This is a genomic window from Pseudomonas psychrophila, assembly GCF_001043005.1.
Classification (GTDB): domain Bacteria; phylum Pseudomonadota; class Gammaproteobacteria; order Pseudomonadales; family Pseudomonadaceae; genus Aquipseudomonas; species Aquipseudomonas psychrophila.
Genome location: NZ_JYKZ01000012.1, coordinates 112730 through 162953 on the forward strand (window position 1 = coordinate 112730; position 50224 = coordinate 162953).

37 protein-coding genes and 1 pseudogene (1 of these 38 only partly in view) are annotated in these 50224 nt (G+C 54.4%); 9 read left to right on the forward strand and 29 right to left on the reverse strand.

Translation table 11 applies throughout. From position 1 onward, the window contains the following. The 20 genes and pseudogenes from wbjC to mtnA form a co-directional block, all read right to left on the reverse strand. Positions 1-46: the beginning of a UDP-2-acetamido-2,6-beta-L-arabino-hexul-4-ose reductase gene (gene wbjC / locus TU76_RS20555; protein ID WP_048352422.1), read on the reverse strand. Its footprint begins 1073 nt before the window's first position; the window shows 46 of its 1119 coding nt (coding positions 1-46); it begins with the start codon at positions 44-46; the stop codon falls past the left edge of the window. Between the two features lie 3 nt (positions 47-49). After that, positions 50-1090, reverse strand: coding sequence for a polysaccharide biosynthesis protein (locus tag TU76_RS20560; RefSeq protein ID WP_019826754.1), 1041 nt, complete (start codon positions 1088-1090; stop codon positions 50-52). Between the two features lie 160 nt (positions 1091-1250). Then, positions 1251-2204 carry a hypothetical protein gene (locus TU76_RS20565; protein WP_151121081.1) on the reverse strand — a complete coding sequence of 318 codons (954 nt, stop codon included), beginning with the start codon at positions 2202-2204 and terminating at the stop codon, positions 1251-1253. A gap of 59 nt (positions 2205-2263) precedes the next feature. Continuing rightward, positions 2264-3529, reverse strand: coding sequence for a glycosyltransferase family 4 protein (locus TU76_RS20570; protein WP_048352424.1), 1266 nt, complete (start codon positions 3527-3529; stop codon positions 2264-2266). Beyond that, positions 3513-4796 carry an O-antigen translocase gene (locus tag TU76_RS20575; RefSeq protein WP_019826760.1) on the reverse strand — a complete coding sequence of 428 codons (1284 nt, stop codon included), beginning with the start codon at positions 4794-4796 and terminating at the stop codon, positions 3513-3515. The genes TU76_RS20570 and TU76_RS20575 overlap by 17 nt, the downstream gene beginning before the upstream one ends. Positions 4797-4802: 6 nt before the next feature. Next, complete coding sequence (rffA, locus tag TU76_RS20580; protein WP_048352425.1) at positions 4803-5933, reverse strand: dTDP-4-amino-4,6-dideoxygalactose transaminase; 1131 nt, start codon at positions 5931-5933, stop codon at positions 4803-4805. Continuing rightward, positions 5920-6492: an acyltransferase gene (locus TU76_RS20585; protein ID WP_019826764.1), complete on the reverse strand. Its 573-nt coding sequence runs from the start codon at positions 6490-6492 to the stop codon at positions 5920-5922. The genes rffA and TU76_RS20585 overlap by 14 nt, the downstream gene beginning before the upstream one ends. A gap of 150 nt (positions 6493-6642) precedes the next feature. Next, positions 6643-7197: a dTDP-4-dehydrorhamnose 3,5-epimerase gene (gene rfbC / locus TU76_RS20590; RefSeq protein WP_048352426.1), complete on the reverse strand. Its 555-nt coding sequence runs from the start codon at positions 7195-7197 to the stop codon at positions 6643-6645. Positions 7198-7199: 2 nt separating this feature from the next. Continuing rightward, the gene (gene rfbA / locus TU76_RS20595; RefSeq protein ID WP_048352427.1) at positions 7200-8087 is read right to left on the reverse strand and encodes a glucose-1-phosphate thymidylyltransferase RfbA; all 888 of its coding nucleotides are present in this window, start codon (positions 8085-8087) and stop codon (positions 7200-7202) included. 163 nt (positions 8088-8250) lie between these two features. Continuing rightward, positions 8251-8772, reverse strand: coding sequence for a transcription/translation regulatory transformer protein RfaH (gene rfaH, locus TU76_RS20600; protein ID WP_401370919.1), 522 nt, complete (start codon positions 8770-8772; stop codon positions 8251-8253). A gap of 1212 nt (positions 8773-9984) precedes the next feature. After that, positions 9985-10236 carry a lipopolysaccharide assembly protein LapA domain-containing protein gene (locus tag TU76_RS20610; RefSeq protein ID WP_019826773.1) on the reverse strand — a complete coding sequence of 84 codons (252 nt, stop codon included), beginning with the start codon at positions 10234-10236 and terminating at the stop codon, positions 9985-9987. Positions 10237-10260: 24 nt separating this feature from the next. Then, positions 10261-10561: pseudogene (gene ihfB / locus TU76_RS24940) on the reverse strand (integration host factor subunit beta). Between the two features lie 337 nt (positions 10562-10898). Beyond that, on the reverse strand, positions 10899-12593 hold the full coding sequence (rpsA, locus tag TU76_RS20615) for a 30S ribosomal protein S1 (RefSeq protein ID WP_019826775.1): 1695 nt from the start codon (positions 12591-12593) through the stop codon (positions 10899-10901). A 126-nt stretch (positions 12594-12719) separates the two neighbouring features. Further along, positions 12720-13403 (reverse strand): (d)CMP kinase, encoded by a 684-nt coding sequence (gene cmk / locus TU76_RS20620; RefSeq protein WP_019826776.1) that lies wholly within the window; start codon positions 13401-13403, stop codon positions 12720-12722. Next, a complete protein-coding gene (locus tag TU76_RS20625) occupies positions 13403-15634 on the reverse strand; it encodes a bifunctional prephenate dehydrogenase/3-phosphoshikimate 1-carboxyvinyltransferase (RefSeq protein ID WP_048352429.1) in 2232 nt (743 codons plus the stop codon). Before TU76_RS20625 ends, cmk begins: the two co-directional genes overlap by 1 nt. A 4-nt stretch (positions 15635-15638) precedes the next feature. Then, on the reverse strand, positions 15639-16751 hold the full coding sequence (gene hisC / locus TU76_RS20630; protein ID WP_019826778.1) for a histidinol-phosphate transaminase: 1113 nt from the start codon (positions 16749-16751) through the stop codon (positions 15639-15641). Between the two features lie 11 nt (positions 16752-16762). Beyond that, entirely contained in the window at positions 16763-17857 is a 1095-nt protein-coding gene (gene pheA / locus TU76_RS20635) for a prephenate dehydratase (RefSeq protein WP_016780245.1), read from the reverse strand. Continuing rightward, positions 17857-18942, reverse strand: a complete 1086-nt coding sequence (gene serC / locus TU76_RS20640; protein WP_019826781.1) for a 3-phosphoserine/phosphohydroxythreonine transaminase — start codon at positions 18940-18942, stop codon at positions 17857-17859. Before serC ends, pheA begins: the two co-directional genes overlap by 1 nt. A gap of 216 nt (positions 18943-19158) precedes the next feature. After that, positions 19159-21822 carry a DNA gyrase subunit A gene (gyrA, locus tag TU76_RS20645; RefSeq protein ID WP_046809987.1) on the reverse strand — a complete coding sequence of 888 codons (2664 nt, stop codon included), beginning with the start codon at positions 21820-21822 and terminating at the stop codon, positions 19159-19161. Between the two features lie 400 nt (positions 21823-22222). Further along, positions 22223-23299 (reverse strand): S-methyl-5-thioribose-1-phosphate isomerase, encoded by a 1077-nt coding sequence (gene mtnA, locus TU76_RS20650; RefSeq protein WP_019826785.1) that lies wholly within the window; start codon positions 23297-23299, stop codon positions 22223-22225. A gap of 107 nt (positions 23300-23406) precedes the next feature. Between mtnA and TU76_RS20655 the strand changes: the two genes are divergently transcribed. The 4 genes from TU76_RS20655 (at position 23407) to TU76_RS20670 (ending at position 26958) form a co-directional block, all read left to right on the forward strand. After that, entirely contained in the window at positions 23407-24738 is a 1332-nt protein-coding gene (locus TU76_RS20655) for a TRZ/ATZ family hydrolase (protein WP_048352430.1), read from the forward strand. A gap of 63 nt (positions 24739-24801) precedes the next feature. Next, positions 24802-25500 carry a bifunctional 2-polyprenyl-6-hydroxyphenol methylase/3-demethylubiquinol 3-O-methyltransferase UbiG gene (ubiG, locus tag TU76_RS20660; RefSeq protein ID WP_019826788.1) on the forward strand — a complete coding sequence of 233 codons (699 nt, stop codon included), beginning with the start codon at positions 24802-24804 and terminating at the stop codon, positions 25498-25500. A gap of 3 nt (positions 25501-25503) precedes the next feature. Further along, positions 25504-26175 (forward strand): N-acetylmuramic acid 6-phosphate phosphatase MupP, encoded by a 672-nt coding sequence (mupP, locus tag TU76_RS20665; RefSeq protein ID WP_019826790.1) that lies wholly within the window; start codon positions 25504-25506, stop codon positions 26173-26175. A 42-nt stretch (positions 26176-26217) separates the two neighbouring features. Further along, entirely contained in the window at positions 26218-26958 is a 741-nt protein-coding gene (locus TU76_RS20670; protein ID WP_048352431.1) for a YciK family oxidoreductase, read from the forward strand. 81 nt (positions 26959-27039) lie between these two features. On the opposite strand, the gene TU76_RS20675 is transcribed toward TU76_RS20670, so the two are convergent. From TU76_RS20675 to TU76_RS20705, 7 genes are all read right to left on the reverse strand, one after another. Then, positions 27040-27825, reverse strand: coding sequence for an iron-containing redox enzyme family protein (locus TU76_RS20675; protein WP_019826794.1), 786 nt, complete (start codon positions 27823-27825; stop codon positions 27040-27042). Between the two features lie 46 nt (positions 27826-27871). Further along, positions 27872-30331, reverse strand: coding sequence for an EAL domain-containing protein (locus TU76_RS20680; protein WP_019826796.1), 2460 nt, complete (start codon positions 30329-30331; stop codon positions 27872-27874). A gap of 160 nt (positions 30332-30491) precedes the next feature. Next, positions 30492-32273 (reverse strand): ABC transporter ATP-binding protein, encoded by a 1782-nt coding sequence (locus tag TU76_RS20685; protein WP_173667425.1) that lies wholly within the window; start codon positions 32271-32273, stop codon positions 30492-30494. A 28-nt stretch (positions 32274-32301) separates the two neighbouring features. Further along, entirely contained in the window at positions 32302-32937 is a 636-nt protein-coding gene (locus tag TU76_RS20690; RefSeq protein ID WP_019826799.1) for a DsbA family protein, read from the reverse strand. A 1-nt stretch (position 32938) separates the two neighbouring features. Then, on the reverse strand, positions 32939-33877 hold the full coding sequence (trhO, locus tag TU76_RS20695; protein ID WP_048352432.1) for an oxygen-dependent tRNA uridine(34) hydroxylase TrhO: 939 nt from the start codon (positions 33875-33877) through the stop codon (positions 32939-32941). 100 nt (positions 33878-33977) lie between these two features. Continuing rightward, entirely contained in the window at positions 33978-34274 is a 297-nt protein-coding gene (locus tag TU76_RS20700; protein WP_019826801.1) for a BolA family protein, read from the reverse strand. 11 nt (positions 34275-34285) lie between these two features. After that, positions 34286-34801, reverse strand: coding sequence for a DUF2059 domain-containing protein (locus tag TU76_RS20705; protein ID WP_019826803.1), 516 nt, complete (start codon positions 34799-34801; stop codon positions 34286-34288). A gap of 192 nt (positions 34802-34993) precedes the next feature. Here TU76_RS20705 and TU76_RS20710 point away from each other — a divergent pair, with 192 nt between their 5' ends. Then, on the forward strand, positions 34994-36385 hold the full coding sequence (locus TU76_RS20710; protein ID WP_046808715.1) for a class II fumarate hydratase: 1392 nt from the start codon (positions 34994-34996) through the stop codon (positions 36383-36385). Between the two features lie 149 nt (positions 36386-36534). Here the strand turns inward: TU76_RS20710 and pap are convergent, their stop codons facing one another. Beyond that, positions 36535-38040 carry a polyphosphate:AMP phosphotransferase gene (gene pap, locus TU76_RS20715; protein WP_046809470.1) on the reverse strand — a complete coding sequence of 502 codons (1506 nt, stop codon included), beginning with the start codon at positions 38038-38040 and terminating at the stop codon, positions 36535-36537. Positions 38041-38179: 139 nt separating this feature from the next. Here pap and mnmC point away from each other — a divergent pair, with 139 nt between their 5' ends. Next, positions 38180-40159, forward strand: coding sequence for a bifunctional tRNA (5-methylaminomethyl-2-thiouridine)(34)-methyltransferase MnmC2/FAD-dependent 5-carboxymethylaminomethyl-2-thiouridine(34) oxidoreductase MnmC1 (gene mnmC / locus TU76_RS20720; RefSeq protein WP_048352433.1), 1980 nt, complete (start codon positions 38180-38182; stop codon positions 40157-40159). Here the strand turns inward: mnmC and TU76_RS20725 are convergent. Next, on the reverse strand, positions 40146-44957 hold the full coding sequence (locus TU76_RS20725; RefSeq protein ID WP_048352434.1) for an NEL-type E3 ubiquitin ligase domain-containing protein: 4812 nt from the start codon (positions 44955-44957) through the stop codon (positions 40146-40148). The two genes, mnmC and TU76_RS20725, sit on opposite strands and share 14 nt — an antisense overlap. Positions 44958-45304: 347 nt before the next feature. Here TU76_RS20725 and TU76_RS20730 point away from each other — a divergent pair, with 347 nt between their 5' ends. Genes TU76_RS20730 through TU76_RS20740 form a run of 3 tightly spaced genes read left to right on the forward strand, consistent with a single transcriptional unit; the run spans position 45305 to position 50037 of the window. Continuing rightward, a complete protein-coding gene (locus tag TU76_RS20730; protein ID WP_019828483.1) occupies positions 45305-47077 on the forward strand; it encodes an N-acetylglutaminylglutamine amidotransferase in 1773 nt (590 codons plus the stop codon). A 3-nt stretch (positions 47078-47080) separates the two neighbouring features. Continuing rightward, positions 47081-48826, forward strand: coding sequence for an N-acetylglutaminylglutamine synthetase (gene ngg / locus TU76_RS20735; protein WP_046809467.1), 1746 nt, complete (start codon positions 47081-47083; stop codon positions 48824-48826). 23 nt (positions 48827-48849) lie between these two features. Further along, positions 48850-50037, forward strand: a complete 1188-nt coding sequence (locus tag TU76_RS20740) for an osmoprotectant NAGGN system M42 family peptidase (protein ID WP_019828486.1) — start codon at positions 48850-48852, stop codon at positions 50035-50037. Positions 50038-50224: the final 187 nt, after the last annotated feature.

Consider the following 50224-nt stretch of genomic DNA (forward strand, 5'->3'; position numbering starts at 1 on the left):
AATTTTGTGCAATAAATCCATTAGCCCCTGTGATAAGAACTTTCATAGCTTACTCCTCGGGCGCGACGTGTTCGCCACGTTGGATAGCCTGCATAAATGATAGCTTTAAAAGCAACCGCTGCATGCCATCGACATCAAGCCGTTCGGTATTATGAGAGTTGTAATCTTCCATTCTGGATATTTTTTCTTCGCCCTGCTCAACATATTTACTATAGTTCAGGTCCCGCAAATCCGGCGGCACCCGGAAGTACTGACCGCGGTCTTCAGCGCACGCCATTTCTTCTCGACTAAGAAGCGCTTCAAATAATTTTTCACCATGGCGAGTACCAATGACCTGGATAGGATGCTCTGGCATGCCCATCATAGTAATCAACGCGCGCGCCAAGGTTTCGACAGTGGCTGCCGGTGCCTTCTGAACAAACAAGTCACCGTTATTACCGTGTTCAAATGCGTACAAAACAAGATCAACCGCATCCGCCAAAGTCATCATGAAACGGGTCATATTCGGATCAGTAATCGACAGTGGTTTTCCCGCTCGTATTTGTTCAATAAAGAGGGGAATCACTGAGCCCCGGGAAGCCATGACATTACCGTATCGAGTTCCACAAATGACCGTTTTGCTTTCATCGACATTTCTCGATTTAGCAACCATCACTTTTTCCATCATGGCCTTGGATATACCCATGGCGTTAATGGGATACACCGCTTTATCAGTGCTAAGACAAACCACACGCTTAACTTCATTTTGAATGGCAGCTTCAAGCACATTATCAGTGCCTATGACGTTGGTCTTGACCGCCTCCATGGGATGAAATTCACAAGAAGGTACTTGCTTCAGTGCCGCCGCATGGAAGATATAATCAACACCTCGGGTAGCATTCAACACACTTTGATAGTCGCGAACATCGCCAATATAAAATTTTAACTTGGCGTTATTGTAATGCTTGCGCATGTCATCTTGTTTTTTTTCATCACGGCTGAAAATTCTTATTTCAGCAATACCACTGTCTAAAAAACGTTTGAGAACAGCGTTACCGAATGACCCAGTGCCGCCACTGATTAATAATTTTTTTCCTGAAAAATTTTTCACAGCCTATCTTCCTAAAGGGATGCACTATTTTGAAACCATGCACTGCTTGTACGCAGTTATTGCGCTCAACTGATTCGCCCTGACACAGAGACAGGAACAATAAATTCAAAATAAGCATGATTTGAGTTTGATTTGAAAAGTATAGCGCCTTACCGGTATATTAAGTAATACTTGCAAAGCCGTCCCCGAAATACACAACATTGCTTACAAACAAGAGACCCTTATAAAAAAAGTACAAACCTGTTATAACAATACCTACATTAATTCCACGATTAACCTGAAGAGCATAAAATACAAAAATGAAATAACTAAAAATAACAATACGCTCCTCACCTATCAAATACGCACACAAGACCAATGGTAACGAAGCCAGCAAGGCTTCAAGTTTTTTGTCACCGGCATAGCATACGGTTAACAGCGTAAAGAAAAGAGGCTTCAATATTGCCCCGCCCCCTCCCCAAAGATCATAATAGACAAGAAACTTGGATAAGATATGCTCTCTCAATACGAACAACATTCCAAGCATCAACATTATCAAAAACATCAACGACACGAACCCGTAACCGATACGACCTTGAGAAAACTCGCTTAAGACCGTATTGAACCTCCTAACTTGGGCAGACAAGAGAATTATTAAAACTTGCACGTGTGACATAACTGAAACTGCTAAAAATAAAATCTTCCAAAGGCCGGAGGCACTATACGCAATCAAAAAAAACAACAACGACAACTTAAGTCGTTCCGCAGAAAAAGCAAGAACAATGAGGTAAAAATTAAAATACACCATGGGAAACAAAACACGACTCACGTCATGCCTTAGTAGCCATGAAAAAATTTGCTGAAATAGAACGAAATTCAACAATGAAAACAGTACATCTTTCTGTAGGACTGCCGAAAAAAGATAAGTCAACAAGAAATAACCTGCTTCACTTGTCCCCAGGGTCTTTTTATAGAAAACGAAACCCTCCACAAAGGACATATCAGAAACACCACTATAAAACTTCCTATAGAATTCCTGATCACCTGATGTAAAAAAAGGAAACATAAAAAGACTAAAAATTAAAACAGGTAAAGCCCAAGCAGCAGCCAAAGTTCCATGTGAAAAATATTTCATAGCACCACACATTACTGCTTATGATTATTAAACAAGCTGCAACCTTCTACTCTTTATGGTTATTTCAACGTCCCTTGCTCTCTACGTGTTGAAAACGTCTTATCATCGAAAAATGAATGTTTAATCGCACATATTAGAAAAGAAAATAACCCGACACTATTCACATAGCGCTGATCTTTAAATAATTTTAAATTCATATTTGAATTTTCTAGTGCAATAAACCCATCAACAGTTTGTTCGATACTAAAAGAAGTCGACTTGACTTTACATGCCATCGCTGCCGTTTCCCAACTTTCAGCACTAAGCATTAGCTGAATCAAAACATCCTTGATCGATCGAGTTATTTGGTTGGTGTCAAATTCATTATATGAAAGCCCCTTAATATCACTCAACAACCCATAGGTTATTGGTTGATCGGTCGACTCAATGCCAATGATCGCAGGTACACCCAAGGCAGCAGCCTCTAGAATAGCTGTACCGCTACCAACAAATGCCAATGCACCGTCTAGAACCCTCGGAATATCTTCGTATGCAATGCTTCCTTTAAACTGAACAGCAGACTCCAACTTTAAGTAGGACACCAGCTTTCGTAATTCAGGTTCATATTCACCCGTACCGTATATCTCGTATACTAAATCCGGACGGATCTTGCTCAGCTGAGGCAACAAAGAAATAATATGCCGGTTATATGATTTGAATGCATATAAATTCCCAATTGACACTAAACGGTTAGAATCAGCCTTTCCTAATAACTTAACCTCTGCCCTTGGCATCTCTATGCCTATAGGAACAATGGTAGATTTTGAATAGTCATTGTCGAAAAACTTTTCATATGAAGAGCGATTTTTCTCGTTAAAAAAAACTATACTCTCTGGCGGAAGTAGCCCAAACAGCATTTTTGCATTTTTTGCAAAATAATATGGAACGCCATCAAACATGACTTCATTCTGATGGTAGATACCGAAAGATATTTTAAACTCAACGTTTAGAGCATCCAAACATCGCTTAACAAAAAGCAAACCGAAAACACCCATAACGTGCACATGCCCATTATAGATATTTACGAGATTTAAAATTTTCGAAAAATTCAGAGGAGCAAAAATACCCAGTGGAGAGTACATTAACGGCACGTAGACTTTATGTACAATATCTTTTAGGTAGTAAACGTCTGCGTACTGAGCAATACTTTTCTGTAGCCCATCATTCACTTTATCCATCAGAACTAAAACGCCAATCCTCCTATTTCTTTTTTTAAATTCCCTTGCCACTCTCAAAATAAAAGTTGTGCCACCGTTAAGTTCTAAAACATTAGCTACTAGAAGCATTGACTTTCCTAGGCAAGGGTGAACCCTTCAGATAAATACCAAAGCACACTGTAGAGAGCGCAAAATAAATAATATATGAAACGGCATAAGCAATCATAACCGCCCTAATATCCCCATAGAGGTGCAACATCAGCATTGAAAGCAACAAGAACAAACCATTCTGCACGAGTTCGGCCGCAATATAAATTTTTGTCGCTGCCTTGGCAACAGCCACAAAACCGATTACGTAGGATGAAACTCTAAACAGATCACCGAGCAATTGAAAAATCACAACATCACCCAGCGAATTGAAACTATCTGCCAGGATGAGAGGAATTAGAAAGTTACGCCCCATATAGAATACAGCTGCACCAACACTGAACAACATCGCCATCAAAATTAAATACTTGAGCGTAATACGACCAATAGTTTTCCTATCATCAAGCCGCGAGATAGTCGGTACAAAATAGTACGCTAGAAAAACCGTAAAGAAGCCAAGATAAGCGCCTGAAAGTTTAATAGCGCCTTGCCAGATCCCCGCTGAGGTATACCCCGCCGAATCGATTAAAACATGCCTTATAATCATTTCCACCACAGGGAAAGTTAAGGCACTTGTCAACATCATCACCGTAAAGGCTGATAGACGTGTAAACTCGATTAATTTGAGTTTTCGTATTTTCACTTTTCCGAAAAAAGCTGACCTGCAATAAAAATAAAAAGCCGGCCCAAAGGTAATTACATACATAACGAGAACTGAAAGTATCGCACCAACTAAACCAAACTGAACCACAAGACTCCATATGATAGGAACAGCCAGGGCACTCCCTATAATTTGTATCTTAGAATAGACCTCTGTTTGCATCAGCCCATTACTAACGCCAATAACCAAATTTACAAAAGCAAACAAAGGTTGAATACATGCCAGTGCAATAATGACCCAATACATACCGGGGTCATTGAAAACTACTACAGCTAAGGATTGGGAGAAAATTACGCCAAGACAAAGAAAAACACCACAAAAAACTGCGGAGTAGGTTGTCGCGGTAGACAAGAACCGCAAAAGTTGTTTCGGACAGGATGCATATTCTGCCACATACTTAATAACTGCGTTGGTAATCCCTCCTCCAGCGACCATATAAACCATGGTCGACATGCTCATAAATTGGCCCAACTGCCCCATGCCATCTGCGCCAAGATAGAAAGCTATTATTTTAATCAGCACTAATCCCATGACGATTCGGGACAAGTGAGCACAGCTTGTTAAAATGGCACCATTCAATACCTTCATGGGCGTTTAGATTTCAGCTAGCACAGTTGCAGCAGCACGAATTACCTGATTACGCTCTTCTGGCAACATACCACCCCACATCGGGAGCCTGACCAGCTTTTCACTTTCAGAGGTCGTGAACTTATCAACCCCTGACAAGGCAGCACACCGTTTACCACAAGGCGAAGAGTGCAGAGGTACATAGTGAAAAACCGTCATTACATTACGAGCTTTCATCCCCTCGATGAATTTCGTTCTTGCGCCTAGGTTCTTTAACTTTATGTAAAACATATGTGCATTATGTACACAGCTTTCCGGAACACTAGGTAGCTCTACCTTATCAATAAATCCCGCAAAGGCCTCATAGTATATTTTCCACGTCCGCAGCCTGTCTTCATTGACTTCTGTTGCGCATAATAGCTGCCCATACAGATACGCCGCTTGTAATTCAGAGGGCAAGTAACTACTTCCAATATCGACCCATGTATACTTATCGACCATCCCCCTCCAAAACTGCCCCCTATTCGTACCTTTTTCCCGTATTATTTCGGCCCTATTTACTAGCGATGTATCATTAATAATGAGCAAGCCACCCTCCCCTCCACTTGTATAATTTTTAGTTTCGTGAAAGCTGTAGGTTCCCAAGTGACCAATGGTTCCAAGTGGTTTCCCCTTATAGGTCGACATCATCCCCTGTGCCGCATCTTCAATTACATAAAGCCCATGACGAGTTGCGATAGCCATTATCGCGTCCATCTCACACCCAACACCTGCATAATGAACTGGAACAATAGCTCTGGTTTTATCTGTGACGGCCGCTTCAATCAAGGTTTCATCTATATTCATAGTATCTGGCCTGACATCGACGAATATGACCTTAGCACCACGCATAATAAACGCATTCGCCGTACTGACGAATGTATAACTTGGCATAATGACTTCGTCGCCAGGTTGAATATTAATAAGAATGGCAGCCATTTCCAGAGCGTGAGTGCACGAAGGCGTCAAGAGCGCTTTCGCGCAGCCCAGATGCTCTTCGAACCATCGATGGCAAAGTTGACCAAATTCGCCATCGCCAGACATTTTAGCGCTACGCATAGCGGCAGTAACGTATTTATCTTCATTACCAGTATAAAGAGGTCTATTAAACGGGATCATTATTTTGCTCTTTTAGAAATTCAACTTCTAACAATAAAAGATCTTTTTTTCGCTCTTTTATTCGCTTGGCCGGCACACCTGTATATATCCCCCATACGTCAGTGCTCTTGGTGACTAATGCCATGGCACCTACAGAACACCCTTCTGCAATGGTAACGCCAGGAAGGATAGTTGAACCCGCACCAACTATCACATGACGCTGCAACAAAACAGCTGAGAACTTCTCATTTTTATATTTCTTGGGGATTAAAGAATTAGTTAACGTTTCGCCTGTATAATCATCTGACTGAGAGAATATTTTCACACCATAGGCCAAGGTGCAGAAATCCTCAAAAATAATGCCTGCCACCCCACCCGCGACCAAACACATAGGGGTGATGTGATTATACTTTCCAATTTTAACCTTTCCAGAAATCACACAAAAATCATCAATCCGGGAAAAATCACCGATTTCAATCTCGCAAGCATTATAGATACTTGCCTTATCACTGATTTTTACGCCCTGCCCTAGACTTTTGAATCCAGATGAGTGGAGTTGCTCTTCCGTCAGGTATGACATTCATTCACCCTATGTGCCAAGAGAACCTTGGAGGCTACCGCTCGATAACTGTGCTCAGATTCAAACAGGTGCGATATTATACCTTACAAGCACTCATTATCATTCACCTACAAGCACAGCCACACAATCAATCATCGCAATGATCTTATTTTAAATGACAGACTCAAGAGTTAACGCTTGAGAATCTTTTTCGCTAATCTTAAATCCACCTAAATCCGGCCATTTAATGTTCAAAGCGGGATCACTCCACAAAATGGTTCGCTCGGAATCCTTGTGATAATAATCCGTAGTCTTATACAAAAAATGTGTATCGTTTTCTAGTGCTACGAACCCATGCGCAAAACCTTCTGGAATCCATAACATCAAATTATTGCTACAATTCAACTCAATTCCGAACCACTGCAGGTAGGTTTTCGATGACTTTCTTATGTCGACAACCACATCGTATGCAGCGCCTCTTACGACCCGCACTAACTTCCCTTGCGCATACGGCGCTGCTTGAAAATGCAACCCCCTCAAGACAGATTTAGATGAGCACGAGTGATTATCCTGTACAAAAGCTTTAGGCATGGAAAGATTCAAAGACTCTAAACTTTTATAGAAATCTCTTTCGTTAAAGGTTTCCATAAACCAACCCCGTGAATCCTTGAAAATAACAGGTTCTATGACCAGCACATCCGGAATATTGGTTCTCGTGATTTTCATCTTTATTTAGCTTCCAAGAACATATTCAACAGATACTGTCCATATCCTGTCTTTTCAAATTTCTTTCCCTGAAACTCTAGCATTTCGGGTGTTATCCACCCCTTATTGAAAGCAATTTCCTCCAAACAAGCCACTTTCAAGCCCTGACGCTGTTCGATGGTATGCACGAAGTGACTGGCCTCCAGCAAAGACTCATGAGTACCGGTATCCAGCCATGCGAAACCACGTCCCAGCATTTCAACCGTCAGACTGTTTTGCTCAAGATAAGCGCGATTGACGTCAGTAATTTCAAGCTCTCCCCGCGAAGATGGCTTGATATTTTTTGCAATTTCCACCACTTGATTATCGTAGAAATACAACCCTGTCACCGCGTAGTTGGACTTGGGTTTTGCTGGCTTTTCTTCAATGCTCAGTGCACGGCCTGTGCCATCAAACTCAACAACACCAAAACGCTCCGGGTCCGAAACATGGTAGCCAAAGACGGTGGCACCTGTTTCCTGGGACATAGCGGAGCGCAGGTTGCCAGAAAAATTCTGGCCGTAAAATATGTTGTCGCCGAGGATCAAGCAGACCGGATCTTTGCCAATGAACTCTTCGCCAATGATAAAGGCTTGTGCCAATCCATCGGGGCTAGGCTGCTCGGCGTAGCTCAATTCAATACCGTATTGACTACCATCACCCAGCAGTTTTTTGAAGCAAGGTAAATCTTCTGGTGTTGAGATGATCAAGATTTCTTGCATACCCGCCAGCATCAGTACTGACAGCGGATAGAAGATCATTGGCTTGTCGTAAATCGGCAGCATCTGCTTGGACACACCCAGCGTGAGTGGATGCAGACGCGTACCTGAACCGCCAGCGAGGATGATGCCTTTGCGTTTGAGGGAGGTCATTGTTAAAGCACTTCCTTAACTATTGGGGTGCATCGCCTGTCATTCATACAGGTGATGACTGAATTCGTTTTTTTACAAAACACGCTACCGCCCCAGGATTCATCGTCAATTTCCTGAGAACGCGTTTTGTTTTTTTGCCCCGGCCATGACCAGAGTTTTTTATTTAACGGTTAGTGATACTCGCCAAAGGCAAACTGATCTGTTGCTGACGATTCATTAAATTGATAAGCAAAATAACTCTTTCTTCGCCATCCATAGTCATGAATATGGATTCAATGCCTGCAAAGCCTTGATCAAGAATGGTGACTTTTTCACCGGGCTTAAACGCGGTGATGATGTGGCTGTCTGCACGATCTTGTAGTTGCGCTACCAACTCATGACTGACAGCCAGGGGGCGGCCGCCAAAGGCGACAACACGCGCTACGCCGCGCGTAGAACGCAAGGGAGCCCAGTTGGCACCTTGAGGCATATGAATAAAAAGATAACCCGGAAAGAGGGATTCCTGGACGTGCTGCATCTGGCCGCGTACCAGTCGTTCGCGTCGGCAGGCGGGACGTGAGCACTCATAGCCCTGTCGCAGAAGGTTTTCCTCTGCACGCTCGTCCTGCCTGGGCTTGCATTGCACCAGATACCAGTCGCCGGGCCCGGATGCGACGGGGTCCTGGGTTACTGCGCTGCTTGTCATGTGCATGGGTCATTCATTAATAGGTTCTTCCGTGTTTACCATCGTGCAGCGCATGCGCCAATGGCCGCAATTGGGTTCTGATCATCGCTACGAGGTTGATTCGCAGCAGGGCCATTAGCCCGCAGTGGCTTATACATCGTCGTATTTTTTGTACAATCTATACAGCCCTGCTAGCTCTGTAGCTAAAATTCGTTTTGCTTCTCTTTCACTACACATCAAACGTATCTGCCCCGGTCATTTGCCAAATCCGGAGACAAAACTGCGCACGTATGCTGATCTGCATAGCTGAACAACCACCAAAAGTGCAATCGCCTGCACGAATGATACAGCGCTCCTCCCCCATTTCAACAAAACCGACTTGCGGGCCATACTTTTGTATCGCCACGCCGGTGTTCCTCATGCCTGAATGCCAGTAAAGACCACATTATGCCTTCGGTTACTCAGCTTGACCTTGAGGTATAGTTGACTATGCGACCACTGGCTCATATCCCGCCAGTAGTAATTTCGAGGGCAAGGAAATGTGCACTTACTCCCTTACCCCGATACAAGCCGAATGTTCAAAAGGCGTCCAGAGTTTCCGACGATCTCAGAGTATTGTGCGTAAATTGCGTTTTCTAGCTACTCTCTCTGATCAGGGACAAACACTGCCAATTGAATAGCAGCCATGAGCACATGGTTTGCAGGTATCCACTTGATAATATGACTCATATGACTCAGCTTGCGACGACCGGATGGAAAACCATATCGCACGCCGACCATTAATATTCGCTAAATTTACCAGTTTGCTCTGTTAATTTACGGCAAGACCGTCAATACGTATGCCTGAAACCTAGGCGAAGTCAGTCATACATTCACGCTTACCACGGCACACGGAACTGCATTCGCATTGTTTATTTGAGATGCCATGCAGCTTTGGACAAGGTGAGCATTCTCACCTGATTAGACAATGTTCTGCTGGAACATAAAGATTGCTTGATCACTAAAAAATTACAGTCTCAATTAAGCGAAACGCTTGAGCACAAAAGCAAGCACCTGAGACCCAGAAAAAAGGTTCCCGGTACTCAATCAAGGACACCTAACAATACATACAGTCAACTTGTAGGAAATATCTTGTATTGCACGTTTATATTGATCGCGCACCTTAAATTTCGTTTACCAGTCAGCGCGCAAGAGCCTCTCATATTAACCCTATGAGAGACCTCTAAAGCGATCTCAGGACTCGACCAACACCTTGCGCTTTAATCTGGCAGCTTTGCGCCTGAAGGCCAAAAAACCCATTGCCGGCCCAATCGCCATACCTACCAGCAAGGCACCTATAAAAAACAGCGATTGCGGCAGCTGAGCAGTGTGCCAACCCAAAAAGACCAATGCCGTGGGCTGCTGGTTTTCGAGTATGAAGATCACAATCCCGAAAATTATGATCAGGGCAAGCACCACTAACACTGCACGTTTGACGCTACGCATCGGCAACTCCTGTTCCCTGAAGGATTAAATGTCGTCTTCCTCATCTTCATTGACTCGATCCCGTAGCTCTTTGCCCGGTTTGAAATGAGGAACAAATTTTCCATCCAGACTGACTGACTGACTGGCCAGTCTTAGGATTGCGACCAACGCGGGGTGCTCGATAATGCAGCGAGAAGCTGCCAAAACCACGGATTTCGATCCGATCACCGGTCGCCAAGCATTGGGACATTTGTTCAAGCATAGTCTTGATGGCCAACTCTACATCCTTGGATGAGAGCAGCCCTTGATGGGTGACAATTCGTTCGATCAACTCCGACTTCGTCATATTTTTCCCTTCTTTTTCAAGCAGCTAGATCAGCGCTTCAAAGGTTTTAGCATGATCAATTGATTTTGAACAGCCCAGGGATTGACTTATCTTTGCAAACATCGACCCCCTCTCAAGACACCCATCAGGCTTAAGCCATAACCATAGTCGACAACAACCCCCTTCCAGGACCTCTCACAGCTCGCGCGACATATACGCGCGTTCTTCCTAGGCCAGCGCATGGGCGACCAGTAGCCGCGCCCACACAGGAAATCATGAATGAATGGATTTTCCGCACTTAAATCGCAGGCACAAAAAAGGGCGACCGAAGTCGCCCTTTTTAATGGTCAATCAGAACTTAGTTCTGTTTTTCCATTTGTGCACGCAGCAGGTCGCCCAAAGTGGTCGGACCAGCAGCGATCTCAGAGGTAGCTGGCTTGTCGCGCAGGCTCTGGATTGCTTCCTTCTCGTCTTCAACGTCTTTCGACTTGATGGACAGTTGGATTACGCGGCTTTTGCGATCAACGCTGATGATCTTGGCTTCTACTTCTTCGCCTTCTTTCAGAACGTTACGTGCATCTTCGATGCGGTCACGGCTGATTTCGGACGCTTTCAGAGTAGCTTCGATATCGTTGGCCAGAGTGATGATGGCGCCTTTAGCGTCAACTTCTTTCACGATGCCCTTAACGATTGCGCCTTTGTCGTTCTCTTGTACGTACTCGGAGAACGGATCGCTTTCCAGCTGCTTGATACCCAGGGAGATGCGCTCACGCTCTGGATCAACAGACAGGATAACGGTGTCAAGCTCGTCGCCCTTCTTGAAACGACGTACGGCTTCTTCGCCAACTTCGTTCCAGGAGATGTCGGACAGGTGAACCAGGCCGTCGATGCCGCCGTCAAGACCAATGAAGATACCGAAATCGGTGATCGACTTGATAGTGCCGGAGATTTTATCGCCCTTGTTGAACTGGCCAGAGAAATCTTCCCATGGGTTAGATTTGCACTGCTTGATGCCCAAGGAGATGCGACGACGCTCTTCGTCGATGTCCAGAACCATAACTTCCACTTCGTCGCCGACTTGTACGACTTTCGAAGGGTGGATGTTTTTGTTGGTCCAGTCCATTTCGGAAACGTGCACCAGACCTTCAACGCCTTCTTCCAGCTCTGCGAAGCAGCCGTAGTCAGTCAGGTTAGTTACACGAGCGGTAACACGAGTGCTTTCTGGGTAACGGGCTTTGATAGCAACCCATGGATCTTCGCCCAGCTGCTTCAGGCCCAGGGAAACACGATTGCGTTCGCGATCGTATTTCAGAACCTTGACATCAATCTCGTCGCCAACGTTGACGATTTCGGAAGGATGCTTGATACGCTTCCAAGCCATGTCGGTGATGTGCAGCAGGCCATCGACGCCGCCCAGATCGACAAATGCGCCGTAATCCGTGAGGTTTTTAACGATACCTTTAACTTGCTGGCCTTCTTGCAAGGATTCCAGCAGAGCTTCACGCTCAGCCGAGTTCTCTGCTTCAAGAACGCTGCGACGCGAAACAACAACGTTGTTGCGCTTCTGGTCAAGTTTGATGACCTTGAATTCCAGCTCTTTGCCTTCCAGGTGCGTGGTGTCGCGCACTGGACGAACATCAACCAAAGAACCTGGCAGGAACGCACGGATGCCGTTAACGTCGACAGTGAAGCCGCCTTTAACCTTACCGTTGATAACGCCCTTGACCACTTCTTCTGCTGCGAAGGCTGCTTCCAGAACGATCCAGCATTCAGCGCGCTTGGCTTTTTCACGGGACAGCTTGGTTTCGCCAAAGCCGTCTTCGACCGCGTCCAGCGCAACGTGAACTTCATCACCGATGTTGATGTTCAGTTCGCCAGCGTCGTTGTGGAACTGCTCCAGCGGGATGAGGCCTTCAGACTTCAAACCAGCGTGAACGGTAACCCAACCAGCTTGGTAATCGATATCAACGATGATAGCGGTGATGATCGAGCCAGCCTGAAGATTCAGGGTTTTTAGGCTTTCTTCAAAGAGTTCTGCAAAGCTTTCGCTCATTTTAATTCCTGTTGATCAAGGGCGAAGGAATACGCCCATCTGCCACATTCCAGACAATGTGGGTTACGTTTATATAAAAGAAGGCACGCAGGACTATTTCTGGTCTCCTGCACGCTTTCTTGGTCATCAGGCAATATCGCGAAGTGCGATTTCACTCATGATGCGTTCCAGCACCTGCTCGATGGATAACTCCGTAGAGTCCAGCTGTATGGCATCAGCCGCCGGTTTTAGCGGGGCTATTGCACGCTGCGTATCACGCTCATCGCGGGCACGAATCTCATCTAGCAGACCCGAGAGACTAACATCATCGCCCTTCGCCTTCAACTGCAAGTAACGGCGACGGGCTCTCTCTTCAGCGCTAGCCGTCAGAAAAATCTTCAACGGGGCATCAGGAAATACCACCGTGCCCATGTCACGACCATCGGCAACCAGGCCTGGAAACTCCTGAAAAGCACGCTGTCGCTGCAATAAAGCATCCCGAACAGCCGGCAAAGCCGCGACTTTCGAGGCCCCAGCTGCAACCGCCTCACTGCGAATGGCGTGAGTCACCTCATCACCCTCCAGAATGATGCGAGCTGGCTTGCCGTCGGTCGCCCCGACGAACTGCACATCAAGATGCGCCGCCAATTTTTCCAGTAGCGCCTCATTGTCGAGTGCAACACCGTGATTACCTGCAGCAAACGCCAGCAAGCGGTACAAGGCACCGGAATCCAGCAAGTTCCACCCCAGGCGCTTGGCCAGGATCCCGGCAACCGTACCTTTACCGGAACCGCTAGGACCGTCGATGGTAATGACCGGTGCCGAAACCATCACGAGTTCGCCTCTTCAGCTACACGCATACCCACTTGCTTGCACAGCGCAAGGAAGTTCGGGAACGAGGTCGCCACGTTAGCGCAGTCGTGAATACGTATTGGAGCGGTCGCACGCAACGACGCCACGCTAAAGGCCATCGCAATACGGTGATCGCCGTGACCATGAACCTCACCGCCACCGATAGTGCCGCCATCAATGATGATGCCATCTGGTGTCGGCTCGCACTTCACACCCAGCGCCAGCAAACCATCCGCCATCACCTGAATCCGATCAGACTCCTTGACCCGCAACTCTTCTGCGCCACGCAGGATCGTACGACCCTCGGCAACCGCAGCCGCCACGAACAGCACCGGGAACTCATCAATCGCCAACGGCACCAACTCTTCAGGAATTTCGATCCCTTTCAGCTTGGCGGCACGCACACGCAGATCAGCTACTGGCTCACCGCCCACCTCCCGCTGATTCTCAAGGGTGATATCGGCCCCCATGAGACGCAAAATGTCGATAACGCCAGTACGGGTGGGATTGATACCTACGTGCTCAAGCAGCAGATCCGAGCCTTCGGCGATCGAAGCAGCCACCAGGAAGAACGCCGACGACGAAATATCGCCCGGCACTTCAATATGTGTCGCGGTCAGCTTATGGCCCGACTCAACCGAAGCAGTAGGACCATCAACCGTAACCGGGTAGCCGAAACCTTGCAGCATGCGCTCGGTGTGATCGCGAGTCGGCGCAGGCTCGGTGACCGAAGTCTTGCCTTCTGCGTACAGGCCCGCCAGCAACAGGCAAGACTTAACCTGAGCACTGGCCATCGGCAAGGTGTAGCTCATGCCTTTCAGAGCGTGACCACCGCGGATAGTCATTGGCGGACGACCTTCAGCTGCGGTCTCGATCACGGCGCCCATTTCGCGCAGTGGGTTGGCTACACGATTCATAGGCCGCTTGGTCAGGGAAGCGTCACCGGTCAGGGTAGTATCAAAGCTTTGCGCGGCCAGCAGGCCAGACAACAGACGCATCGAAGTACCCGAGTTCCCCAGATAAATGGGGCCCGGCGGAGCTTTCAAGCCATGCAGGCCAACTCCATGAATGGTCACACGACCATGGTGGGGGCCTTCAATGACCACTCCCATATCGCGGAATGCTTGCAGCGTTGCCAGGGCATCTTCACCCTCAAGGAAACCTTCCACCTCGGTTGTGCCTTCGGCCAAGGAGCCGAGCATGATCGAGCGGTGAGAAATGGATTTGTCGCCTGGTACGCGGATCCGGCCAGTAACTTGACCACCAGGATTTGCCAAAAAAATCAGATCGTTGGAATTCATAGCGTCCACATATGCCCGGCGGGCCAGGATTTTACTGAAATGCTCGCGGGCAACCCGGGCGCGTGTAAAGACGCCCAACAATTGATGCCCATCCCCTGCATCGACCGCGTCGCGCAAAGCGTCGAGATCACTGCGAAATGTATCCAATGTGCGCAGCACCGCCTCACGATTCGCGAGAAAAATGTCATGCCACATTACCGGGTCGCTACCCGCGATTCTTGTGAAATCACGGAAGCCACCCGCTGCGTAACGGAAGATATCCAGATTCTCGTTGCGCTTGGCAAGAGAGTCCACCAGCCCGAAAGCAAGCAAGTGAGGCAAATGGCTGGTTGCAGCCAACACCTCGTCATGGCGCTCGACCTGCATATGCTCAACATCTGCACCCAGGGCGCGCCACATTTCATCGACCAGGGCCAGCGCATCAGCATCGGTTTGGGCCACAGGCGTCAAAATAACCTTGTGGCGCTCAAACAAGCTGGCGTTCGAGGCCTCGACACCGCTTTGCTCAGAGCCGGCAATAGGGTGACCCGGGACGAAACGCGCGGGCATACCACCAAATGCATGTGCGGCAGCACGCACGACATTGCCCTTGGCGCTGCCCACATCCGTGATCACTGCCTGACCAAGGTCCATGCCAGCCAAAAGGCCAAGCATTTTCTCCATGGCCAGAATCGGTACCGCCAACTGAATCACGTCAGCGCCTACACAGGCAGTTGCCAGATCCGCCTCACAACGATCGACCACGCCCAACGCCACAGCCATGGCACAGGACTCGGGATCAAGATCAACACCGACGACTTGCGCGCACAAACCGCTCTCACGCATCCCTTTGGCGAAAGAACCGCCAATCAGGCCCAGGCCGACAACGACCAAGCGACCGATAACAGGTTTAACAGATTGCACAGACATTACATCAACCACGAGCAAGAACCTTGGCCAGCGCCTCAAGCAAACGGATATTCTCCGCCGGCAAACCAATAGTGATACGCAAATGGTTCGGCATGCCGTAGTTGGCGACCGGACGCACGATCACCCCTTCGCGCAACAACCCCTGATAGACGGGAGCCGCCTCACGACCGAGGTCCAGAGCGATGAAGTTGCCCTTGGATGGAATCCAGCCCAAGCCCAACTCCCGAAATCCGTCCTGCAACTGCTGCATCCCGGCCTCATTTAGCCGTCGGCTTTGAGTCAGGTAATCCGTATCTTTCAGGGCCGCACACGCGGCGGCCAAAGCCAGGCTGTTGACGTTGAATGGCTGACGGACGCGATTCAGCACGTCAGCAACCACTGCAGTCGACAGGCCGTAACCCACTCGCAGGGCGGCCAGACCATAAGCCTTGGAGAACGTGCGCGAAACGAGCAAGTTGGGATACGCCGACAAAAACTCCAGACCGTCCGGCAGATCACCGCCTTGGGCGTACTCGATATAGGCTTCGTCCAGCACCACGAGGACGTGCTCGGGAACATCCTGCAAGAACTCGTTCAGCGCATCGACGCCAAACCAGGTTCCGGTCGGGTTGTTCGGGTTGGCAATGAACACCACACGGGTATTGCTGTCGATAGCGCCAAGCATGGCAGGCAAGTCATGCCCCCAATCCTTGGCCGGTACGACCCGTGCCTGCGCGCCCACTGCCTGGGTAACGATCGGATAGACCGCAAACGCGTGCTCACTGAATACGGCGTTCAGGCCTGGCGCCAGATAAGCACGAGCCACCAGCTCCAGAATATCGTTCGAACCATTGCCCAGCGTTACCTGATCCAGCTGCACTGAGCACAGTTCAGCCAGCAGGCTCTTGAGCGCAAAACCATTGCCATCCGGATAGCGTGTCAGCTCTGCCAACTCGGTGCGAATGGCTTCGAGCGCCTTGGGGCTCGCACCCAAAGGATTTTCGTTACTGGCTAGCTTAACAATTGTGGCCGGATCAAGATCCAGTTCACGCGCCAGCTCATCCACAGGCTTTCCCGGGACGTAAGGCGAAAGTTGTTGCACGCCCGGCTGTGCCAGGGCGAGGAAATCACCGCTCATGTTTTATCGCCTCAGAGAACCGCTTTCGGGTAAGAACCCAACACTTTAAGCGCTACAGCTTCTTGACTGATTTGCTCCAGGACACTTTTAACCAGTGGGTCGCGGTGATGGCCAGCAAAGTCGATAAAAAACACATAGGTCCATTTACCGCTACGCGAAGGACGCGTCTCAATGCGCGTCAGGTCGATCCCGTTTTCATGAAACGGAACCAACAATTCATGCAGCGCACCAGGACGGTTGCTCATCGAAACAATGATTGAAGTCTTGTCGTCGCCGGTAGGCGGGACTTCCTGACTGCCGATCATCAAGAACCGCGTGGAGTTATCCGGACGATCTTCAATTTTTTCGGCAAGCCGGGTCAAACCATACAGCCCTGCAGCCATATCGCCTGCAATCGCGGCAGAGTTCCACTCCCCCTTAACCCGCTTGGCAGCCTCGGCATTGCTCGACACCGCAATACGCTCGACATTCGGGTAATGCGCATCCAGCCACTTGCGACACTGAGCCAGCGACTGCGCATGGGAGTAGATACGGCTGATACTGTCAGTCTTGGTATTTTCACCCACCAGCAGGTGGTGGTGGATACGCAGCTCGACTTCGCCACAGATCACCATGTCATGCTCAAGGAAGCTGTCGAGCGTGTGGTTGACCGCGCCTTCGGTGGAGTTTTCCACCGGCACCACACCAAAATTCACCGCACCCGCTGCAACTTCACGGAACACTTCATCAATGGCGGCCATTGGTTTGCTGATGACCGCATGACCAAAGTGCTTCATCGCGGCGGCTTGGGTAAAGGTGCCTTCCGGGCCGAGATAAGCCACTTTCAGTGGCTGCTCCAACGCCAGGCAAGAAGACATAATTTCGCGAAACAGTCGCGCCATCTCTTCGTTGCCCAACGGGCCTTTATTACGCTCCATGACGCGCTTGAGCACCTGAGCCTCACGCTCAGGCCGGTAAAATACCGGCACTTCGCCTTCAGCCAACGAAGCCATTTTGACTCGCGCCACTTCCTGGGCGCAGCGCGCGCGCTCGCTGATCAGCTCCAGAACCTTTTCGTCCAGGCTGTCGATGCGCAGTCGTAGCGCCTTGAGTTCTTGTTCGGACATTAGCCGTGTTCCTTTTCGAACTCTGCCATGTAAGCCACCAACGCATTAACCGCATTGATATCCACAGCGTTATAGATCGAAGCACGCATCCCACCCACCGAGCGATGCCCTTTGAGGTTCAGCAGCCCACGCGCCTCGGCACCCACCAGGAATGGCTTGTCCAGACGATCATCCGCCAGACGGAACGGGACGTTCATCCAGGACCGGTCAGACACATTGATCGGATTACTGTACAGACCACTAGCGTCGATGAAGTCGTACAGGGTGCGCTTTTTGACTTCATTAAGCTTGCCGATAGCCTCAACACCACCCTGCTCTTTCAGCCACTCGAACACCAGGCCGGACAAGTACCAAGCCAGCGTTGGCGGCGTGTTGTACATCGAGCCGTTGTCGGCTGCGACCTTGTAATCGAGCATGGTCGGGCAGATCGAACGCGCACGACCCAGTAGGTCCTCACGAATGATGTTCACCACGATGCCGCTCGGACCAATGTTTTTCTGGGCGCCTGCGTAGATCATGCCGAAACGGGAAACATCTACCGGACGCGACAGAATGTCCGAGGACATGTCTGCGACCAGTGGCACATCGCCCGTTTGCGGAATCCAGTCGAACTCCAGACCGCCAATGGTTTCGTTTGGCGCGTAGTGAACGTAGGCCGCGTCTTTGGACAGGTTCCACTCGTTCTGACCGGGAATCGCAAAGTAATCGTAAGGCTTGGCGCTGGCTGCCACGTTGATGTGACCGAAACGCGAACCTTCTTCAATGGCCTTCTGAGACCAGATACCGGTATCGATGTAATCCGCCTTGCCATTTTCAGGCAGCAGATTCAGCGGAATCTGAGCAAATTGCTGGCTTGCGCCGCCTTGCAGAAACAGGACTTTGTAGTTCGAGGGAATAGACAGCAGGTCACGCAAATCCTGCTCAGCCTTGGTCGCAATGGATACGAACTCATCGCTGCGATGGCTCATCTCCATGACCGAGAGGCCCTTGCCATGCCAGTCGAGCAACTCGGACTGGGCACGCAACAGGACAGCTTCAGGTAGCGCAGCAGGACCTGCGCAGAAGTTATAGGCTCGTTTGCTCACTTCCACTCTCACTCTGATTTGGTGGTCACGCAATAAATCAACACTCGACACATTGTTATTTGTAGAAGCGGGCTTGCTCGCGATACAGGCAGTAATGTCTATCTGATATACCGCACTGATGCCATCGCGAGCAGGCTCGCCCCCACAGTGTCACGAACTTTCATTCTGGACATACAACAAGGGGGCGAATTCTCATCCGCCCCCCTGTGTGTCCGCTTATTGCTGCGGCTCTTCTTCGTCAGCGCCAGCCTCTAGCGGCTGCTCGTCGTCAACGCCATCGATGATGGCCTCACCGTCGAACTCTGCACCGCCTTCACCCTCACCTTCAAGCTCTTCACCTTCAACTTCCGAAGGTTCCTGAACCCGCTCAAGCCCTACCAGCGTTTCATCACTGGCAAGCTTGATCAAGGTGACGCCCTGAGTGTTACGACCCAGGCTCGACACTTCGTCGACACGGGTACGCACCAGAGTGCCCTGATCGGAGATGAGCATGATCTCTTCGCCGTCCTGCACCTGAACCGCACCGACCAGACGGCCGTTACGATCGTTGCTGACCATGGCGATAACGCCTTGACCGCCACGCTTGTATTCAGGGAACTCACTGATCGCCGTGCGCTTGCCATAACCACGCGCCGAAGCGGTGAGGATCTGGCTACCTTCTTCAGGGATCAGCATCGAAATCAGCTTCTGACCTTCTGGCAGACGCATGCCGCGCACGCCGCGAGCAGTACGGCCCATGGCACGTACATCGGACTCTTTGAAACGTGTCACCTTGCCACCGTCGGAGAACAGCATGACTTCGCGCTCACCATCGGTGATCGCAGCGCTGATCAGCACGTCGCCTTCGTCCAGTTCCAGCGCGATCAAGCCAACGCTGCGCTGACGGCTGAAGGATTCCAGCGGGGTCTTCTTCACGGTACCGTTAGCGGTTGCCATAAAGATGAAGTGACCTTCGGTGTATTCCTCAACCGGCAGCATGGTGGTGATGTACTCACCCTCACCCAGCGGCAACAGGTTGACCAGCGGACGACCACGGGCCGCGCGGGACGCTTCAGGGATTTCATACGTCTTGAGCCAGTACACCTTGCCTTTGCTGGAGAACAGCAGCAGCGTGGTGTGACTGTTGGCGACCAGCAGATGAGCGATGTAATCCTCATCCTTGACGCCAGTAGCCGATTTACCTTTACCGCCACGACGCTGGGCCTGATACGCAGCCAACGGCTGGGTCTTGGCATAGCCACCATGGGAAATGGTTACAACACGCTCTTCTTCCGGAATCATGTCACCCAGTGTCAGGTCAAGACGGTGATCCAGGATTTCAGTACGGCGCACATCGCCGTATTCAGCACGAATGACTTCCAGTTCCTCACGGATCACTTCCATCAAGCGCTCGGCGCTGTTCAGGATGCGGATCAGCTCACCGATCTGGTTGAGGATTTCCTGGTACTCGGCCAGTAGCTTCTCGTGCTCAAGGCCGGTCAAACGGTGCAGGCGCAATTCAAGAATCGCCTGAGCCTGCTCTGGCGACAGGAAGTACTTGCCTTCGCGCAGGCCATATTGCGGATCAAGGTTGTCGGGGCGGCACGAATCGGCACCGGCACGCTCAACCATGGCTACTACCGCACTCGACTCCCAAGGCGTGCTGATGAGAGCTTCCTTGGCTTCAGACGGGGTTGGCGAGGCCTTGATCAGCGCGATGACCGGGTCGATGTTGGACAGGGCAACCGCCTGTCCCTCAAGAATATGACCACGTTCACGGGCTTTGCGCAGTTCGAAAACAGTACGGCGGGTAACTACTTCACGGCGGTGACGAACGAACGCTTCCAGCAGATCCTTGAGGTTAAGGATGCGTGGACGGCCGTCGATCAGCGCAACGATGTTGATACCGAAAACACTTTGCAACTGGGTCTGGGCGTAGAGGTTATTAAGGATAACCTCAGGCACTTCACCGCGGCGCAGTTCGATCACGACACGCATACCGTCTTTATCAGACTCGTCGCGCAGCTCGGTGATACCTTCGAGCTTCTTCTCTTTAACCAGCTCGGCGATCTTTTCGATCAAACGCGCCTTGTTCAACTGGTAAGGAAGTTCAGTGATCACTATCTGCTGACGACCACCGACCTTGTCGATGTCTTCGATCATCGAGCGGGCGCGCATGTAAATACGGCCACGACCGGTGCGATAGGCTTCGATGATGCCGGCGCGACCGTTAATGATCGCAGCGGTTGGGAAGTCCGGGCCCGGAATGAACTGCATCAGCTCATCAATGCTCAACTCCGGGTTATCGATCAGCGCCAGGCAACCGTCGATGACTTCACCCAGGTTGTGCGGGGGAATGTTGGTGGCCATGCCCACAGCGATACCGCTGGAACCGTTGACCAACAAATTGGGAATTCGCGTCGGCATGACGGCCGGGATCATTTCCGTGCCGTCGTAGTTCGGCACCCAATCCACGGTTTCCTTGTGCAAGTCGGCCAGTAGTTCGTGGGCCAACTTGGTCATGCGCACTTCGGTATATCGCATCGCAGCCGCATTATCGCCGTCGACCGAACCGAAGTTGCCCTGACCGTCTACCAACAGGTAGCGCAGGGAGAATGGCTGAGCCATTCGAACGATGGTGTCATAAACAGCGGTATCACCGTGCGGGTGATACTTACCGATTACGTCACCGACCACACGGGCAGATTTCTTGTACGGCTTGTTCCAGTCGTTGTTCAGTTCGCTCATCGCAAACAGCACACGCCGGTGCACGGGCTTCAAGCCATCGCGTGCATCAGGCAGTGCTCGCCCGACAATTACGCTCATCGCGTAGTCGAGGTAGGACTGTTTCAGCTCGTCTTCGATATTGACCGGGAGGATTTCTTTGGCCAGTTCGCCCATGAGAAGCCTGATTCCTTTTTCGGGTGAAACTTCGCCACATCCATTCGGGACGAACGAAGCTCGCCGCCGCTGGCCACGTGCCACGCAACGACTTACGACAAATCAACAAGTTATGTCACGGATTTGCGCAGTAAGGGCAACCCTTGCGGGCTACCCTGGAAACCGCCGAATGTTATCACAATCGCCGCCACGCACCTATCCCTCAGATGCGCATGGAATGACGCGTGTCGGCCTGAAGGGGCTCAGAGGGGCTCTGAAGGGGATTTGAGTGCCTGAATACTACAAAAGAACGCAAGGTTTCGTAGCAGTTGATGGGCAGCGCGAGGCTACGTCCGACTGCAAAGCAGTCGTATAACCGGACACGGCCTGGGCCCTGCACCCGCGGCTACAGGCTAGCGCCTCAATGCAACCGCTTGCGGCACATCAATTGAGCCATTTTTGCCGCATCCGGACGCTCAACCACGCCCTTCTCGGTAATGAGAACATCGATAAGGTCCGCAGGCGTCACATCAAAGACCGGATTGAATGCCGGCACATCGGCACCCACCCGCTTGCCACCCACTTCCAGCACTTCGCTGCTGTCACGCTCTTCAATAGGAATGTCATCACCCGAGGCCAGCTCCATATCGATCGTCGAGCTGGGGGCCACGACCATAAAGCGCACGCCATGGTGCATGGCATTAACCGCCAGCTGGTAGGTACCTATCTTGTTTGCCACATCGCCGTTGGCCGCAATTCGGTCAGCCCCCACAATCACCCAGGTCAGGCCTTTAGTTTTCATAATGTGTGCCGCCGCGGCATCCACATTGAGTACCACCGGAATACCCTCATTGGCCAGCTCCCACGCGGTCAGGCGCGAGCCTTGCAACCAGGGCCGGGTTTCGTCGACATACACCTGCTCGATCATGCCCTCCAGCCAGGCAGCCCGGATCACCCCCAGCGCCGTACCAAAACCACCGGTGGCCAACGCACCGGTGTTGCAGTGGGTCAGTACAGCCTGCGCATTGCCTTGATGGCGGCGGATCACATCGACCCCCAACTGCGCCATCGTCAGGTTGGCTTCACGATCACTCTCTTGAATGGCGACAGCCTCGGCTTCAAGCACCTGCAAGACATCTATACGGGTTTTGGCACGGGCCAGCCGGTCACGCATGCGATTCAACGCCCAAAACAGATTCCCCGCGGTAGGACGCGAGTCTGCCAGCAGGGTGAAATCCTCCTCGAGCGCAGCCAACCAGTCACCACCCTGCGCCTTGCGCACACGGGCAGCCAGCACTACACCGTAGGCCGCGGCGATACCAATCACCGGGGCACCCCGCACGACCATATCGCGAATCGCTTGAGCTACACCCTCAACACGGGTGTACGCCAGCCAGTTCTCTTCAAGGGGCAAGCTGCGTTGATCCAGCAGATACAGGGCGTCGTCCCGCCAATCGATGGCCTTAACCTTTTCCGCAGCCAACAGTCGATCGCGCATGCCTTACCCCATCACCCAGAAACAAAGCTGCCGATTATAGCGAGCCCACCCTTAAGACGCTCGGGTATACTTCGCCTCCTTTTGCAACGCACTGGAAACTGTTTTCGATGCCGACCCCGACCACCCCCCTGGACTTATTGCTGCTACCCACCTGGCTGGTGCCTGTAGAGCCGGCCGGTGTCGTACTCAAGGAGCACGGCGTTGGCATTAAGGACGGTCGCATTGTTTTCATAGGTCCGCGCCAGCAAGCCCTTAAGTTCACGGCCACCGAAACCCGAGAGCTGCCTGACATGCTGCTCAGTCCGGGACTGATCAATGCCCACGGCCACGCGGCGATGACATTGTTCCGCGGCATGGCTGATGACCTTCCACTGATGACCTGGCTGGAGCAGCACATCTGGCCCGCCGAGGCCAAGTGGGTCGATGAAGACTTCGTGCGCGACGGCACCAACCTGGCGATCGCCGAGCAACTCAAGGGCGGCATCACCTGCTTCAGCGACATGTATTTTTTCCCGAAAATCGCCAGTGAGTGTGTCCACAAGAGCGGCATTCGTGCGCAAATCGCAATCCCGATTCTCGACTTCCCGATTCCCGGCGCCAGCAACCCAGACGAATCCCTGCGGCAGGCGGTCGAACTGTTCGCTGACCTGAAGTTTCACCCGCGGATCAAAATTGCTTTTGGCCCCCATGCGCCCTACACCGTCGGCGACGAAAATCTGGAAAAAATCCGGGTGATCGCCGATGAACTGGACGCCGCCATTCATATGCACGTCCACGAAACCGCCTTTGAAGTGCATCAGGCCGTCGAACAGCATGCCGAGCGCCCCATCGCCCGCCTCGCGCGTCTGGGCTTGCTGAGCCCGCGCTTCCAGGCGGTGCACATGACCCAGATCAGCGATGACGACCTGGCTATGCTGGTAGAAAGCAACTCCAGCGTGATTCATTGTCCTGAGTCCAACCTGAAACTGGCCAGCGGCTTCTGCCCGGTAGAGCGCTTGTGGCAAGCTGGGGTCAATGTGGCGATCGGCACCGACGGCGCCGCCAGCAACAATGACCTCGACCTGCTTGGTGAAACCCGCACGGCAGCCTTGCTGGCCAAAGCTGTCGCGGGCTCGGCCACTGCGCTGGACGCACACCGCGCTCTGCGCATGGCAACGCTCAATGGCGCTCGCGCCTTGGGCATTGAAAGCGACACCGGCTCTATCGAAGTCGGAAAAGCCGCTGACCTGGTTGCATTTGACCTCAGCGGAATGGCCCAACAACCGATCTATGACCCCGTCTCACAGCTGATTTACGCCACTGGCCGCGATTGCGTGAAACACCTGTGGGTTGCAGGCAAACACCTGCTGGATGATCGGCGCCTGACCCGACTGGACGAGCAACAGCTCGGCGCAACAGCCAGGTCCTGGGGCGAACGCATAAGCGGCCATACTCATTGATTCAGTACCTTCGGGCCTGCGCCCGGAGCTTTACCAGATTATTAGGCTTTAGAGGATTTACCCATGAGCAACGTTGACCACGCCGAGATCGCCAAATTCGAAGCGCTCGCCCATCGCTGGTGGGACCGTGAAAGCGAGTTCAAGCCGCTGCACGATATCAACCCGCTGCGCGTCAACTGGATTGATGAGCGCGTGCAACTGGCAGGCAAAAAAGTCCTCGATGTAGGTTGCGGAGGCGGCATTCTCAGCGAGTCCATGGCTCAGCGCGGCGCAACCGTGATGGGCATCGATATGGGCGAAGCACCATTAGCCGTGGCGCAACTGCATCAGCTTGAATCTGGCGTGAGTGTTGAATACCGCCAGATCACCGCCGAAGACCTGGCCGTCGAAATGCCAGAGCAGTTCGATGTGGTCACCTGCCTCGAAATGCTGGAACACGTTCCTGATCCTGCCTCAGTGATTCGCGCCTGCTACCGCATGGTCAAACCCGGCGGCCAGGTATTTTTCTCGACCATCAACCGCAACCCTAAATCCTATCTGTTCGCGATCATCGGCGCTGAATACATCATGAAGCTGATCCCCCGCGGGACCCACGACTTCAAGAAGTTCATCCGCCCTTCCGAACTGGGTGCCTGGAGCCGTCAGGCCGGCCTGAGCGTCAAGGACATCATCGGCCTGACTTACAACCCGCTGACCAAGCACTACAAACTGGCCGCCGATGTTGACGTCAACTACATGATCCAGACCCTTCGCGAGGAGTAACACATGCGTTTAAGAGCAGTTCTTTTTGACATGGACGGCACCCTGCTCGACACCGCGCCGGACTTTATCGCGATCTGTCAGGCCATGCGGGCAGACCGCGACCTGCCCCCCATCGCCGACAAGCTGATACGCGACGAAATTTCCGGGGGGGCGCGTGCCATGGTAGCAGCGACGTTCAGCATGGACCCGCTGGCGCCAGGCTTCGAAGAATTGCGCCAGGAGTTCCTTGAGCGCTACCAGCTCGATTGCGCGGTGCACACCAAGCTGTTTGATGGCATGGAAGAGTTGCTGGCCGATATCGAAAAAGCGCATCTGGTGTGGGGCGTCGTCACCAATAAGCCTGTACGTTTTGCCCAGCCGATCATGGAGCGACTGGGCCTGGCGCAACGTTCGGCCCTGCTGATCTGCCCGGATCACGTCACCCACAGCAAACCTGACCCCGAGCCGCTTATCCTGGCCTGCAAAATGCTGGACCTAGACCCGGCCAGCGTCCTGTTTGTCGGTGACGACCTGCGCGATATTGAGTCCGGACGGGACGCCGGAACCAAAACTGCTGCCGTGCGCTTTGGTTACATCCACCCCGATGACAACCCCGACCACTGGGGTGCCGACGTGGTAGTCGATCACCCGAGCGAGTTGCGCAAAGTGCTGGATAACGCGATGTGCAGTTGCTGAAAAGCGCCCGCTGACGATCTTCGTTTTTTGTTGAGGTTTTATATGTTTGATTATTCCGCCCGCCCCAACCTGCTTCAGGATCGGGTCATTCTGGTCACCGGCGCTGGTCGTGGCATTGGCGCTGCGGCCGCCAAAACTTACGCAGCACACGGCGCGACCGTACTGCTGCTGGGCAAGACCGAGGCCAACCTGAGCCAGGTTTACGATGAAATCGAAGCCGCTGGCCATCCTAAACCAGTCGTCATCCCGTTTAATCTCGAAACCGCGCAGCCCCATCAGTTCGATGAACTGGCTGCCATGATCGAGAACGAGTTCGGCCATCTTGACGGTCTGCTGCACAACGCTTCGATCATTGGTCCGCGCACGCCGCTGGAGCAGTTGTCAGGCGAGAACTTCATGCGCGTGATGCACATAAACGTCAATGCCATGTTCATGCTCACCAGCACCCTGCTACCACTGCTCAAGCTTTCCCAGGACGCCTCGGTGATCTTCACCTCCAGCAGCGTCGGTCGCAAAGGCCGCGCCTACTGGGGCGCTTATGGCGTATCGAAGTTTGCCACCGAAGGCCTGATGCAAACCCTGGCCGACGAAGTCGACGCCGTCGCCCCGGTACGCTCCAACAGCATCAACCCCGGCGCGACCCGTACCAGCATGCGCGCCCTGGCATACCCGGGCGAGAACCCTGAAAACAACCCGGAACCGCACGCAATCATGCCGGTTTATCTGTACCTGATGGGCCCGGACAGCACCGGCATCAACGGCCAGGCCTTCGACGCTCAGTAACAGGTCAACAAACAAAAACCGCAGCCTGCGTGTGAATGCAGCCTGCGGTTTTTTTTACACATGGAATCTCAGACTGGGCCTTTAGCTCTCAACCAGCTCCCGGCGCACACGCACAGCCGGTGCTGTGTCGAGCTGCAAACAACTTTGCAAAAACAGGTACATGTAGTCGTAACTCTTGCAAATCGCCTTGCGCAGGTCGTCGATCAACTCCTCGCTCGGGTTCATCCCGGCCAAGGTACACACGATTTCCAGCGCTTCCCAAGGATGCTCGTCATCATACTGAGCATGCATCTTGAGCCATTTCATCGTGCGCTTGCGCCCCTCCAGCGGGAACGACTCTTCGTAGATATTCTTTGAGCACACTGCCGCCGCCCACTCACCCACCGCACCTTCAATGGCGTAATTGGTCGCCGCCATAGCGACCGCCAGTGAGTCCGTCGCGCAGGTATGCCAGCACCAATCGTTCAATGCCTGGAATTCAGCGGGAATGTCTTGCGCGTTCAATTCTTCAAGGCTCACGCCATGCGCCCGAGCCCAGTACACCCAGTAATCGGCATGATTGAGTTCGACGCGGATATTGCGGATCAACCAGCGACGCGCCATGTCCTCACCCGGGTGACGCCCATAACGGGTTTTCCCCAGGTTACGCCCCATGTACAACGAAAACTGCTCAACGACCGGCCAGCCGCCTATCAGGTACGTTCGCATGGCCCGGGGACTTAGCGTGTTATCACGCATGCGTTTATATATTTCATGCCCCACAGCACGGCGTTTACTCTCGCTGCAATCGCGAATCAACTGCTGCGCCCACTGTGGATAACTGGCCTCTTCCATGAGAGGCCCTGTTCGGTTAAATACAGTAATCACAATCCAAATCCTTTTTGAGAAGAGACTTTAGAAAAGGTACAACATATCAACGTAAAGTTCCCGGCGACTTCAATGTCAACGATCTGGAACGCACAGGGCGCTGTAATAAACTGTCAAAGGTAAACAGCTGCGGGCGCTGAACTATATAGCCCTGCGCATAATCAACTCCGATTTCAATCAACGCCTGCTCTATTTGCGTACTTTCAACAAACTCGGCAATGGTGCGTTTTCCCATGACATGGCCAATATGATTAATAACTTCAACCATGGCCCGGTTGATAGGGTCATCCAACATGTCTTTGACGAAGCTGCCGTCAATTTTCAAAAAATCGACGGGCAAATGTTTCAAGTAAGCAAACGAAGACATACCGGCACAAAAGTCATCTAACGAAAAATGACAACCCAACGCCTTGAGATCATTAATAAATCGAATCGCACTGCCCAAGTTTGCAATGGCGCTGGTTTCGGTAATTTCAAAGCAGATAAGCGTGGGCGACACTGCGTAACATTCAAATTGTTCGTGCAGAAATGCCAGGAAATCGTCATCCCCTATGGTCGAGCCTGACAAGTTGATGGCGCACATCGCCATGGGGCGCCCGCCCGACTGGGCCGAACATTCAGAAATGATCCTGAATACATTTTCGACCACCCAGCGATCTATCGAGCTCATCAAACCATAACGCTCGGCGGCAGGAATAAAACTGTCAGGCAGAACCATTCGCCCGCTCTCGTCCTTCAATCGCAACAGGATTTCAATGTGCCCACTGCCTTCCTGAGCCCCCCCCAAGGGAGTGATTTCTTGTGAATACAGTCTGAAGTGGTTCTCTTCCAGGGCTACGTGCAGGCGCTGCACCCAGGCCATCTCTCCAAAACGCAAAGACAGCTCAGTGTCATCCACCTGGTAAACCTGTACCCGATTACGGCCCTTTTCCTTGGCCATGTAACAGGCCATATCTGCAGCACGCATCAATGCCTCCAGGGTCACGGGGGCTTGATGGATGTGGACCAGACCAATGCTGATGGTGCTCATGAACGGTCGCCCCTTCCAGGCGAAATGCAGACTTTGCACCGATTGGCGCAAGCCTCCCGCTATTTTTTCCGCCATGTCGACCGGACAGTTTTCCAGCAAAATGCCGAACTCATCCCCTCCCAATCTCGCCAGGGTGTCGCCTTCGCGCAATCCGGTTCGCAGCAGCACACATATGTGACGTAGCAACTCGTCACCTGCCGCATGACCGCAGGTGTCATTAACCAGCTTGAACTGATCCAGATCGAGAAACATGAGTGCATGCCGGCCCTGTTGTCGGCCCAGATTCTTCAGTACCAACTCAAGGCGGTATTCGAACTCACGGCGATTGGCCAAACCGGTAAGTGCATCGTGGGTTGCCTGCCAGGATAGATTGGCGATGTATTGACGCTCCTGGGTCATGTCATGCAGCACCAGCACCGCGCCGCTCACCTCCCCGGCGTGAAGGATTGGCGCCCCCACCAGCGTGACCGCGACGGTACTGCCGTCCATTCGTTGAATCTGCCTGGAATGCTCGCGATTGTTGCCCAGCTGGCCGCTGAGAATACGTTCAATCAGCTTCAAACCGTCATCCTGATCATTGTCATCCAGCAACTTGAACAACGCCGCCAGGGTAACGCCTTGTGCCTGCTCGGACTTCCATTGGGTCAGTTGCTCCGCCGCCGGATTCAAGTAGGCAATAGCACCATTCACGTCGGTCGTTATGACCCCGTCGCCAATGGACTGAAGCGTGATTTGTGCCCGCTCTTTTTCCAGCTGCAGCGCTTCAGCAAATGCACGGCTCTGAGCCAGCACTTTATGAGTTCGTATGAGCACCAGAAGAATCAGCCCCAGCGCCGTGGCTAGATTGATGGCTACCAGCAACTGCCAGATAAAACGTGAGCCTTCACCCAGAGCATCGCTGAAGGCCTTGGCTGCGGGGGCAATTCCTTCGTTGATGGCAAATATATTGTCCTCCCAGCGTTTTACGTCCGCTTCGCTGGCCTGACCCTCAAGCAATGCGCGATGCATTTCTTGAGCCAGTTCATCGAGCTGAATCAGATAAGCATCACCCTGGGTCCACTTCTCGATGGCCGTTTTCATATAACTGACGTTACGAAAGTATCGATAGAACCAAATGATGCTGGAGACATCTTGCTCGCTGTTGCCACCTTGCAGAATGCCTTCACGGGCAGAGACTACATCAGGGGGAGATTGATCCATCGCAAGCCGTAGTGTGTGACCGCCTTGAGGGACACTTATTGCCTGCTGAAATTTTCTGAAGTAAACAGGGTCTTGCGTATCGGAATACAAGTGGAGGAAGTAGATGGCGTCTTTTTGACCCTTGGACCACAAACTTTCGCCCCCCACGTAACTGCGCACCGCAGAGAGCATATACAGACTCACGCACCCCAATAGCGCCTGGAAAAGCACGACGGCAATAAAGGGCCAAACAATGCCCAACAAGCGTGGCGTCCCATGGGGGCGTTTAAGTTTCATGAGTTTCCTTGCTTCATGGCGTCAGATGAAAACCAGAGAGAAAATCTCACTACAAATCAGCCTAGGCCAATTTTCAAAAACTTGAGCAGTCCGTATTGCCCCAAACCGACAAAAATCCGAACCTGGGCAGCCCCCCACCCTTAAACGACAACCGCCTGTATCAAGTCTGTTGCAGATGCCCGTAAAGTTTGGCGTAAAGCCCTCCCTCTGCGATCAATTGCTGGTGATCACCCTCTTCGGCAATGCAGCCGCCATCAAACACCAGCACCCTGTCTGCTTGTTTTACCGCAGACAAACGATGAGCGATGATTAAAGTAGTACGACCACTCAAGAATTTTCCCAAAGCGTGATGCAAGTTGTATTCGGTGGCGGCATCCAGGGCGCTGGTCGCCTCGTCCAGAATCACCACCTTGGGCTCGGCCAGCACCATCCGCGCAATCGCCAGACGCTGGCGCTGACCACCCGACAATCGCACGCCTGAGCGCCCAACGATGCTGTCCAACCCTTGAGGCAGCGTACGAATAGTGCCATCGAGCTGCGCGATTTCCAGAGCATGCCAGCACGCCTCATCCGTTCGCTCGCGGCCCATTGTCAGATTGGCGCGCACGGTATCGTTAAACAACGACGGATGTTGCAGCACCACCGCGACATGTTCACGAATGGTCTGCAGGCCTATTTCTGGCTGACTCGCCTCTGCAAAGTGAATGCTCCCCGACTGCGGCGTATACAGGCCCAGCAGCAATTGCACCAAGGTACTCTTGCCGCCGCCGCTGGTGCCTACAATCGCTACCTTTTCTCCCGCAGCGATGGTCAGGTTCAGATGATCCAGTACCTTTTCATCCCCATAGCTGAAGCTCAGGTCACGCACTTCAATGCCAACGGTCTGACGCCCCAGAAACGGATTAACGCCTCCGGGATATTGCGGCTCGTCGCTGCGCGCCAGTAACTGGTTGATTCGCGTGACGGCACCATCGGCGGCGTAAAAGGCATATTGCAAATTAAGCAACTGTTCAACGGGCCCGATCATGAACCACAAGTAGCTGAACACTGCGAGCATCTGGCCAATCGACAAATCCGAAAACAGCACCGTGAGCATCGCGGCAGCGCGAAAAATATCGATACCAAACTGGAACAGCAATCCGCTGGCACGATTTGAGGCATCGCTCTTCCATTGCGAAGCCACGGCAAAGTCCCGAACCTCCCGCGCACGCAACCCCAGACGACCGAGGAAAAAGCCCTGGCGGTTACCCGCTCGTACCTCCTGAATGGCGTCCAGTGTCTCGCTCAATGCTTGAGTGAAACGCGCCGTGCTGTCGTTTTCGAGTTTTTTCAGGTGTTTGACCCGCTTGCCCAGCTGCACCGTGGCGTAGATCACCGGCGGGTTGAACAGCAAGATAAGCAGGGCCAGTTGCCAGTGCATCCACAGCAAAATCGCCGAAGTGCCCACCAGCGTGAGCATGGCCACCAAAAAGCGACTCAAGGTTTCGCCGACAAACTTGTCGAGGGTTTCGAGATCGGTGACCAGATGCGTGGTCACGGTCCCGCTGCCGAGGTTTTCATACTCAGCCATTGATATTCGCTTCAAGCGCTCAATCAGCCGCAGGCGAATGCGAAACACAATGTCCTTGGCCAGACGCGAAAACAGCCGGGCCTGCAGGACGTTAAACAAAAGCGCCCCACAGCGCAGCATCAGGGTAATGGCCAGCATGAGGCCAATGTACCCCGCCGCACCTTGCCAGGCAGCCGGTAGCCAATGGTTCATGATTTTCAGCGCTGCATCACCGTTACCCAGCAGCACTTCGTCCACCAGCAAAGGCAGAAGCAAAGGGATGGGAACGCTGCACAACGTAGCCAGCACGGCCACGCCGTTAGCAATCCACAGTGCTTTTTTGTGGCGCAAGGCCAGACGACGGATTTCAGCCCAGGTCAGGCGATCCGTCACCGGGGACGAGGACTGCACCCCAGAAGGATCAAACACGCGTAGCGCGTTCTAGCCAACGGGCAAGCAGGTCAGACAGAGGTTCAAGCGGCTGATAACCGTTGGTCAATAATGCCAGCTGGCCGTTACGCTCGGCGAGCAAAGTGGGAAACCCGGCAATTCCCAGGTCTTGCACCCAGGTAAAGTCGGCGCCCGTTGCCGTGTGTTGTTCGGCCGAGTCAAAAGCGGCGGCAAACTCGATACGTGGCACCCCTGCCGTTTCGGCAAGCTCAACCAGCACGCTGGCCTGGGTGACATCGCGGCCTTGCACATAAAAGGCCTGCTGAATCAGCTTGACCAACCTCCAGGCACAATCGGGGGCAAGACTGCGTGCTGCCACCACTGCTCGACAGGCAGGCTCGGTGTCATAGACAAAACCGTCGGGCAATGCACCGTCAAAATTGAAGGATTGCCCGGTGGCCTCTGTGACTGCCTGCCAATGCTCAAGAATGTAGCGCCGCGTGGCGGGCTCAAGGGCCGAGCCACTGCCGGTACGCAATCCGCCTACCACCAGGTGCAACTCGACGCCTGCGGTCTGGGCCTGCTCAACCAGGGCCTCAGCGATGGGCGAAAAGCCCCAGCACCAGGAGCACATAGGGTCCATCACATAGAGCAGGCGTGCGCTCATCTTAAACCTCGGCAGGTTTACGGTAGTTGTGGCCAATCGGGTGCGGCTGATTGCGCGCCTTGGCCAGATCGATCTGCTTTTGCCGATCAATAGCGCTACGACGGGTTTTTTCGCTCAACGTGTCCCAGCAATGCGGACAGCTGATACCGGGCTGATAGTGCTCCGACTCGCGATCCGCGATGCTGATCGGCGTGCGGCAGGCATGGCACTGGTCGTATTCGCCGGCGCTCAGGTCGTGGCGCACCGTGACGCGGTTATCGAACACAAAGCAGTCACCCTGCCACTTGGTTTCTTCCTGCGGCACTTCTTCGAGGTACTTCAGGATGCCGCCTTTAAGGTGGTAAACCTCGTCGAAACCCTGGCTGAGCATGTAGCTCGACGCTTTTTCACAGCGAATGCCGCCCGTGCAGAACATCGCGACTTTCTTGTGCTTGGCTGGGTCGAAATTGGCTTTGATATAGTCAGGAAATTCGCGAAAGCTGGTGGTTTTCGGGTCAATGGCGCCTTCAAACGTACCGATCGAGACTTCGTAATCGTTACGGGTGTCAATCAACAGCACCTCTGGATCGCTGATCAGCGCATTCCAGTTCTCGGGGTCGACATAGGTTCCGACTTTCTTGTTCGGATCCACGCCTTCTACGCCGAGGGTAACGATTTCTTTCTTGAGCTTGACCTTGGTCCGATAGAACGGCTGGTCATCGCAGTAGGATTCTTTATGGTCGATATCGACCATGCGCGGATCGTTCTTGAGCCAGGCCATCAGCCCATCAATGCCTTCACGAGTCCCGGAAACCGTGCCGTTAATGCCTTCTTCGGCAATCAGCAGGGTGCCCTTGATACCATTGGCGACCATGGCGTTGAGCAGCGGCTCACGCAGTGCTACGTAATCTTCAAGTGTGACGAATTTGTACAGTGCAGCGACAACAATTGGCGCGGTCATCGTGATTCTCTCCAGGTGGCTACCCTCGCAAAGGGTGAACCGGGCGCAAAAAAAACGCGCCGGCTAAGCGGCGCGCTGCGGATTCTAGCAAAAAGACGACTTAGTGCCCACCGCCAGCACAGGTCGGCGAAGCCGGGGCCGTGCCGATTTTCGCCCATTCTTCAGGCGTGTACGTATGCAAGGCCAGCGCATGGAACTCGCCCATCAGGTCACCCAGGGTGGCGTAGACCTTCTGGTGACGCTTGACGCTGTTGAGCCCGGCGAACTGCTCGCTGACCACCACAGCCTTGAAGTGGGTCTGCAACCCTCGACTGTGCATGTGGCTTTCATCCAGCACACTCAGGTGCTCAGGTTGCAACGCGCTGAGCGTCGATTCGATACGTTGCTGCATGTCCATTCAGGCTCCGCTTACTTCTTCTTGGCCGGGGCCGCTGCTGGCTCCAGCTCGGCGGTCATGTCGGCCAACAGCTTGTTGACGACCGGCACTGCGCTTTCCAGTTTGGCCTGGGTCATTTGTGCCGATTGCTGAGTCAGCTGCGGCATTTTTTCCAGGACTTTCTTGCCCAGTGGCGACTGGTAGAACGCTACCAGATCCTTGAGTTCGGACTCGCTGAAGTTGGTGGTGTACAGCTTGACCATGTCCGGCTTGAGTTTATTCCAGCCGATGGCCTGGTCCAGGGCGGTGTTGGCTTTGGCCTGGTAGGTTTCCAGCAGGGCTTTCTTGGAGGCTGGCGCTTTGGTTTGCTCAAAACGTTGAGCAAACATTTGCTGCACTTGCATATACACCGGGGTACCCAGCTTATCGGCATGTGCCAGTTTCAGGAACGTTTCAGCACTGGCAGCGTGACTGGCTGCATCGGCGAAAACCTGGCCGCTGGCGCAAACCAGAGCAACCGCTGTACAGATGGCGCGAAGACGGGTCATCGAGTTTCCTTTTCTAGCAAGCGAGGTTGAACCCCAAGGGCGGCCATTCTGCGCCTAATAAAGTGTGTCACTCAACCCCGAGACTGATAGACGTTCTCATCACCTGACCAAAAGCATTAAAAACATCAGATTGAACCCCCGCTGCAAACCAGCGCCTAAGCTGTCTGGTCAGACCTATAGGAGAATGAGCTGATGAGCCGTATCGAAACCGACAGCCTGGGTGAAGTAAATGTGGCCGATGAGGTTTATTGGGGCGCTCAGACTCAACGATCGCTAATCAACTTCGCCATCGGCAACGAAAAGATGCCGCTGGCCGTGTTGCACGCCCTGGTGCTGATCAAAAAAGCTGCTGCCCGGGTCAATAACCGCAACGGCGACCTCCCCGCCGACATCGCCCGGCTGATCGAACAGGCCGCCGATGAAGTACTCGACGGTGAGCACGATGATCAGTTCCCGCTGGTTGTATGGCAGACCGGCAGCGGCACACAAAGCAACATGAACGCCAACGAAGTGATCGCCGGGCGCGCCAACGAACTGGCTGGCAAAGGCCGCGGCGGCAAATCCCCGGTCCACCCCAATGACCACGTCAACCGCTCGCAAAGCTCCAATGACTGCTTCCCGACCGCCATGCATATTGCTACCGCCAAAGCGGTTCACGAGCAGTTGCTACCCGCGATCAGCGAACTCTCAGGCGGGTTGGCCGAGCTGTCGGTACGCCACATGAAACTGGTTAAAACCGGCCGTACTCACATGATGGACGCAACGCCCATTACCTTTGGCCAGGAACTGTCAGCCTATATCGCCCAACTTGATTACGCCGAACAAGCCATACGCTCGGCTATACCCGCGGTGTATGAACTGGCGCAAGGAGGCACAGCGGTAGGTACCGGACTCAACGCCCCACACGGCTTTGCCGAAGCAATTGCCGCTGAAATCGCCGCCTTGTCCGGTCTGCCATTTGTCACTGCGCCAAACAAATTTGCCGCATTGGCGGGGCACGAACCGCTAACCACCCTCTCGGGCGCACTCAAAACCCTGGCCGTTACCCTGATGAAACTGGCCAATGACTTCCGTCTGCTGGGATCAGGGCCGCGTGCCGGGCTGGCAGAAATCAAGCTGCCTGCCAATGAACCGGGCAGTTCGATCATGCCGGGCAAGGTCAACCCGACCCAGTGCGAAGCCCTGTCGATGCTGGCCTGCCAGGTGATGGGCAATGACGTGACCATCGGCTTTGCTGCAAGCCAGGGGCACCTGCAACTGAACGTCTACAAACCGGTGATCATTCACAACCTGCTGCAGTCGATCCAGTTACTGGCGGACGGTTGCGGCAACTTCCAAAAACACTGCGTCACCGGCCTTGAAGCCGACGCCGGAAAAATGGCCGAGCATCTGGAGCGCGGCTTGATGCTGGTCACAGCACTCAACCCGCATATTGGCTATGACAAGTCGGCTGAAATCGCCAAGAAAGCCTATGCCGAAGGGTTGACCCTGCGCGAAGCGGCATTGGAACTGGGTTACCTGACCGATGCCGAGTTCGACCAGTGGGTGCGCCCGGAAAATATGCTGGGTACTGGCAAGCACTAGGCCATAGGTCTTCTCGTAGCCGAAGAAACGAGGCTGCGGCTACAGGACAAGTGCAACTGTGGGAGCGAGCCTGCTCGCGAAGGTCGTTCGCGAGCAGGCTCGCTCCCACAGTAGGGCTTGACCTGCAACAGAGTATCTACAGGCTTTTCCTATTTTTTACGCTTTTTGTCGCTCTTCTCGAACGCTGCTTCCAGAGCCTCGTTGATCGTGCGCAACACCTTGACCCGCGCCCAGCGCTTGTCATTGGCTTCTACCAGTGTCCAGGGTGAAACCTCGGTACTGGTGCGATCAACCATGTCGCACACTGCCTTGCGATACACATCCCACTTCTCGCGGTTGCGCCAGTCTTCTTCAGTGATTTTGAAGCGTTTGAACGGGATCTCTTCGCGCTCATGAAAACGCTCAAGCTGTACATCCTTATCGATCGCCAGCCAGAACTTGACGACAATCACGCCCGCATCGCGCAATTGCTCCTCGAAATCATTGATTTCTCCATAGGCGCGCATCCAGTCGGCCGGGGTGCAAAAGCCCTCGACCCGCTCAACCAGCACCCGCCCGTACCAGGAGCGATCAAAGATGGTGAACTTGCCACGGCCCGGAATCTGCCGCCAAAAGCGCCACAAATAGGGCTGTGCGCGCTCATCTTCAGAAGGCGCCGCAATCGGCACGATGCTGTACTGGCGCGGGTCGAGTGCCGCCGCCACACGCTTGATCGAACCGCCCTTGCCTGCCGCATCGTTGCCTTCGAATACCGATACCAGCGCATGTCGACGCATCCGTTTGTCGCGCATCAACCCCGACAGGCGCGCCTGCTCGGTGATCAACTGCTCCTGGTAATCGTCTTTGTCCAGATGCTGCGTCATGTCCAGACAATCGAGCAGGCTCAAACCGTCCTGGGCTTCAGTCAACGGGGCGACGTGGGTGGCGCGGGCTTTGGTCTTGGCTTCACTCAGTGCGGCTTGCAGACCTTCGAGCAAAATCTTGCCCACTGTCAGGCTGCGATAATACGGATCCACACCTTCAACGATGTTCCAGGGGGCATAGTCGCGGCTGGTTCGACGAATCACACGCTCGCCAAATCGTACAAAACGATCGTAAGTTTCTGACTGTTGCCAATCCAATGGACTGATACGCCAGCTGTGCAGCGGGTCATCCTTGAGTGCTTTAAGGCGGGCTTTCATCTGTTTTTTCGACAAGTGAAACCAGAACTTGAAAATCACCGCCCCTTCGTTGCACAGCATTTTCTCCAGACGTTCCGCACCATTGATCGCCTGATCGAGCACGGCATCCTTGAAGCGGCCATGAACCCGGCCCTGCAGCATCTGGCTGTACCAGTTACCGAAGAACACCCCCATGCGGCCCTTGGCGGGCAATTGCCGCCAGTAGCGCCAGGCAGGCGGGTGAGCCAGCTCCTCATCCGTCTGGCTGTCAAACGTGCGCACTTCGATCAGCCGCGGATCCATCCATTCATTCAGCAGCTTGACCGTCTCGCCTTTGCCGGCGCCTTCAATGCCGTTGATCAATACGATGACCGCAGAACGCTTCTGCTGGTGGAGCTCGTATTGAGCCTCAAGCAACGCTTCGCGTAAGGCGGGAACTTCACTGTCGTAGGTTTCTTTATCGATTGCATGACCGATTTCAGCGGATTCGAACATGGAAAGCTCCCTGGCAAGATTTCACAAGCCTAGCGGATTGCGTCTAAACGTGTAGGAACATCCCTCACAAAACTGTCATGGATCAGTCGCGCCGCTACTGTTCAGCTAGAATGGCCGCCTTGACGTTGCCGAGCCGCACATGACTACTGAAATGCCCAATGCCCAGATTGACTGGGATGACCAAGGTCGCCCCCATTCGCGGGTGTTTGATGACGTGTATTTTTCGGACAAGTCCGGCCTGGAAGAGACGCGCTATGTCTTTATCGAACAGAACGCACTTGCAGAGCGTTTCCAAAACCTGCCGGCCAATGGTCAGTTGGTTATTGGCGAAACCGGTTTCGGCACCGGCCTGAATTTTTTATGCGCCTGGCAGTTGTTTGAACAAAAAGCACGGCCCGACGCCCGCCTGCACTACATCAGTGTCGAAAAATACCCGCTTACCCGCCAGGACCTGCAGCGCGCCCTCGCCCTGTGGCCCGAGCTGACGACGTACAGCGAACAACTGCTTGCGGCCTACTTTGCGATTCACCCGGGATTCCAGACCCTGAGCCTGGCCAATGGCCGGGTCACCCTCACGTTGTTGATCGGTGACGTGCTCGAGCAACTGCCGCAACTGGACGCGCAAGTCGACGCCTGGTTTCTCGATGGCTTCGCTCCCGCAAAAAACCCCGATATGTGGACGCCCGAACTCTTCGCGCAACTGGCACGCCTGGCCGCTCCCGAGTCCACCATCAGTACCTTCACCAGCACCGGCTGGGTGCGCCGGGCGCTGAACGAGGCCGGCTTCAAGATGCGCCGTACTCCGGGCATCGGCCATAAATGGGAGATTCTGCGCGGCACTTTTGTTGGTTTGCCTGAAAACGTAACTGCAACATCCGGCGTCAAACCCTGGTTTGCCCGCCCGCCGCAGGTAAAAGGCCCGCGTAAAGCCCTGGTCATTGGTGGTGGCCTGTCAGGTTGTGCCAGTGCCAACAGCCTCGCTCGTAGAGGTTGGCAGGTGGTTTTGCTGGAGCGCCATGAGCGACTGGCCAAAGAGGCTTCAGGCAACCCTCAGGGCGTGCTGTATCTCAAACTGTCGGCGCACGGTACAACCCTGTCGCAACTGATTGTCAGCGGATTCGGTTACACCCGTCGCCTGCTGGAAGGCCTGCAACGCGGGCGTGACTGGGATGACTGCGGCGTTCTGCAATTGGGTTTCAATGCCAAGGAGGCCGAACGTCAGGCCCAGTTGGCCGCGGCCTTCCCGCCTGCGCTGGTGCATCTGGTGGATCAGCCCCAGGCACAGGCACTGGCCGGGATAGAACTGGCCCACGGTGGTCTGTTCTACCCTGAAGGCGGCTGGGTTCACCCGCCTGCGCTATGCCATTACCAGACCTTACACCCCAATGTGCACGTATTGACGCACCATGACGTGCTGCAACTGCACAGGGTCGATGACCAGTGGCAGGCCTGCCAGGACGACAAACTGCTGGCCCAAGCGCCGGTGGTGATTCTTGCAGGTGCCGCAGAGGTCAAGCGCTTCCCGGCCAGCAGCGGTTTGCCGCTCAAACGTATTCGCGGGCAAATCACCCAACTGGTAGAAACCCAACACAGCGCCGTGCTTAAAACCGTGGTCTGTGCCGAGGGTTATGTTGCCCCGGGCCGTCTGGGCGAGCATACGCTGGGTGCCAGTTTCGACTTCCATAACGAAGACCTGACCACCACCCCCGAGGGGCACCAGGGCAACCTCGACCTGCTGCAGGAAATATCCCCGGACATGGCCCAACGCCTTGGCGATGAACAACTCGACCCGCACACCCTGCAGGGCTGGGCGGCCTTTCGCTGCACCAGTCCCGACTATTTGCCGATTGTGGGCCCATTGACCGACCCGCAGCAGTTCGCAAGCGCCTATGCCGTATTGCGCAAGGATGCCCGCCAAGTGCCAGACACGCCTTGCCCCTGGCTTGCAGGCTTGTTCGTCAACAGCGGCCACGGTTCCCGCGGGTTGATTACCGCCCCCCTGTCGGGCGAGCTATTGGCTGCCTGGATCACCCATGAGCCCCTGCCCGTGCCACGGGTTGTCGCCGAGGCCTGCCTACCAAGCCGGTTCGGGCTGCGGGCGCTGATCAAAGGGCTGTAGATTCTTCTCCTGAACGTTCAAGGGCATCCAGCAGGGCATTGGTTTTTTCCAGACACCAGGCATCGACCACCCCGTCCATTTGATGGCGAATTTCTGCCACCCTGCGCAAATAGCGCTCATCGGTCATCTGCGGCGAGTTCAACAACAATTCGCCCAGACTGTCGAAATGGGGTTTGGTCAATGCGCTGTATTGCGCCTTGCTGGTCTTGATCAAGTAGTCCTTCCAGAATTGCTGGGTGCTGATAAACGTATTCAACTCCGGGGTTCTTTCAGCATTTTCGACTTCGAACTTTGCTACTTCGAGATCTGCCTGCGTCACTCCTGCCAGCCTCCCAAAGGACATGTTTCTCGGTTGTCCCGGCAGATCGAGGTCTGCGGCCAGGCCGATGCGATAGGCAAGATGCACCTCCAGCTCATCGGCGGCTTCTCCCGCCGCCAGCTGTCGATTGAAATGCGCGGCAGCAATTTGCGAGAGCTTATGCAGCCTGAACTGTTTTTTGCCCAGCGTTAACAATTGCCCCACCTCAAGCGAGGCATCCCGCGAAACAGCGGCCAGCTCCATCTGGACTTCCATGGCACTGAAGATAAAAGCCACGCTGTCTGAACAACTGCGCGGGGAAGCCGCTATATCCAGCACGTCACGGCGCAATACACTGCTTTCATTGGCGGCCTCGATCATTTCCCACACGCGTCGGCTGAGGTCGTGCCGCACGCTCTGGGCGTCCGCCGTCGAGGTCAAACGACTGATCACCACAAAAAAATCATCGGCGGCGGGTTCGGCGCGCAAAGCGTTCCACAATAACTCTCGCCTCCGGCGCTCTTGGGACGTAATACCCACCGTCCAAAACTCGAAGGCTGCGGCCTCACTCATCAGCTCTTCGCTTCTGATCCCCATGCTGCTGCCGCCTTGCATCACGTTACGCGCCAGGCGCAGGCGACTGGCCGCAGACAGTGGGTTACCGGACAACGAGATATGGCGCGTAAAGGTTGGCGAGGCCAGGTAGACATGCTCGGGTATCTCGGTGATACGGTTTTCTCGCAAGTCGGCAGACTCCAGCAGTGGCCTGGAAATAAGGCCTTGAGGCCACTGATCAAGCCCTGAGCGACGTAGATACACCCGGCGCAAATAGGCCAGGCCATTGAAACTCAGGAGTGGACCCAACACGTTGTCGTTGAGATTGAGCACTTCCAGCCGGTTCAACGTACTTAAGACCTCCATATTCTCAGCGCTCATGTACAACTGGTTACGCGCCAGGGACAAGCGCTGCAGGTGGGGCAAGTGCATTAGCTGAGCCGGAAAACGGGTCATGCGGTTGTTGTCCATTTCCAGCGACACCACCCCGCTGAAGTGCTCAAGAAATGAACCGGCGATATCTCTGCAGTCCATATTGCTTAATTTGAGTTCACGCACATGACTGAAGTCAGCCAGGTCTGGCAGTGCGGGCAGGCTGTCCAACCGAAAACCGCCCAGGTTAAGGCTGTAAACCTCATCGGGATTGGCCCAGGGAAGATGCTTCGGGCTTTTATGCCAACTGCGCTGAATCAGAACCGCGATCTGGTACCTGTCTTCCGAATAATCGTGGACGGTGTTGGTCACCAACTGCTCAATGGGCGTGGCATTGATCCAGCGTTGCAAGCTCTGCACCAGCGCCAATCGCTCACGTTTGCGCTGACGTAGGACATTCAGAGGGTCGAGACCCCGTTCTATCAAACCATCGAGGTAAATCAGCACCTGTTCATTATTGATGTCCGGGTAAATATCGCGAACCCGCCGTTGAAGCGCTGCAGAGTACCCACCAGGGTCCAGCCCGCATAACGGATAGCCGGTTTGGCCGCTCGGCAGCGTCACCGGTGGCTTGAAAACGGGTTTGATCGGCTGCATGCCCAGTACCCCGGCAGACTCTTGACGGGCCTGCGCGGCCAGCTTGCCCAGCGCCGCATTGAATTGCGTAGCATCTGCCGGCAAGGCAAAACCCATTGCCAGACGCTCATCAGGGGTCAGAGACGTAAACAATGCGTTCAACAATGGCACTGGCCCGCCCGGCTCCAGTACCTGCATCGAACCTCGCGGTGTGTAGCGCTGATAGCCCTGGGCCGTTTTGACCAGTACCCGCGCGCCCTTTGCCTCAACATTGCCCCATCGATGGGTGACAGTGCCCAGTAGCGAATTCTCTCGAATCTCCAGGGTCGCGTCGGCGGGCAGGCCGTGCAGTCGCGCCAGAAAATGCAGGGTTAAGTGATCGGTGTCGGCGCCGGCCAGAAACGGCAGGTAAAAACCCTCCAGGGCCCGATTGATCCGGCTCTCCCTGAGGTACAGGCGCGCCATTTCGCCCAGGGCCAAGGGCACCTTGGCGGTACGCAATAGTTCACGCTGGCTATCAGTGGCAGATTCGACCAAGTTTTGCGCCACAGAACGCGGCAGCCCCGCAAATGCCCTTTCAATAGGGATGGCTTGGGGCGAAGTCGAAACATCGAATTGACCGTAGAGATGACCAAAGACCGACGATCTGTTATCCCGCGCATAGGCTCCCATTGCCTGCGCCAACCGCTGTGCAACATCACCTGAAGTGCTCCCCTCTTGCCCCAACAACCCATTGATCTCTGTTTGCGACAACGCCCCCAGCACAGTGTCCAGCAACGTGCCCTGCTCAAGCATCGCAGGCGTCAGGTTGATCCGGGCCACGCTGCTGCCAGCGTGCGCCAGGCTGCGCCCCGAACTGTCCGCCATGGCCAGCCCTTTGCCCACAGGCCAGCCCGGCATCAATGGCAGTAGCTGCAACTGCAGATCAGCCCAGCGCTGGGCGTTGTACTCATGGGTACTCATCTGCTCGATAAACGCCGTGATCTGCCGATCGATTTCAAAGCGTTTGAGGCTGATCCTCAGCAAGGGCGGTGGCGCCAGGTTGTGCAGATGAACGCGACGCAATAACCCATGCGGCGTGTCAGTCAATAGCCGCACGTGCTCCAGGCTTTGAGCATCGAGTGACACCGCCGGACCACCCAGGCGCCCCATCAATGTCGCGCTGGCGTCCCATTCCAGCGGCCGCTCATGGGCATGCTGCCAAGCCCCTTGGCGGTTATGCAGCAATGCCGGCTTGAAAGCGGTTGGCCGTGCGGGGTGGGCAATACGCCATTGGTTAAGACTGGAATCAAATTCAGCCCGGTAGTGCTTGCCATTCACTTGCACACAGTCAGCGCCCTGGTACTTAAAAAAGCCCTGGGCGTCTGCCCTATGCTGCCGTTCACCAGCGGTCTTATGCTCATAGGGTTCCAGCTGCTTGTTCCACAGCCTTGCGCTGCCGTCATCGCGCAGGATGGGCTCAAAGCCTTCGAAGTGGTTTCTGGTGGCCTGACTGAGGCGACTGGCCAACGTACCCACGGCAGCAGCGCCCACGGCAATCGCCCCGTTGACGGCAATATCCCTGGCGACATTCAACAGATGCTCACGGGCATGATCGACATCGCCGTGCGCCCAATCCTCCACCCCCTCATACACTTCCTTCAACATTTGGCCGATGGCTACCGCCAGCATCACGTCCCCCAGCACCGGAACAAACAGGGCTGCAACGTTGATCAATAACAAGCCGGCATTTTTATAGGCTTGCCAGCGAGCTTCACGCTCTTGCTGGTCCAGAACCCCTGTTGGCACCGCCAGCACTTGCGCGTCGGCAAACATGTTCTTGAGTTGCACCGAGGTCAAATACTGCGCAGCGCTCATGCCTAGAGGCGCCGCCGTCAGGAACAGTACCTCAGGATGGGCTTTGACCTTTTGCATAAACCCGGCACGGTCCTTCAAGGCGACAAACCGTGCGAAAAAATCGGCATAGGCCGGGTCACGCAGGCGATGCTTCAATTCATCGGTAAAAACCTGAAGCGTACTGAATTCGAAAAAAGGCGCGACAGGATCGTTGGGGATATACGCAATCAGGCGTTGGCCTGGATGCAGCAGCAACGAGTCCGCAGAAAAAATAACGACCCCGTCGATGACGGTGTCGAGTATTGACATCGAGCTGTGAAAGATCGGCTTGCCGTCCAGTTGCACCGATGCTGTAGAGGCGGCATCAGTGGCCAAGGCCAACATTGCCAGCAACGCACTGTAGGCTGTCTGGCCGATGTTCTTTTTGAGAAATGCGATATGCGCATCCACCTGCATGTCGCTGGTTTTGAGTTGCCGAAGATTCCTCTCAGTGGCCAATTGTGTAGCGTTCGGGCTCTGGATGCCGGGAGCTGCAACCCCGAGAAACCATTGCAAATACAGCTGGTATTTAAGGCCCAGGTCCAGCCTGCGACACAGCGCTGCGATCTCATGAGGCAGGATTGGGCTGGGGCGCGCAGGGTGTCCACCGTGCAGGATCTTGCTTTGGGGATGGAACCCGTCAGCCTGGGATTCATCCACAGAAAAGTTTTGCAACGCGGCCCATAACAGCGTTTTAGGCTCATCGCGCACGGTGGTGTGACGCACTGTCAGCAGCAGTGTGTTGTCGGTCACCACGTGCACATGCACGGCGGCAAGATAGTCGCGATGAATATCCAGCGACGGGCCGAACGCGTACATCACCTCGGCCGCCAGAAGCGTCCCGCAATACGTTTCGACGCTTTGCAACTCGCTGAATTTTTTGCCTACCCGGCCATGCCACAGCCGGCTTTGGGCCATGGCGGCATTCAACGCATCAATGATGTCGGGAGGTGCGTCCAGCAGCCATCTGGGCATGTGGCTCTGAACCAGTTCCAGCGGTTCAAGATCGCTGAGTGTGCTCTGGCGCGCTTCCAGAGGGGGATAACGGTCGGTGCGTGTCATCTTCGAATGTCCAGGTGGGTGACCAAAATGAGTCGTCCAACCTAGCGTCACGCCTGTACCGAAAACCCATAGATAACTATGGGTTGCCCGCAACCTTGGGCCGCATGCAGCCCCATGCGTCATCGACCTCTTGTAAGTTTTATTGAACGATCCGGGTCTCAGTTACTCGATAAAACACGGTCATTTATCGCGCCGCGGGTGTTTTTTGCCCCGCGCCGCACGGGCTGGCGATGCGGCCAAGCGCTCCATCCCCCTTTAAAACCGGGCCCAAGCGCTACGTGGCGTCCCGCAAAGACGCTGACTCAACCTGTAGCACCACATGCCGAAATACCAAGGATTTAAACACCATGTGCGGATTAGCTGGAGAGTTACGTTTTGATCAACACCCTGCCGACCTGGCAGCCATCGAACGCATTACCCACCACTTGGCCCCCCGCGGGCCTGATGCCTGGGGTTTCCACAGCCAAGGGCCGATAGCTCTTGGCCATCGCCGACTGAAAATCATGGATTTGTCAGACGGCTCCGCTCAACCGATGGTCGACAGCCAACTGGGCCTGTCGCTGGCGTTTAACGGCGCGATCTATAACTTCCCTGAATTGAGAGCCGAGCTTGAAACCCTGGGCTACTCCTTTTACTCGGACGGTGACACCGAAGTGCTGCTCAAGGGCTATCACGCCTGGGGTGAAGCGCTGCTGCCAAAGCTCAATGGCATGTTTGCCTTTGCCATCTGGGAGCGCGATGCCCAGCGCCTGTTCATCGCCCGCGACCGTTTGGGGGTGAAGCCGCTTTACCTGTCGCGTACCGGTGAGCGCCTGCGCTTTGCGTCCACCCTGCCCGCGTTGCTCAAGGGCGGTGATATCAATCCGATGCTTGATCCCGTCGCCCTCAACCACTATTTGAATTTCCATGCTGTGGTGCCCGCACCACGCACGTTGATTGCCGGGATTGAAAAGCTCCCTCCAGCCACTTGGCTGCGTATTGATGCCAACGGTCACACCGAGCAGAAAACCTGGTGGACCCTGCCCTACGGCCCCCATGCCGACGAGCTGGATTTAACCCTCGAAGACTGGCGCGACCGTGTACTCGATAGCACCCGCGAAGCTGTGGCTATTCGCCAGCGCGCGGCAGTGGATGTCGGCGTACTGCTCTCGGGCGGTGTTGACTCCAGTTTGCTGGTGGGTTTGTTGCGGGACGTGGGCGTACAGGACTTGTCGACCTTTTCCATCGGGTTTGAGGACTCGGGGGGCGAGCGCGGCGATGAATTCCAGTACTCGGACTTAATCGCCAAGCATTACGGCACACGCCATCACCAACTGCGCATTGGCGAACACGAAATTATCGATCAATTGCCCGCTGCATTTCGCGCCATGAGCGAACCGATGGTCAGCCATGACTGCATCGCGTTTTACCTGCTGTCGCGCGAAGTGGCCAAGCATTGCAAGGTGGTACAGAGCGGTCAGGGCGCCGACGAATTGTTTGCCGGGTATCACTGGTACCCGCCTGTCGATGCCGCAGACGATCCTTATGCCGCTTATCGCGAAGCGTTTTTCGATCGTAGCTATGACGAATACAAAGCCACAGTGCAGCCGCAATGGCTGACGGCCAATGATGCGGCCGGGGATTATGTGCGCGAGCACTTTGCCCAGCCCGGCGCCAACGCCGGGGTGGACAAAGCCCTGCGACTGGACAGCACGGTGATGCTGGTGGATGACCCGGTCAAACGGGTCGATAACATGACCATGGCCTGGGGCCTTGAAGCCCGTACACCGTTTCTCGATTACCGCCTGGCCGAACTCTCGGCACGCATTCCGGCGCGCTTCAAATTGCCGGACGGCGGCAAGCAGGTGCTCAAGGAAGCGGCGCGACTGGTGATCCCAAGCGAAGTGATCGACCGTAAAAAAGGTTACTTCCCGGTACCCGGCCTCAAGCACTTGCAGGGTGACACGCTGAACTGGGTTCGCGATCTGCTGCTGGACCCCAGCCAGGATCGCGGCCTGTTTCAACCGGCCATGCTTGATCAACTGCTGACCAACCCGCAAAGCCAGCTGACGCCTCTCAACGGCTCCAAGCTCTGGCAACTTGCAGCCTTGAACCTGTGGCTGAGCGAACAAGGAATCTGATCGATGAAACCCCTCGCTACGGCTTACAGTCAGCGTTTGTTGCGTGGACAAACACCGTCCTACGAACGTCTGCAAGCGCGCTTTGCCGAAGACGGCAGCTCACTCGGTGCACAGCCCGTGGCCGTGCATTGCGGCTGGGGTCGGCTGCTGATCGGGCATACCTTCCCCGACCCCGCCACCCTGGCCAACGAGTTGCTCAACGAACAACCCGGTGAGCGTGATATCGCGCTGTATGTGGCAGCTCCGCAGCAAGTATTGGCCCAGTCGCCCCAACAGCTGTTTCTCGACCCGTCGGACACCTTGCGCCTGTGGTTCACCGACTACCGCCCGGCCACCCGTGTATTTCGCGGTTTCCGGATCCGTCGCGCGCAAAGCGAAGCGGACTGGAACGCGATCAACACGCTGTATCAGGCACGCGCCATGCTGCCCATTGACCCCACATTACTCACCTCCCGCGATCAAGGCGGGCCGGTGTACTGGATGGCCGAGGATGAAGACAGCGGCGCCGTGATTGGCAGTGTCATGGGCCTGAACCATCACACTGCGTTCCACGACCCGGAAAACGGCAGCAGCCTCTGGTGCCTGGCGGTAGACCCCCAGTGCTCGCGGCCCGGTGTAGGTGAAGTGCTGGTACGGCATTTGATCGAGCACTTCATGAGCCGTGGCTTGAGCTACCTCGACCTGTCAGTGCTGCACGATAACGCTCAAGCGAAAAGCCTCTACAGCAAGCTGGGCTTTCGTACCCTGTCGACCTTTGCCATCAAGCGCAAAAATGGCATCAATCAACCGCTGTTTCTCGGCCCTGGACCCGAAGTCGGGCTCAATCCCTATGCCCGGATTCTGGTTGAAGAAGCCTACAAGCGCGGGATTGATGTGCAAATCGACGACGCGCCTGCCGGACTTTTCACGCTCAGCCACGGCGGACGACGGATTCGTTGCCGCGAATCCCTGAGCGACCTGACCAGCGCTATCAGCATGAGCCTGTGTCAGGACAAATGCCTGACCCACAAGGTGTTGCACCAAGCCGGATTGAATGTGCCCAGCCAGCAACTGGCCGGTAGCGCCGACGACAATCTGGACTTTCTTGAGCAGCACTCGCGGGTGGTGGTCAAGCCTGTGGATGGCGAGCAAGGCAATGGCGTGGCGGTGGATCTGGACAGCCTCGAAAAGGTGCAAGTGGCCATCGAGGCTGCGCGGGCATTCGATAGCCGTGTGCTGCTTGAAAGCTTCCACGAGGGGCTCGACCTGCGAATTGTGGTGATCGGCTTTGAAGTTGTCGCAGCCGCCATCCGTCGCCCGGCTCAGGTGACGGGTGATGGCCTGCACAGTGTGCAACGACTGATTGAGGCTCAAAGCCGACGCCGACAGGCCGCCACTGGAGGTGAAAGCCGGATTGCGCTGGACGCAGAAACCCTGCGCACCGTGCAAGCCGCTGGCTATGAATACGACAGCATCTTGCCAGCAGGCCAGGTGCTCGCCGTACGCCGCACTGCCAATCTGCATACCGGCGGCTGCCTCGACGATGTGACCGCCGTGTTGCACCCGGTGCTGGCCGACGCGGCCATCCGCGCCGCCCGGGCGCTGGATATCCCCGTGGTCGGACTGGACCTGATGGTGCCTGCCGCCGACCAGCCCGAGTACGTATTTATCGAAGCCAACGAACGGGCTGGGCTGGCCAACCATGAGCCGCAACCGACCGCCGAACGTTTTATCGATTTACTCTTCCCCCACTGTCAGCCTGCTCTCTAGCTGACCGGCCCTCAGGAGCTTTTATGAATCGCACCCTCCCTGAACCCGACCTCGATTACCTGCAACGGGTATTGCTGGAAATGCTCGCTATCCCAAGCCCCACCGGGTTTACCGACACCATCGTGCGCTATGTCGCTGAACGCCTCGATGAGCTGGGGATCCCCTTCGAGCTGACCCGGCGCGGCACTCTGCGCGCCACCCTCAAGGGTCAGAAAAACAGTCCGGACCGGGCCGTTTCGGCACACTTGGACACCATCGGCGCCAGTGTACGGGCGATCAAAGACAATGGCCGCCTGGTTCTGGCGCCCGTAGGCTGCTGGTCCAGCCGCTTTGCCGAAGGCAGCCGGGTCAGCCTGTTCACTGACAATGGCGTGATTCGCGGTAGTGTCTTGCCGTTAATGGCTTCCGGCCATGCTTTCAATACCGGCGTGGATGAGTTGCCGATCAGCTGGGACCATATCGAGTTGCGTCTGGATGCGTATTGCGCAACCAGGGCCGACTGCGACTCACTGGGGATCAATATCGGCGACTACGTGGCCTTTGATCCGTTGCCGGAGTTCACCGAAAGCGGCCATATCAGCGCGCGGCATCTGGACGACAAGGCCGGGGTGGCAGCACTGCTCGCCGCACTGAAGGCCATTGTGGACAGTGGCGAGCAACCGCTGATCGACTGTCATCCGCTGTTCACCATCACGGAAGAAACAGGCAGTGGCGCGGCGGCGGCATTGCCATGGGATGTAAGCGAATTTGTGGGGATTGATATTGCCCCGGTAGCGCCGGGCCAGCATTCAAGCGAGCATGCTGTGAGTGTGGCGATGCAGGATTCTGGCGGGCCGTATGACTATCACTTGTCGCGGCATTTGCTGCGCTTGGCCAGCGATAATGAACTGCCAGTGCGACGAGACATGTTCCGATACTACTTCAGCGATGCCCATTCGGCCGTCACCGCCGGGCATGACATCCGTTGCGCCTTGCTGGCGTTTGGTTGCGATGCGACCCACGGCTACGAACGCACCCATATCGACAGTCTGGCGGCGTTGAGCCGATTGCTGGGCGCTTACATACTGAGCCCACCGGTTTTTGCCAGCGATGCGCAGCCTGCGCAAGGCTCACTGGATCGCTTCAGCCATCAGATTGAGCACGATGCACAGATGGAAAGCGACACACGAGTGCCGTCGGTGGAGAGTCTGGTGGGGGATAACCGGAACTGAGGCAAGGTCAAAAGCCCCTCACCCTAGCCCTAGCCCTCTCCCACGGGAGAGGGTTGGGGTGGGTAGAAACCGAGTACATCGTTTACGTTTAAGACCGGGTACATCGTTTACAGGTATTAATCATGGTCAGGAGGTACTGACCATGCCCTGGAAACGAGAGTCCGTAATGGATCAGCGAGTTAAATTA

Coding starts and splice junctions, on each gene's coding strand:
- TU76_RS20585 (WP_019826764.1), bottom strand. CDS start 6,492: ATGTCATACCTGACGGAAGAGCAACTCCACTCATCTGGATTCAAAAGT.
- mnmC (WP_048352433.1), top strand. CDS start 38,180: ATGACTACTGAAATGCCCAATGCCCAGATTGACTGGGATGACCAAGGT.
- TU76_RS20575 (WP_019826760.1), bottom strand. CDS start 4,796: ATGAAGGTATTGAATGGTGCCATTTTAACAAGCTGTGCTCACTTGTCC.
- TU76_RS20690 (WP_019826799.1), bottom strand. CDS start 32,937: ATGAGCGCACGCCTGCTCTATGTGATGGACCCTATGTGCTCCTGGTGC.
- TU76_RS20725 (WP_048352434.1), bottom strand. CDS start 44,957: ATGACACGCACCGACCGTTATCCCCCTCTGGAAGCGCGCCAGAGCACA.
- rfbC (WP_048352426.1), bottom strand. CDS start 7,197: ATGAAAATCACGAGAACCAATATTCCGGATGTGCTGGTCATAGAACCT.
- TU76_RS20570 (WP_048352424.1), bottom strand. CDS start 3,529: ATGCTTCTAGTAGCTAATGTTTTAGAACTTAACGGTGGCACAACTTTT.
- rfaH (WP_401370919.1), bottom strand. CDS start 8,772: ATGACAAGCAGCGCAGTAACCCAGGACCCCGTCGCATCCGGGCCCGGC.
- TU76_RS20730 (WP_019828483.1), top strand. CDS start 45,305: ATGTGCGGATTAGCTGGAGAGTTACGTTTTGATCAACACCCTGCCGAC.
- TU76_RS20700 (WP_019826801.1), bottom strand. CDS start 34,274: ATGGACATGCAGCAACGTATCGAATCGACGCTCAGCGCGTTGCAACCT.
- TU76_RS20710 (WP_046808715.1), top strand. CDS start 34,994: ATGAGCCGTATCGAAACCGACAGCCTGGGTGAAGTAAATGTGGCCGAT.
- TU76_RS20705 (WP_019826803.1), bottom strand. CDS start 34,801: ATGACCCGTCTTCGCGCCATCTGTACAGCGGTTGCTCTGGTTTGCGCC.
- rffA (WP_048352425.1), bottom strand. CDS start 5,933: ATGATCCCGTTTAATAGACCTCTTTATACTGGTAATGAAGATAAATAC.
- TU76_RS20565 (WP_151121081.1), bottom strand. CDS start 2,204: ATGAAATATTTTTCACATGGAACTTTGGCTGCTGCTTGGGCTTTACCT.
- gyrA (WP_046809987.1), bottom strand. CDS start 21,822: ATGGGCGAACTGGCCAAAGAAATCCTCCCGGTCAATATCGAAGACGAG.
- ubiG (WP_019826788.1), top strand. CDS start 24,802: ATGAGCAACGTTGACCACGCCGAGATCGCCAAATTCGAAGCGCTCGCC.
- pheA (WP_016780245.1), bottom strand. CDS start 17,857: ATGTCCGAACAAGAACTCAAGGCGCTACGACTGCGCATCGACAGCCTG.
- TU76_RS20610 (WP_019826773.1), bottom strand. CDS start 10,236: ATGCGTAGCGTCAAACGTGCAGTGTTAGTGGTGCTTGCCCTGATCATA.
- rfbA (WP_048352427.1), bottom strand. CDS start 8,087: ATGACCTCCCTCAAACGCAAAGGCATCATCCTCGCTGGCGGTTCAGGT.
- mtnA (WP_019826785.1), bottom strand. CDS start 23,299: ATGCGCGATCGACTGTTGGCTGCGGAAAAGGTTAAGGCCATCGATTGG.
- pap (WP_046809470.1), bottom strand. CDS start 38,040: ATGTTCGAATCCGCTGAAATCGGTCATGCAATCGATAAAGAAACCTAC.
- cmk (WP_019826776.1), bottom strand. CDS start 13,403: ATGGTTTCGGCACCGGTCATTACCATCGACGGTCCTAGCGGTTCCGGT.
- TU76_RS20740 (WP_019828486.1), top strand. CDS start 48,850: ATGAATCGCACCCTCCCTGAACCCGACCTCGATTACCTGCAACGGGTA.
- hisC (WP_019826778.1), bottom strand. CDS start 16,751: ATGAGCGGTGATTTCCTCGCCCTGGCACAGCCGGGCGTGCAACAACTT.
- TU76_RS20670 (WP_048352431.1), top strand. CDS start 26,218: ATGTTTGATTATTCCGCCCGCCCCAACCTGCTTCAGGATCGGGTCATT.
- TU76_RS20655 (WP_048352430.1), top strand. CDS start 23,407: ATGCCGACCCCGACCACCCCCCTGGACTTATTGCTGCTACCCACCTGG.
- TU76_RS20625 (WP_048352429.1), bottom strand. CDS start 15,634: ATGTCTGTGCAATCTGTTAAACCTGTTATCGGTCGCTTGGTCGTTGTC.
- ngg (WP_046809467.1), top strand. CDS start 47,081: ATGAAACCCCTCGCTACGGCTTACAGTCAGCGTTTGTTGCGTGGACAA.
- mupP (WP_019826790.1), top strand. CDS start 25,504: ATGCGTTTAAGAGCAGTTCTTTTTGACATGGACGGCACCCTGCTCGAC.
- rpsA (WP_019826775.1), bottom strand. CDS start 12,593: ATGAGCGAAAGCTTTGCAGAACTCTTTGAAGAAAGCCTAAAAACCCTG.
- trhO (WP_048352432.1), bottom strand. CDS start 33,877: ATGACCGCGCCAATTGTTGTCGCTGCACTGTACAAATTCGTCACACTT.
- TU76_RS20680 (WP_019826796.1), bottom strand. CDS start 30,331: ATGAAACTTAAACGCCCCCATGGGACGCCACGCTTGTTGGGCATTGTT.